42 protein-coding genes and 1 pseudogene are annotated in these 46,173 nt (G+C 72.9%); 15 read left to right on the forward strand and 28 right to left on the reverse strand.

Annotated elements, in window-relative coordinates; translation table 11 throughout:
* Nucleotides 1–1,129: 1,129 nt before the first annotated feature.
* Complete coding sequence (locus tag ACFY3L_RS32860; RefSeq protein ID WP_389332867.1) at nt 1,130–2,983, reverse strand: M48 family metalloprotease; 1,854 nt, start codon at nt 2,981–2,983, stop codon at nt 1,130–1,132.
* A 2-nt stretch (nt 2,984–2,985) separates the two neighbouring features.
* Entirely contained in the window at nt 2,986–3,948 is a 963-nt protein-coding gene (locus tag ACFY3L_RS32865) for a hypothetical protein (RefSeq protein WP_389332870.1), read from the reverse strand.
* Nucleotides 3,949–4,077: 129 nt separating this feature from the next.
* Between ACFY3L_RS32865 and ACFY3L_RS32870 the strand changes: the two genes are divergently transcribed.
* Together ACFY3L_RS32870 and ACFY3L_RS32875 are read left to right on the forward strand one after the other, a co-directional pair.
* Complete coding sequence (locus ACFY3L_RS32870; RefSeq protein ID WP_389332873.1) at nt 4,078–5,370, forward strand: sensor histidine kinase; 1,293 nt, start codon at nt 4,078–4,080, stop codon at nt 5,368–5,370.
* A complete protein-coding gene (locus tag ACFY3L_RS32875) occupies nt 5,322–5,957 on the forward strand; it encodes a response regulator transcription factor (RefSeq protein ID WP_360561707.1) in 636 nt (211 codons plus the stop codon). Before ACFY3L_RS32870 ends, ACFY3L_RS32875 begins: the two co-directional genes overlap by 49 nt.
* A gap of 125 nt (nt 5,958–6,082) precedes the next feature.
* Here the strand turns inward: ACFY3L_RS32875 and ACFY3L_RS32880 are convergent, their stop codons facing one another.
* The 5 genes and pseudogenes from ACFY3L_RS32880 to ACFY3L_RS32900 all read right to left on the reverse strand — a co-directional run bounded on the left by ACFY3L_RS32880 (nt 6,083) and on the right by ACFY3L_RS32900 (nt 9,347).
* Nucleotides 6,083–6,235, reverse strand: coding sequence for a hypothetical protein (locus tag ACFY3L_RS32880; protein ID WP_389332876.1), 153 nt, complete (start codon nt 6,233–6,235; stop codon nt 6,083–6,085).
* 58 nt (nt 6,236–6,293) lie between these two features.
* Nucleotides 6,294–6,698, reverse strand: a pseudogene (locus tag ACFY3L_RS32885) (transposase); the annotation flags it as partial.
* Nucleotides 6,699–6,709: 11 nt separating this feature from the next.
* The gene (ltrA, locus tag ACFY3L_RS32890) at nt 6,710–8,182 is read right to left on the reverse strand and encodes a group II intron reverse transcriptase/maturase (protein WP_389332879.1); all 1,473 of its coding nucleotides are present in this window, start codon (nt 8,180–8,182) and stop codon (nt 6,710–6,712) included.
* Between the two features lie 527 nt (nt 8,183–8,709).
* On the reverse strand, nt 8,710–8,928 hold the full coding sequence (locus ACFY3L_RS32895) for a winged helix-turn-helix domain-containing protein (protein ID WP_389332882.1): 219 nt from the start codon (nt 8,926–8,928) through the stop codon (nt 8,710–8,712).
* A complete protein-coding gene (locus ACFY3L_RS32900; protein WP_389332884.1) occupies nt 8,835–9,347 on the reverse strand; it encodes a helix-turn-helix domain-containing protein in 513 nt (170 codons plus the stop codon). The genes ACFY3L_RS32895 and ACFY3L_RS32900 overlap by 94 nt, the downstream gene beginning before the upstream one ends.
* Nucleotides 9,348–9,548: 201 nt before the next feature.
* Here ACFY3L_RS32900 and ACFY3L_RS32905 point away from each other — a divergent pair, with 201 nt between their 5' ends.
* The gene (locus ACFY3L_RS32905) at nt 9,549–10,451 is read left to right on the forward strand and encodes a PfkB family carbohydrate kinase (protein ID WP_389332887.1); all 903 of its coding nucleotides are present in this window, start codon (nt 9,549–9,551) and stop codon (nt 10,449–10,451) included.
* Here ACFY3L_RS32905 and ACFY3L_RS32910 read toward each other — a convergent pair.
* From ACFY3L_RS32910 to ACFY3L_RS32945, 8 genes are read right to left on the reverse strand one after another with little or no spacing between them, the layout of a single operon-like run.
* Nucleotides 10,426–11,559, reverse strand: coding sequence for an ABC transporter substrate-binding protein (locus ACFY3L_RS32910; protein WP_389332889.1), 1,134 nt, complete (start codon nt 11,557–11,559; stop codon nt 10,426–10,428). The two genes, ACFY3L_RS32905 and ACFY3L_RS32910, sit on opposite strands and share 26 nt — an antisense overlap.
* 29 nt (nt 11,560–11,588) lie before the next feature.
* Nucleotides 11,589–12,347, reverse strand: a complete 759-nt coding sequence (locus tag ACFY3L_RS32915; protein WP_389332892.1) for an ABC transporter permease — start codon at nt 12,345–12,347, stop codon at nt 11,589–11,591.
* Complete coding sequence (locus tag ACFY3L_RS32920; RefSeq protein ID WP_389332895.1) at nt 12,344–13,102, reverse strand: ABC transporter ATP-binding protein; 759 nt, start codon at nt 13,100–13,102, stop codon at nt 12,344–12,346. The genes ACFY3L_RS32915 and ACFY3L_RS32920 overlap by 4 nt, the downstream gene beginning before the upstream one ends.
* Nucleotides 13,099–13,959, reverse strand: a complete 861-nt coding sequence (locus ACFY3L_RS32925; protein ID WP_389332898.1) for an ABC transporter permease — start codon at nt 13,957–13,959, stop codon at nt 13,099–13,101. Before ACFY3L_RS32925 ends, ACFY3L_RS32920 begins: the two co-directional genes overlap by 4 nt.
* A complete protein-coding gene (locus tag ACFY3L_RS32930; protein ID WP_389332901.1) occupies nt 13,956–14,963 on the reverse strand; it encodes a TIGR03842 family LLM class F420-dependent oxidoreductase in 1,008 nt (335 codons plus the stop codon). Before ACFY3L_RS32930 ends, ACFY3L_RS32925 begins: the two co-directional genes overlap by 4 nt.
* A gap of 3 nt (nt 14,964–14,966) precedes the next feature.
* Nucleotides 14,967–16,451, reverse strand: coding sequence for a CoA-acylating methylmalonate-semialdehyde dehydrogenase (locus ACFY3L_RS32935; protein WP_389332904.1), 1,485 nt, complete (start codon nt 16,449–16,451; stop codon nt 14,967–14,969).
* An 18-nt stretch (nt 16,452–16,469) separates the two neighbouring features.
* The gene (gene hydA, locus ACFY3L_RS32940; protein ID WP_389332907.1) at nt 16,470–17,873 is read right to left on the reverse strand and encodes a dihydropyrimidinase; all 1,404 of its coding nucleotides are present in this window, start codon (nt 17,871–17,873) and stop codon (nt 16,470–16,472) included.
* A complete protein-coding gene (locus ACFY3L_RS32945) occupies nt 17,870–18,709 on the reverse strand; it encodes a nitrilase-related carbon-nitrogen hydrolase (protein ID WP_389332910.1) in 840 nt (279 codons plus the stop codon). Before ACFY3L_RS32945 ends, hydA begins: the two co-directional genes overlap by 4 nt.
* Before the next feature lie 143 nt (nt 18,710–18,852).
* Here ACFY3L_RS32945 and ACFY3L_RS32950 point away from each other — a divergent pair, with 143 nt between their 5' ends.
* Together ACFY3L_RS32950 and ACFY3L_RS32955 are read left to right on the forward strand one after the other, a co-directional pair.
* Nucleotides 18,853–20,244, forward strand: coding sequence for a PLP-dependent aminotransferase family protein (locus tag ACFY3L_RS32950; RefSeq protein ID WP_389332913.1), 1,392 nt, complete (start codon nt 18,853–18,855; stop codon nt 20,242–20,244).
* Nucleotides 20,245–20,263: 19 nt separating this feature from the next.
* Nucleotides 20,264–21,145 carry a CPBP family intramembrane glutamic endopeptidase gene (locus ACFY3L_RS32955; protein WP_389332916.1) on the forward strand — a complete coding sequence of 294 codons (882 nt, stop codon included), beginning with the start codon at nt 20,264–20,266 and terminating at the stop codon, nt 21,143–21,145.
* Nucleotides 21,146–21,518: 373 nt separating this feature from the next.
* Here the strand turns inward: ACFY3L_RS32955 and ACFY3L_RS32960 are convergent, their stop codons facing one another.
* Nucleotides 21,519–22,622 carry an acetate/propionate family kinase gene (locus tag ACFY3L_RS32960; protein WP_389332919.1) on the reverse strand — a complete coding sequence of 368 codons (1,104 nt, stop codon included), beginning with the start codon at nt 22,620–22,622 and terminating at the stop codon, nt 21,519–21,521.
* 18 nt (nt 22,623–22,640) lie between these two features.
* On the opposite strand from ACFY3L_RS32960, the gene pta reads away from it, so the two are divergent.
* Both pta and ACFY3L_RS32970 read left to right on the forward strand, forming a co-directional pair.
* Entirely contained in the window at nt 22,641–24,713 is a 2,073-nt protein-coding gene (gene pta, locus ACFY3L_RS32965; protein WP_389332922.1) for a phosphate acetyltransferase, read from the forward strand.
* A complete protein-coding gene (locus ACFY3L_RS32970; protein ID WP_389332925.1) occupies nt 24,710–25,060 on the forward strand; it encodes a VOC family protein in 351 nt (116 codons plus the stop codon). Before pta ends, ACFY3L_RS32970 begins: the two co-directional genes overlap by 4 nt.
* Before the next feature lie 1,236 nt (nt 25,061–26,296).
* Here the strand turns inward: ACFY3L_RS32970 and ACFY3L_RS32975 are convergent.
* From ACFY3L_RS32975 to ACFY3L_RS33000, 6 genes are all read right to left on the reverse strand, one after another.
* Nucleotides 26,297–27,025, reverse strand: a complete 729-nt coding sequence (locus ACFY3L_RS32975) for a M23 family metallopeptidase (protein WP_389332928.1) — start codon at nt 27,023–27,025, stop codon at nt 26,297–26,299.
* 241 nt (nt 27,026–27,266) lie between these two features.
* Nucleotides 27,267–27,515, reverse strand: a complete 249-nt coding sequence (locus tag ACFY3L_RS32980) for a hypothetical protein (RefSeq protein ID WP_389332930.1) — start codon at nt 27,513–27,515, stop codon at nt 27,267–27,269.
* Between the two features lie 84 nt (nt 27,516–27,599).
* On the reverse strand, nt 27,600–27,743 hold the full coding sequence (locus ACFY3L_RS32985; protein ID WP_389332933.1) for a hypothetical protein: 144 nt from the start codon (nt 27,741–27,743) through the stop codon (nt 27,600–27,602).
* A 71-nt stretch (nt 27,744–27,814) separates the two neighbouring features.
* Complete coding sequence (locus ACFY3L_RS32990; RefSeq protein WP_389332936.1) at nt 27,815–28,423, reverse strand: DUF305 domain-containing protein; 609 nt, start codon at nt 28,421–28,423, stop codon at nt 27,815–27,817.
* 5 nt (nt 28,424–28,428) lie between these two features.
* Nucleotides 28,429–29,235, reverse strand: coding sequence for a lytic polysaccharide monooxygenase (locus tag ACFY3L_RS32995; RefSeq protein WP_389332939.1), 807 nt, complete (start codon nt 29,233–29,235; stop codon nt 28,429–28,431).
* An 86-nt stretch (nt 29,236–29,321) separates the two neighbouring features.
* Nucleotides 29,322–30,620 carry an NAD(P)/FAD-dependent oxidoreductase gene (locus tag ACFY3L_RS33000; protein ID WP_389332942.1) on the reverse strand — a complete coding sequence of 433 codons (1,299 nt, stop codon included), beginning with the start codon at nt 30,618–30,620 and terminating at the stop codon, nt 29,322–29,324.
* Between the two features lie 76 nt (nt 30,621–30,696).
* Here ACFY3L_RS33000 and ACFY3L_RS33005 point away from each other — a divergent pair, with 76 nt between their 5' ends.
* Nucleotides 30,697–31,890 (forward strand): MFS transporter, encoded by a 1,194-nt coding sequence (locus ACFY3L_RS33005; protein WP_389332945.1) that lies wholly within the window; start codon nt 30,697–30,699, stop codon nt 31,888–31,890.
* A 246-nt stretch (nt 31,891–32,136) separates the two neighbouring features.
* Nucleotides 32,137–33,666 carry an SDR family NAD(P)-dependent oxidoreductase gene (locus ACFY3L_RS33010; RefSeq protein WP_389333510.1) on the forward strand — a complete coding sequence of 510 codons (1,530 nt, stop codon included), beginning with the start codon at nt 32,137–32,139 and terminating at the stop codon, nt 33,664–33,666.
* A 46-nt stretch (nt 33,667–33,712) separates the two neighbouring features.
* On the opposite strand, the gene ACFY3L_RS33015 is transcribed toward ACFY3L_RS33010, so the two are convergent.
* Both ACFY3L_RS33015 and ACFY3L_RS33020 read right to left on the reverse strand, forming a co-directional pair.
* The gene (locus ACFY3L_RS33015) at nt 33,713–34,414 is read right to left on the reverse strand and encodes an FHA domain-containing protein (RefSeq protein ID WP_389332948.1); all 702 of its coding nucleotides are present in this window, start codon (nt 34,412–34,414) and stop codon (nt 33,713–33,715) included.
* A 68-nt stretch (nt 34,415–34,482) separates the two neighbouring features.
* Nucleotides 34,483–35,271 carry a sporulation protein gene (locus ACFY3L_RS33020; RefSeq protein ID WP_389332951.1) on the reverse strand — a complete coding sequence of 263 codons (789 nt, stop codon included), beginning with the start codon at nt 35,269–35,271 and terminating at the stop codon, nt 34,483–34,485.
* A gap of 37 nt (nt 35,272–35,308) precedes the next feature.
* Between ACFY3L_RS33020 and ACFY3L_RS33025 the strand changes: the two genes are divergently transcribed.
* On the forward strand, nt 35,309–35,704 hold the full coding sequence (locus ACFY3L_RS33025) for a MerR family transcriptional regulator (RefSeq protein WP_389332954.1): 396 nt from the start codon (nt 35,309–35,311) through the stop codon (nt 35,702–35,704).
* A gap of 17 nt (nt 35,705–35,721) precedes the next feature.
* Here the strand turns inward: ACFY3L_RS33025 and ACFY3L_RS33030 are convergent, their stop codons facing one another.
* The gene (locus tag ACFY3L_RS33030; RefSeq protein ID WP_389332957.1) at nt 35,722–36,366 is read right to left on the reverse strand and encodes an FMN-dependent NADH-azoreductase; all 645 of its coding nucleotides are present in this window, start codon (nt 36,364–36,366) and stop codon (nt 35,722–35,724) included.
* Between the two features lie 96 nt (nt 36,367–36,462).
* Here ACFY3L_RS33030 and ACFY3L_RS33035 point away from each other — a divergent pair, with 96 nt between their 5' ends.
* Nucleotides 36,463–37,065 carry a MarR family winged helix-turn-helix transcriptional regulator gene (locus ACFY3L_RS33035; RefSeq protein WP_389332960.1) on the forward strand — a complete coding sequence of 201 codons (603 nt, stop codon included), beginning with the start codon at nt 36,463–36,465 and terminating at the stop codon, nt 37,063–37,065.
* Between the two features lie 90 nt (nt 37,066–37,155).
* Entirely contained in the window at nt 37,156–38,703 is a 1,548-nt protein-coding gene (locus tag ACFY3L_RS33040) for a hypothetical protein (RefSeq protein ID WP_389332963.1), read from the forward strand.
* Nucleotides 38,704–38,839: 136 nt separating this feature from the next.
* Here ACFY3L_RS33040 and ACFY3L_RS33045 read toward each other — a convergent pair whose 3' ends face one another.
* Complete coding sequence (locus ACFY3L_RS33045) at nt 38,840–39,403, reverse strand: TIGR03086 family metal-binding protein (RefSeq protein WP_389332966.1); 564 nt, start codon at nt 39,401–39,403, stop codon at nt 38,840–38,842.
* 64 nt (nt 39,404–39,467) lie between these two features.
* Between ACFY3L_RS33045 and ACFY3L_RS33050 the strand changes: the two genes are divergently transcribed.
* On the forward strand, nt 39,468–40,226 hold the full coding sequence (locus ACFY3L_RS33050) for a DUF6597 domain-containing transcriptional factor (protein WP_389332969.1): 759 nt from the start codon (nt 39,468–39,470) through the stop codon (nt 40,224–40,226).
* 82 nt (nt 40,227–40,308) lie between these two features.
* On the opposite strand, the gene ACFY3L_RS33055 is transcribed toward ACFY3L_RS33050, so the two are convergent.
* Nucleotides 40,309–43,350 carry a fibronectin type III domain-containing protein gene (locus ACFY3L_RS33055; protein ID WP_389332972.1) on the reverse strand — a complete coding sequence of 1,014 codons (3,042 nt, stop codon included), beginning with the start codon at nt 43,348–43,350 and terminating at the stop codon, nt 40,309–40,311.
* A 222-nt stretch (nt 43,351–43,572) separates the two neighbouring features.
* Here ACFY3L_RS33055 and ACFY3L_RS33060 point away from each other — a divergent pair, with 222 nt between their 5' ends.
* Nucleotides 43,573–44,823, forward strand: coding sequence for a hypothetical protein (locus ACFY3L_RS33060; RefSeq protein WP_389332975.1), 1,251 nt, complete (start codon nt 43,573–43,575; stop codon nt 44,821–44,823).
* On the opposite strand, the gene ACFY3L_RS33065 is transcribed toward ACFY3L_RS33060, so the two are convergent.
* Entirely contained in the window at nt 44,820–45,392 is a 573-nt protein-coding gene (locus tag ACFY3L_RS33065) for a TetR/AcrR family transcriptional regulator (RefSeq protein ID WP_389332978.1), read from the reverse strand. The genes ACFY3L_RS33060 and ACFY3L_RS33065 overlap by 4 nt on opposite strands.
* A gap of 45 nt (nt 45,393–45,437) precedes the next feature.
* Here ACFY3L_RS33065 and ACFY3L_RS33070 point away from each other — a divergent pair, with 45 nt between their 5' ends.
* A complete protein-coding gene (locus ACFY3L_RS33070) occupies nt 45,438–45,899 on the forward strand; it encodes a GNAT family N-acetyltransferase (protein WP_389332981.1) in 462 nt (153 codons plus the stop codon).
* Nucleotides 45,900–46,173 lie beyond the last annotated feature (274 nt).

A 46,173-nucleotide genomic window follows, 5' to 3' on the forward strand; every position in this document is an offset into this window, starting at 1 on the left:
CCCGCAGCGGCCCGCCCCGCGACCCCAGCAACCCGTCCGACCACACCCGCAGCGGCCCGCCCCGCGACCCCAGCAACCCGTCCGACCACACCCGCAGCGGCCCGCCCCGCGACCCCAGCAACCCGTCCGACCACACCCGCGGCGGCCCGCCCCGTGACCCCGGCAACCGTCCAGCCTGCACCGGATGCGACCGCGCCACGGACGCCTTCACCCCCGGCAACGCCCACAACCACCTCGCCAGCAACGCCTGCAGCCGCCCCGCCAGTGACACCCCCGACCGGACCGTCAGCCGCAGACTCGATCCCTCTCGCCGGTCACACCGTGGCGGTCCGGCCGGTGGCGCCATCAACCGTCCGGCTGGCGACGGGTGCGCCACCGACGCCTTCGATCGCTTCGCCGGCGGCGCTCGTGGCAGTCCGGTCTCTGACGCCCTCGGCTGTGATGCCGGCCGTGGGCACGACCACACCGGCGACAGCAGCGACCACCCCACCGGCGACACCCTCAGTCGCGGCGTCAGCAGCACGCCCGACCATCCTGGCAACCATCGGTGGCCGCCCCGTCGGTGACGGCTCCAGGCGCCCCCAGTCGGGCGCCCGGCTGCTTCGCCTGCGAGCGCGCGGGTCGGCACACCGGTCTTGTCGCTGCCTGCGCCGGCCGTCCTCGGCACCCGGCGGCACTCGCTGCGTCGTCTGGGGCCTCGGCGCCCGTACATCCCAGGTTCATCGGCGACAGCGTTTCCCGTCCCGGTCCATCGGGTGCCGCACCCGGGTCGCGCCAGGCTTGCCGGGGCAACGTCTTCGTCCGCCGCGCCCGCGTCGCGTTCCACTGGTTCAGCGACATCGAGGGCCTCGCCGGCGCTCCTGCGGCCGCCGGCGAGGCGTCCGGCTGTTCCGGCATCAGAGGCGTCGGTCGTCGCGGCGGCCGTGCGTGCCGACCGCGACCAGTGCGACCGTCGTCCCCGCCAATGACGCACGGGGAGAGTGGCGGCCTGCACCTCCGCGCCCGTACAGCGCTACCGCGTCTGGCCGTTCACCTCGTCCGGGCACTTTCGTCGTGTTCGTGCGTCCGCTGTCCCGTCGTGTTCAGGAAGAAACACAGTGCGGCCACGCCGAACGGGTCCCTGCCGCGGCTAGGTGGTGGCGTCGTGCATGGCCTTGGTGAAGACGGACTCGGCGTCGGCGTGTTCTTCGCTCTGGGAGCCGTTGCGCACCTCGACGAGGGTGCCGTCGTGGAGGGTGAGCTGCCAGCGGAAGCGGAGCCTGGTGGTGCGGACGGCGGTGGCGATCTCCTCGAACGGGATGAAGCGGCTGCCGGGGGTGGCGGCGAGCTCCCGGGGGTTGCCGTCGGCGAGCCAGCGGCGCATCCGGTAGCGGGCCATGCCCGTCTTGTACCGCGGCATCCCCGGCATCACGAGCAGCCCGTGGCTGAGGATGAGCAGGTCCGCGCGGGCGCCGTCGACGATGGCGGTGGTGATGCCGGCGAGGATGCCGGCGTGCTCCGTGCCGACGCGCTGGCGGACGTGGCGGGCGGTGGTGACGTCGACGCCGCGGGCGTGCAGCTGCTGGCGGGCGAGGGCCACGGTCGCCGGGTCGCAGGCGAGGCCGGCGGGCTGGGAGAGGTCGAGGCGGGCGCCGGAGAGGTCGACCAGATAGCCCGACGCGGTCCAGGACACCTGCCAGCGGGCGACGCCGGAGCGGACGGCGGCGAGCCGGAGCAGGGTTTCCAGCGGCGCGGCGAAGCGGGTGCGGGCCTCGCGGCGGGTCGCGGTGGGGAAGAGCGGACCGGCGAGGTCGTCGAGGCGGCCGGCGGCGATGAGGTCCAGGACGGCGCCGACGTCGGGGACGGGCCGCCCGACGGCGCGGCTGAACGCGCGGAGCATCGTGTCGCACTGTTCCTGCAGGTCGGAGGTCTGCACGACGGCGCGGAACTCGTCCCAGGGCAGGACCATGGCGGACTGCAGCGCGACGGCCTGGAGGGCGCGGCCGGCGGCGGCCAGGTCGGCGACGAGGCCGGCGGCGGGTCCGTCGGCGACGGCGAAGGAGGACTCCGGCGCGGCCATGATGGCCTCGACGCGGGCCTGCAAGGGCGGGTGGGTGTCCCAGCGGTCGTGCGGGCGGGCCGACGTGACGATCTGGGCGCGCAGCGCCGAGACCTCCTCCGCTCGGGCGCGCAGCAGCTGCGGGAAGCCGGCGAACACGTCGTCGGGCAGGTAGCCGGCGTCCAGGCCGGGGCGCACGACGGTGCCGAGGTAGAAGCCGAACAGCTGGTCCAGGACCTCGACCTCGCGCAGGGCGCTCGCCGCCTGCAGCCGGCCCGCCACCCGCACCGCGGCGAGATCCGCCTCCAGCTCCTGGCGGCGGCTGACGGCGTTGTGCACGAGCAGGAACAGCGCGCCGTAGGCGCGGAAGACCCAGCCGGCGACGTTGGACGCGCCGAGGTGGCCGATGGTGCGGGCGAGGGCGACGCGGCCGCGGTACGAGATGCCCGCGAACCTCGTGTGCCTGCCGGAGTAGTGGCCGAGCTCGTGCGCGAGGACGAACCGCAGCTGCGCGACGGTCAGCGTCTGCAGCAGCGGCATCCCCACGTACAGGTGGCGGCGCCCGCCGATCAGGCCCATCAGGCGGGCCCATTCGCTGACGGCGGCGTTGACCTCCGGTACCAGGTGGATCTCGTCCGGTGCGCGGGTGCCGACCGCCGCGGCCAGCTCGTGCACCGTCTGCCACAGCCCGGGCGCGTTGTGCGGGGTGAGCGGGATGCCCTGCGGGCCCGCGCCGTCGGCGCGCAGTGCCTTCCACGTGCCGCGACCGACGGCCCACACGGTGGCGGCGAACACCGCCACGCCGACCTTCGTGCCGACGAGGCCGGTGGTGGCGCTCGCCACCCAGATCGCGAGGGCGAGCCCGGCCGCGAGCTGCGCGAGGGCGAGGACGTAGAAGCCGGCCAGCATGATCAGCGACAGGAAGGCGCGGGCGGCGACGGTCATCGTCAGGCCTGTGCGCGCGCGGCCGAGCGGGCCCTGGTGAACGCGACGTCGGGGGTCGCGAGGTACGACCAGGGCCAGCGCGTCACCCGGTCGCCGAGCACGTCGAAGCGCTCGGCGGCGGCGGGCCGGTCGCCGTTGAGCGTGAACGCCATCGCGAACGCGTTGTCGCCGGCGGCCCAGCCGGGGCGCCGCTCGTAGCGGTTGTGCCGCACGGAGCGGTCCGCGGCGAGGCGCAGCCGCTCGCCGACCTCGGGGCTGTGCATGTACTCGCCGTCCTCGCCCTCGGGCAGGTCCAGCCAGTGCTCGATGTGCGCGTCGGCGACCAGGACCCCGAGCGGTGAGCCGGGCGGTGCGGCGGCGACCGCGGACTCGGCGAAGTCGTGCATCAGCTCGTGCGAGCCGCTCCACTTGCGGCACAGCTGCTGCAGCATGTGCGAGTGGGCGTCGCGGTGCCACGGGTACCGGCGGACCACCTCGTCGAACCGGCGGCGGGTCTCGTCGAGGCCGAGCTGCCTGGCCCGGCCGAGCGTGACGAGCCCCACCCAGGGCGTCGGGTCGTCGGCGTCGAGGTCGGTCGCGTCGTCGAGGCAGTCCTCGGCGATCTTCAGCCGGTGGAAGAACACCTTGAACGCGTCCTCGCTGACCGTCGCGGCCCGGCCGTTGCCGCGGGCCTGCCACGCCCAGTCGATCGCGTGCAGCCCCTTGACGGTGAGCGGGGTCGCCTTCCTGGGCGCCGCGGCGATCCACTCGTCGATCCACGCGCCGTCGCCGCCGTGCTCGCCGAGGACGCGGCAGTAGAAGTACCGGTCGTCGGGGTGTTCGACGTCACGCAGCGTCTCCGCCGCCGCCTGCCAGTCGCCGCGCTTCGCGGCCGCGATGAGCCGGGTCGCCTCAGGGTCGCCCTGCGCAGGATCGATGTCCAGGTGTTCGATCCTGTCTGCGGCTCTTCGCCGGAATGGCCACATCGAACCCGTTCCTCCCGTGACGTCAACGGCCCCGAACTATAGGGTCCGCCGTCCAGGGCCGCTATCGGCCCCGCGACGGTAGGGCTAAGCCCACTGTCTCCGGGCCGCGGCGCCGCGAGAATGGACGGCATGAAGGTGAAGGCGTTCGTGCGCGCCGGGGCCGTCGCCATCGGGCGGGTCGCGTTGCTCGGGCTGCTGTCGCCGCCGGTGAAACTGGTGCTGCTCGTCCTGTCCGTGGTGTCGCTGGCGCTCAGCGTGATCGGGCTGGGGCTCGTGCTGGCGCCGCTGGTGGCGATGCTCGTGCGCGCCTACGCCGACCTGCACCGGCGGGCGGCGCGCGACTGGTCGTGGGTCGACATCCCGCGGCCGTACCGGCCGATGCCCGACGGCGCGTTCGTCGGGACCCCGCGCCGGTGGTGGTGGCTGGTCCGCGACCCGGCGACGTGGCGGGACCTGCTGTGGCTCCTGGCGGGCGCCCCCGTCGGGCTGCTGCTGGGTCTCACCGGGCCGGTGCTGCTCGGGTACGGGCTGGAAGGGCTCCTCGGGGTGGCGATCATCATCGACGCCGCCACCGGGCGGTACGGCTACGGCGTCACCTGGCCGATCACCGACGCCATCGACGTCGTCAGCGTCCCGCCGCAGGGTGCGCTCGTCACCGCCGGTGCCCTGTACGCGGGGCCGTGGCTGCTGTGGGTGCTCGCGCGGTTCGACCGGTCGCTGCTCGCGCCGACCCGGGGCGCGGCCCTCGCCCGGCGGGTGGACCGGCTCACCGAGACCCGCACGCACGTCGTCGACGCGCAGGCCGCGGAGCTGCGCCGGATCGAGCGGGACCTGCACGACGGCGCGCAGGCGCGGATCGTGTCGCTGTCGATGAGCCTCGGGATGGCGGAGGACCTCGTCGCCCGCGACCCGGCCGCCGCGCAGGCGCTGATCGCCGAGGCGCGGGAGGCGAGCGGTCTCGCGCTCGCGGAGCTGCGGCACCTGGTGCGCGGCATCCACCCGCCGGTCCTCGCCGAACGCGGCCTCGACGGTGGCCTGCGGGCCCTGGCCCTGACGCTGCCCGTGCCGGTGACCGTCACCGTCGACCTGGACGGCCGCCGCCCCGACGCGCCGGTGGAGTCCGCGGCGTACTTCGCGGTCGCCGAGGCCCTCACCAACGTCGTCAAGCACGCGCACGCGTCGGCGGCGTGGGTATCGTTGACCCATCTCGGGGGCGCGCTGCACATCACCGTCGGCGACGACGGCGTCGGCGGCGCCGAGGAGCGAAGCGGCTCCGGGCTGACCGGGGTCGCGCGCCGGCTGGGCGCGTTCGACGGCGTCCTGCGCATCGACAGCCCACCCGGTGGTCCGACCGTGCTGACCATGGAGCTGCCGTGCGCGTTGTCATCGCCGAGGACCTCGCCCTCCTCCGCGACGGGCTGATCCGGCTGCTCAGCTCGTACGGCTTCACGGTCGCCGCGGCCGTCGACACCGGCGAGGCGCTGCACGCGGCGCTGCTGGAGCACCGGCCCGACGTGGCCGTCGTCGACGTGCGGCTGCCGCCGACCTTCACCGACGAGGGCCTGCGCGCGGCGATCGCCGCCCGGGCCGCGGTGCCGGGCCTGCCGGTGCTGGTGCTGTCGCAGCACGTGGAGCAGCTGTACGCGCGGGAGCTGCTCTCCGACCGCCGCGGTGGCGTCGGCTACCTGCTCAAGGACCGGGTCGCCACCGTCGGCGAGTTCGTCGACGCGGTCCGCCGGGTCGCCGGCGGCGGCACCGCCATGGACCCGGAGGTCGTCTCCCAGCTGCTGGCCCGCAGCACCCCGACCGCGGCCCTGACCCCGCGCGAGCGCGAGGTCCTCGGCCTGATGGCGGAGGGCCGCTCCAACGCCGCGATCGCGTCCCGGCTCTTCGTCACCGACAAGGCCGTCGGCAAGCACATCAACAACATCTTCGCCAAGCTCGGCCTGCCCCAGTCGGAGGACGACAACCGCCGCGTCCTCGCGGTCCTCGCCTACCTCAACGCGTAGTGCGATCGAGTGCTCGACAACGGGTGACGGGCCACGCGGCCTGCTCTGATACGGCGTACATTCACGCTGAGCCACGGGAGGTGACGCGATCGGAGATCGATTAACGTTCGGCATTTGGGTGATGGTCAGAGTAGTGGGCCGGTGTGGTCGAGGAAGTTGAAGCAGAGTTGGTCGCTGCTGCCGATGCGGTGCAGTGCGGCGGTGTCGGCGTCGTCGAGGATGTCGGGGCACAGGTTGGCCAGTTCGGTGCTCTTGAGGTTGCCCCAGACCAGTTCCATCGGGGTTGAGGTCGTGGGCGTAGCCGGGCAGGGCTTCCACGGTCAGCCAGTGCTGCTGGCTGGCGATCCAGGCCTTCATATCCTTGGAGCGGTGCGCGGACAGCCCGTCCCAGATCAGCACGACGGGTTTGCCGCGCAGGTGCCGGCGCAGCTGTTTGAGGAACTCGATGAGGCTGTGGGTGTTGTAGCTGCCGGCCTTGGTCTGGAAGATCAGTTTTGCGCGGGACCGGTCGGGCCGGTATGCGAGGACGCCCGCCATCGACATGCGGGTCCAGGAGAACCGGTGCCGCAGCACGGGTGTCTGCCCGCGCGGTGCCCAGGTCCCGCGGACCACCGGCAAGAGGGAGAATCCGCTTTCGTCGCTGAGTAGGCCCGGGGCGCGGTGTCGGGATTGCTCCCGATCCGTTTCCCCGGACCTCTCGCCGAACCCGCCGTGCGCCTCTCGACGCAACGGGCTCTCCACGGGCTCTGCCGTCAGGTGCTGTTCGTGCGGACCCAAGGGTTGGGGATCGTGTTCCCGCGGTAGCGATAGCGGGTAATCGGTATCGCGCTGATCTTCCGCAGGCTGATCCCATCCGCCGTGATCGGCATCCATTTCCCGGCTGGGGAGGTGAGCCGTCGGCGGACGTCCGTCCAGTTCCAGTGGTGCCGGGCTTGCAGCATCCGGACGAGCCGCCACCAGGCGATGTCGTCCAGCTTGCGGAAGATGTGCTTGGCCACGGCATGCCGGAAGTAGTTGGCCCATCCGTGTGTGGCGTTGTTCAGGTTCAGCAACACCACGGCCAGGTCCTGCTGCGACGTTCTGTGGGTGAGGTGGCGGATCTTCGCCTTGAGCGACCGCAGGGGCCGTTCGGCGACGAAGGTGTAGACGTACCACCTGTTAGTTCCTCGTTTGCGACGCCACTGGATGTGGAACCCGAGGAAGTCGAATCCCTCGCTCATGTGCACGACCTGGGTCTTGGCTTCAGACAGCCGTAACCCGATCGGTGCGAGCACCATGGCGATCTCCTCGCGCAGCGTCTCGGTGTGCTGCCGTGTGCCGTGGACCAGCACGACGAAGTCGTCGGCGTAGCGGACGATCCGCCATGACGGCAGTCCCTTGACGCGGCGCCACGCGCGTCGACTCGTGGTGGACAGTTCGCCGCCGCTTTCCCATCCGCGGTGCAGGTGCTCGTCGAGCACCGACAACGCGATGTTGGCCAGCAGCGGTGAAAGGATGCCCCCTTGCGGTGTGCCGGTCATGGTGTCCTGACGTTCGCCGAGTTCGGTGAGCAGCCCGGCCTTCAGGAACGCCTTGACCAGTGTCAGGACACGCTTGTCCTTGATCCGGTTCCGGACGCGGTCCATCAACGCGGCGTGGTCGATTTCGTCGAAGCACGCTGCGATGTCCGCGTCCAGCACCCACCGGTAGCCGTGGGTGCCGTAGAACTGGATCTCAGAGACGGCGTCCTGCGCACGCCGTTTGGGCCGGAACCCGTAGGAGACCGGTTTGAAATCGGCCTCGAAGATCGGCTCCAGTACCAGTTTCAGCGCGGCCTGCACGACCCGGTCCGCGATCACGGGAATCCCCAACCGTCGAACCTTTCCCGACCCTCCTGGCTTGGGAATCGTCTTCTCCCGCACCGGCAACGGCCGGAACGAGCCCGTTTTCAGCTGGGCCCGCAGATCGTCCAGGAATCCGGGGACACCGATGCGTTCCGCGACGGCGGCGACCGTCAGGCCGTCGACCCCAGCGGTTCTGGCGCCCTGGTTGCCCGCGACCCGTTCGAACGCCACGATCAGCGTCGCCGGGTCGTGCACGAGGTTGAACAGATCATCGAACCGGCGACCGGAGTCGGTCGCCGCCCAACGGTGAAGTTTGGCCTGCATCTCCGATACCCGCTGTAACGGCCCCATCGGAACCGTCTCCAGCGGAGCGCCGCCATTCGGTGGAGCGTCTTTCGGCATTGCAGCATCCGTCCCTTCTCGAACCCGCTGCCGTCCTTCCCCATGTGCCGGGCTTTCCCCGGCTCGGAGTACTACGACGGCTCCGCCCCGTCCGGCCCGTTCGGCGGTCGGTGCGCCTGTCCCCGACAGCACAATGGGTGCGTGCGGTCAGGGAGCCGCGACCGGACAGTTCCCGTGTTCACTGCGATTCGTTCGACGAAGTAGGAGCCCGACTGTGTCCCTGCGGTATCGCCACGAGTACGCCGTAGACCTTCCCCGTGGCCTCCCGGGCAGCTTCCGAGATACCACCCCAAGAGTTCCCCGCCCATCCAGCAGCGGGTGCGCACCGCATCCGGCCCTGATCCACCAGGTTCGAGCCGGTGTCATCATTGAGAGACGTAAAGACGCCGGTTCCTCGCGTACTCCTCTCCGTCCCGCTCGCCGGACCCGCACCATCTGGCAGTGCTGACACGTCCCGGCTTTGTCAGGGCTGCTCCCACCTTCCCCGGCACCACCCGGATCCGGCTGCCCCCAGCTCCACCCCTCCGCTACGACGGAGCAGGCGGTGAAGGTCTCTCACCTCCACCCGAATCACAGCGCCTCACGGCGCAACTGGAAGCAGATCCAGGCGCCGCGCCGTCATGCCCCCTTGTGATCCTGGGCCAGTCCTGCTTCACCCATGCCTCGATCGCCGCGTCGTCGCGCTCCGCAGCGCGTCGGGCCGGTCGTTGCCGGGTCCAGCCGAGGCGTGCCGCAGGATCTGCCACGTCTGCGTCGGCGAGTACCGCACACCGGTCACCCGCTCGATCACGTCCGCGACCCGGGCCAGGGTCCACATGTCGGTGCTGAAGCCGTGCGCCTTCGGCCCGGCCAGCAACGCCGCCTCCACCTCACCGAGCTGCTCATCGGACAACCACGACCTGCGTCCCAGCCGCGCCGCACCGACCAACGCCTCTCGACCGCCGGCCTGCCAGCGGTGGTACCACCGCGACGCGGCCTGCGCCGTGACACCCAACGCATTGACCACATCAACCTGCTGACAGCCGGCCTCGAACATGTCCGCGGCCCGCATCCGCTGCTCTCGCAACGCATCCACGTCACGAACGACACCACGACGCGTACCGGCCGACCGGGGCGAGGCAGTCATACCCCTGATGTGTTGCCCGCCAACCCGGTCGACCGACAACGACTCACCGAGAACCCGAAAGTTCTTTAGGAACGCTCCTGTACCGTGCCAAGAAGACGGCCGCGCGGCACCGCCCCGGTTCCGTGACGGCCGACCGGCGACGCGTGAAGCCGCTCCGTGACGGTCGACGGCAGGCATTCCTGGTTGCTGCGCTCGCGGATCGACGCGTGAGGCGGCGCGGACCGGGGTAACGGACGCGGCATGGGTGCGGTGGTGGTCGGGCAGCTGGCCCGCGATCTCGTGATGGTCATGGAACGCCTGCCGGACGTGCACACGTCGGGTGCGGTCAGGGAGCGGCTCGAACAGCTCGGCGGGAAGGGTGCCAACCAGGCCGTCGGCCTGTCGCAGCTCGGCGTCGCCACGGCGCTCGTCGCGGTGGCCGGCGACGACCCGGTCGGCGACGCGCTGCTGGCCAGAGCCGCGCTCGACGGCATCGACGTGACGCATGTGGTGCGGCGGCCGGGCACGGCGACCGGGCTGATCGTCGAGGTCCTGGAGGACGGCGGGCGGTGGCGCTACCTGGAGCACCTGCCGCAGGGTGTCCTGCTCACCGAGGCGGACGTGCGGGCCGCCGGTGACGTGCTGCGCGCCGCCGACGCGGTGCTCGTACAGCTGCAGCAGCCCCTGGACGCGGTCCGTGCCGCCGTGGAACTTTCAGGCGGGCTGACCGTCCTCGACGGCGCCGTCACCGACCGGTCGGTCCTGCGCGGCGCCGACGTCCTGCGCGCCGACGCGCGTGAGGCGGAGGTGCTGCTCGGTGGGCCGGCGCGCGAGGAGGACGTCCTGGCGGCAGCGCCGGCGCTGCTGGACTCCGGGCCGCGCCTGCTCGCGTTCGCGCTGGCGGACGGCGGTGACCTGTTCGTGTGGCGCGACGGCCACGCGCTGGTCCCCCACGCAGCCGGCCACGAGCTGGTCTCCCACGCGGCCGGCGAGGCCGTCGACACGACCGGCGGCGGCGACGCGCTCACGGCCGCCCTGACCGCCGCGCTGCTGGACGGGGCGACGCCCCGGGAGGCGGCGCGGGAGGCGGTGGCGGCCGCCGGGCGCGTCGTCACGCACGCCGGCGGCCGCCCTGGGCTCACGCCCCGCCGGCGGTCAGCGTGACCGTCTGCGGGGTGAACGAGGTGCCGAGGACGTCGACGCCGGCGGCCTTGGCCGCGTCGATCGCCTTCTGCATGTAGTCGTTGGTGTAGGCCAGGCCTTCCGGCTTCTTCTTCAGGACGGTGTCGCCGACCTGGTTCTTCGTCGTCATCGAGATGTCGACGGTCTGGCTCCAGGCGGCCTCGTCGATGAGGCCGACCCCCTTCGCGGCGGGCCAGACGAGCTTGTTGACCTCGTTCATCTGCCACAGCTGGTGGCTCTTGCCGAGCTTGGAGCCCTTCGCGACGACCATGTCGCGGCACTCCTCCGGCTTGTCGCGGCAGTACGCCCAGCCCTTGATGGTCGCGGTGAGGAACTTGACCGTCTGGTCCTGGTACGCCTTGTCCTTCAGCTTGTCGGTGTTGGCCCAGACGGCGTCCTGCAGCATGGAGGTGCCGACGGTCTTCCAGTCGATGATCGAGAAGTCCGAAGCCTGGTACAGCGCGCCGGTCGCCGGGTTGGTGGCTTCGAGCAGCTGCGCGTACTCGTTGTAGGACATGGCCTGCGCGACGTCGATCTCCTTCTTCAGCAGCGCCTGCATGTCGAACTGCTGCTGCACGAGGGTGACGTCCTTGCCGGGGTCGAGGCCGGCCTTCGTCATGCCGGCGAAGAGCTCGAACTCGTTGCCGAAGCCCCAGTTGCCGACCTTCTTGCCCTTGAAGTCCGCCGGGGACTTGATGCCGCTGCCGGCGAACGCGACCTGGTAGGTGCCGGAGCGGGCGAAGATCTGCCCGACGTCGGTGATGCCGGCGCCCTGCTCGCGCGAGGCGAGGGCCTTCGGCACCCAGGCCACGGCGTAGTCGGCCTTGCCGGTGGCGAGCACGGTCTGCGGCACGATGTCGACGCCGCCCTCGACGAGCTGCACGTCGAGGCCCTGCTCCTTGTAGAAGCCCTTGTCCACGGCGGCGATGTAGCCGGCGAACTGGGCCTGGTAGAACCACTGCAGCTGGAGCTTCACGGTGGTGACCCCGCCGCTGCCGGTGGTGGTCGTCGTCGGTGTGTCGGCGGTGCCGCAGCCGGCGAGCGCGAGGCTCGCGACGGCGGCGCCGATGATGAGGGACCTGATCCGCATGGGCGCTCCTCGAAAAAACTACGAACGAACTACGAACGGGCCTTCCAGGGCATTGCGAGACGCTCCAGGAGGAGCGTGGTCAGGTAGAAGACGAGGCCGAGGGCGCAGGCGCCGACCACGAACGCCCACGCTCGGGGATACGCGGTGAACGCGGCGGCGGAGGTGATCCGCGCCCCCAGCCCGTCCTGCAGGCCGCCGAAGTACTCGGCGACGACCGCGGCGATGACGGCGAGGGAGGACGCCTGCCGCAGTCCGGTGAACACGTAGGGCAGCGCGCCGGGCAGGCGGACGAGCCGGGCGAACGTCCAGCCGCCCGCCGCGTAGCTGGCCATCAGCTCGCGGTGGGTGGGGTCGACCTCCCGCAGCCCGCGCAGCGTGTTGATGAAGACCGGGAAGAACACGATGATCCCGGCGACGACCCGCCGCGGCAGGCTGCTGGTGGAGTCGAACATGTTGTTGAGGATCGGGGCGAGGGCGATGATCGGCAGCGCGTTGACGACCGCGGCGTAGGGCACGGCGACGTCGCTGAGCAGCTTCGAGCGGCTGGTGGCGAGCGCGGCGAGGATCGCGGCGGCGGTGCCGCCGACGAGCCCGACGAGGGCGTTGGCGCCGCTGGCGAGGGCCGCGTCGACGACGTTGTCGCGCTGCTCGACCAGCTGCGCCCAGATCGCCGACGGCGCCGGCAGGATGAACGGCGCGATCCGCCCGGCGGTGACGACGACCTCCCACAGGACGAGCGCGACGACGCCGACCAGCACCGGGGGCAGGACCGATCTGACGTACTTCATGCCCGGAGCGCTTTCCGGACCGCGGTGACGTGCTCGAAGTAGGCCGGGGACTGCCGGGCCGCCTCGTCGCGGGCCGGCAGGTCGATGTCGATGGTCGCGGTGATCCGGCCGGGCCGGGCGGACATGACGACGACCTTGCCCGACAGGAACACCGCCTCGGAGATCGAGTGGGTGACGAAGACCGTGCTGGTGCCGGTCTTGGCGCAGATCTGCAGCAGCTCGCCCTGCAGCCGCTCCCTCGTCATCTCGTCCAAGGCGCCGAAGGGCTCGTCCATGAGCAGCAGCGGCGGGTGTACGGCCAGGGCCCGCGCGATCGCGACCCGCTGCTGCATCCCGCCGGACAGCTGGGCCGGGTAGTGTCCGGCGAAGTCGGCGAGCCCGACCAGCCCGAGCATCTCCTCGGCGCGCTTCCTGCGTTCCTCACGAGGCACCTTGCGCAGTTCGAGGGGCAGCTCGACGTTGCGGCGCACGGTGCGCCACTCGAAGAGGCCGGCCTGCTGGAAGGCGATGCCGTACTCCTGGTCCCGGCGGGCCTGCGCGGCCGGTTTCCCTGCGACGGTGACGGTGCCCGCGGTAGGCTCGATGAGGTCGGCGATGAGGCGCAGGAGGGTGCTCTTGCCGCACCCGGACGGCCCGATCAGCGACACGAACTGTCCACTGTCGACGGTGAGGTCCACGTCGGACAGTGCGGTCACCTCGTCGGGGCGACCCGCGTTGAACACCTTGCTGACACCAGCAATCGAGACAGCGCTCATACGACGTTCACCTCGACCCTGCGTCTGTGGCGCATGAGGGGGAGCTCGAGCAGGCTGACGACGCCGGCGACGACGAGTCCGAGGACGGCGGCGCCGAGCATGGCGGTGTAGACCTTCGCGGGGTCAGAGGTGGCCTCCCTGGAGTACTCGATGACGAGCCGGCCGATCCCGCCGCGGGTGCCGGTGGAGATCTCCCCCACGACGGCGCCGACCACGGCGGCCGCGCCGGCCAGGCGCAGCGCGGGGAACAGGAACGGCAGCGCCGCCGGCAGCCGCAGCTTCACGTAGGTGCGCCACCAGCCGGCGGCGTAGGAGCGCATCAGCTCCACGCCCGACGCCGACGGGGACTGCAGGCCGCGCAGCAGCCCGACGGCGACGGGGAAGAACGCGAGGTAGGAGGCGATGACGGCGACCGTCATCCAGTCCTGCCACGGGTACGGGCCGAACGACAGGGCGCCGCTCCAGCCCGCGACGAGCGGCGCGAGCGCCACCAGGGGCACGGTCTGCGACAGCACCACGTAGGGCAGCAGGCCCCGCTCCACGACCCGGAAGCGTTGCATCAGCGTGGCGAGGACGAAGCCGATGGCCGTGCCGGCGAGAAACCCTACGGCCGTGACGCCCAGCGTGAACAGGCAGGCGTCGGCGACGACCTGCCACACGGGACGGCCGCCCGTCAGCTCCGGCCGCCCCAGGCGCTGCGCGACCGTCCACAGGTGCGGCATCGACAGGTCGTCGGCGCGGGGCAGCACCTTCACGCCAAGGACCGCGGTGCCCTCGGGGTCACCGACCGCCTTGTACCCCTCCCACAACAGGGCGAAGACGACCAGCCCCCCGAGAGCACCGAGGACCTTCCTCATGACAGCGCCGGGATGATCTGCTCGCCGTAGGCGCGCAGCGTCGATTCCTTCGCGTCGTGCTGCAGGTACACGGCGAACTGGTCGACGCCGAGCTCCCTGAGCTCGTTGAGGCGGCGCAGATGCTCCTCGACCGGGCCGAGGACGCAGAACCGGTCGACGATCGCGTCGGGCACGAAGTCGGTGTGCGGGTTGCCGGCCCGCCCGTGCTCGGCGTAGTCGTAGCCCTTGCGGCCCTTGATGTAGTCGGTGAGGGCGGTCGGGACCGCGCTGTCGCTGCCGTACCGTTCGACGATGTCGGCGATGTGGTTGCCGACCATCCCGCCGAACCACCGGGTCTGCTCCCGCTGATGCGCTCTGGATTCGTCCGAGTCGTCGCCCACGTACGCGGGAGCGGCCACGCAGAACTTGATCGCCGCCGGGTCGCGGCCCGCCTTCTCCGCCGCGTCCCGCACCGCCTTGATCATCCAGGCGGCGATGTCGGGGTCGGCGAGCTGCAGGATGTACCCGTCGCCGACCTCACCGGTGAGCGCGAGGGCCTTCGGCCCGTACGCGGCGACCCACACCTCGAGGCGGCTGTCCGGCGCCCACGCGAACCGCAGGTCACGGTCGCGGAGGCGGACCTGCCGGCCGTTGCCGAGCTCGCGGACGACCTGCACGCACTCGCGCAGCTCGGCGAGGGTCGTCGGCCGGCTGCCGAGGACCCGCACCGCGGAGTCGCCGCGGCCGATGCCGCAGACGGTGCGGTTGCCGTACATCTCGTTGAGGGTGGCGAACAGCGACGCCGTCACGGTCCAGTCGCGGGTGCCGGGGTTGGTGACCATCGGCCCGACGATCACCCGCTCGGTGTCGGCGAGGATCTTGCTGTAGATGACGAACGGCTCCTGCCACAGCACGTGCGAGTCGAACGTCCACACGTGGCTGAACCCGGCCGCCTCTGCCTGCTTCGCGAGCTCGACCGTCCGCGTCGCCGGCGGGTCACACTGGAGCACCACCCCTACGTCCATACGTCACCTCACCTTGGGGAAGCCCAGGTCGACCTCCGACGTGGCCGGGTCGGGCCAGCGCGAGGTGACGACCTTGGTGCGCGTGTAGAACTGGATCCCTTCGGGCCCGTACATGTGCAGGTCGCCGAAGAGCGAGGACTTCCAGCCGCCGAAGCTGTAGTAGGCGACCGGGACGGGGACGGGGACGTTGACGCCGACCATGCCGCAGACGACGTCGTACTGGAACTGCCGGGCGGCGCCGCCGTCGCGGGTGAAGATGGCGGTGCCGTTGCCGTACTCGTTGTCGTTGACGAGTTTCAGGGCCGCGTCGTAGGTGTCCACGCGGACCACGGACAGGACCGGGCCGAAGATCTCGTCCTGGTACAGCGGCGAGTCGGTGCTGACCTTGTCCACCAGTGACGCGCCGAGGAAGAACCCGGGGCCGCTGCTGACCGGGGCGTCGCGGCCGTCGACGACGACCTCGGCCGTTCCGGGCTCGCTCAGGTACCCGGCGACCTTGTCGCGGTGTTCGCGGGTGATGAGCGGGCCCATCTCCGCGGACGGGTCGCTGGCCGGGCCGACCGCGATCCGGCCGATCCGTTCGCTGATCGCCTGCACCAGGGGGTCGGCGACGGCACCGACGGCCACGACGACGGAGATCGCCATGCACCGCTCCCCCGCCGAGCCGTACCCGGCGGACACCGCGGCGTCGGCGGCGGCGTCGACGTCGGCGTCGGGCAGGACGACCATGTGGTTCTTCGCGCCGCCGAGCGCCTGGACCCGCTTGCCGGCCCTGGTGCCGGCCTCGTAGACGGCCCTGGCGATCGGGGTGGAGCCGACGAAGCTCAGCGCCTGCACGTCGGGGTGCTGGATGAGCGTCTCGACGGCCTCCCGGTCGCCCTGCACGACGTTGAACACGCCGTCGGGCAGCCCGGCCTGGCGGAGCAGGTCGGCGAGGAGCAGCGAGACGGACGGGTCCTTCTCGCTCGGCTTGAGCACGAACGTGTTGCCGCAGACGAGCGCGTTGGCGAACATCCACATCGGGACCATCGCCGGGAAGTTGAACGGGGTGATGCCGGCGACCACCCCCAGCGGCTGGCGGATCGAGTACACGTCGACGCCGTTGGACGCCTGCTCGCTGTAGCCGCCCTTGAGCAGGTGCGGGGCGCCGGTGGCGAACTCGATGTTCTCCAGCCCGCGGGCCAGCTCGCCGGCGGCGTCGGCGACGGTCTTGCCGTGCTCGGAGCTGACGAGCGCCGCGATCTCCTTGCGGTTGGCGTCCACCAGCTCCCGGAACCGGAACATGACCTCGGCGCGCCGGGACAGCGACGCCGCCCGCCACGCGGGGAACGCCTTCAGCGCGCTCTCGACCGCCCTGTCGGTCTCCTCCTTCGTCGCGGCGACGACGTAGGCCTGCTGCTCACCGGTCGCCGGGTCCCAGACCGGCAGCTGCCTGCCACCGGTGCCGCTCACCGCGGCGCCGTCGAGCCAATGCTTGATCTCACGCATGCTTGTTGCCTCTTCTGGTTAGATCAGGTAGTCGCTGAGTCCGCGGCGGACGAACTGCCCATGGCCCTTGCTGCCGTGGTACGCCCCGCCGGAGACGATCACGCGGCCGCGGGACATGACGGTGTCGACCTTCCCGGCGATCTCGTAGCCTTCCCAGGCGGAGTGGTCCATGTTCATGTGGTGCGTCTCGACGCCGATGCGGGTGCGGGCCGCCGGGTCGTACAGGACGATGTCGGCGTCGGATCCGGGCGCGATGACGCCCTTGCGGGGGAACAGGCCGAACATGCGCGCGGGGGTGGTCGCGATCGTCTCCACCCAGCGGGCGAGGCTGAGCTTGCCGTCGACGACGCCCTGGTACAGCAGGTCGACGCGGTGCTCGACGCTGCCGATGCCGTTGGGGATCTTCGAGAAGTCGCCGATGCCGAGCTCCTTCTGGTCCTTGAAGCAGAAGGGGCAGTGGTCGGTGGACACGACCGACAGGTCGTTGGTGCGCAGCCCCTGCCACAGGTCGGCGCGGTGCGTCTCGTGCCTGCTGCGCAGCGGTGTCGAGCAGACCCACTTGGCGCCCTCGAAGCCGGGCGCGCCGAGCTGGTCCTCGAGCGTCAGGTACAGGTACTGCGGGCACGTCTCGGCGAACACGTTGCGGCCGAGGTCGCGGGCGGCGGCGACCTGTTCGAGGGCCTTGCTGGCGGACAGGTGCACGATGTAGAGCGGGCAGTCGGCGGCGACCCCGGCGAGCCAGATCGCGCGGCTGGTCGCCTCCGCCTCCAATGCCTCGGGTCGGGTGAGGCCGTGGTGGATCGGGTCGGTCTCGCCGCGTTCGAGGGCCTGCTTGACCAGCACGTCGATCGCGGGCCCGTTCTCCGCGTGCATCATGATCATGGCGCCGTTGTCGCGGGCCTTCTGCATGGCGCGCAGGATCTGGCCGTCGTCGCTGTAGAAGACGCCGGGGTACGCCATGAACAGCTTGAAACTGGTGATCCCCTCGCCGCTGACGAGGGTGTCCATGGCCTTGAGCGACTCGTCGTCGACGCCGCCGAGGATCATGTGGAACGCGTAGTCGATGTGGCAGTTGCCGCCGGCCTTGCCGTGCCAGGCGGCGAGCCCGTCCTGGACCACCTCGCCAGTGCGCTGCACCGCGAAGTCGATGATGGTGGTCGTGCCGCCCCAGGCGGCGGCGCGGGTGCCGGTGTCGAACGTGTCGCTGGCGAACGTGCCGCCGAACGGCAGCTCCATGTGGGTGTGCGCGTCGACGGCACCGGGGATGACGTACTTGCCGGTCGCGTCGATCGTCTCGAAGTCGCCCTCCTGCGGCCCCTGCCCCGGCGCGAAGATCGCCGACACCTGCTCGCCGACGACGAGCACGTCGGCCGGAAGCGCACCCGTCGGACCGATGACCGTCCCGCCCTTGATCAGAATCATGGCTGCACCAGGTCCTGGTACGCGTCCGGGCGGCGGTCCCGGTAGAACTGCCATCGGTCCCGTACCTCGGCGAGCAGGGCCATGTCGAGGTCGCGGACGATCAGTTCGGGGTTGTGCGCGTCGCCGACCTCACCGACGAACTTGCCCTCGGGGTCGACGAAGTACGAGGTGCCGTAGAAGTCGTTGTCGCCGAGGTCCTCGATGCCGGTCCGGTTGATCGCGCCGATGAAGTACTCGTTGGCCACGGCGCTCGCCGGCTGCTCCAGCTGCCACAGGTACGCGGACAGGCCCCGGCTGGTCGCGGACGGGTTGAAGACGATCTGTGCGCCGTTGAGGCCGAGCGCCCGCCAGCCCTCCGGGAAGTGCCGGTCGTAGCAGATGTAGACGCCGACCTTGCCGACCGCGGTGTCGAAGACGGGGTAGCCGAGGTTGCCCGGACGGAAGTAGAACTTCTCCCAGAAGCCCTTGACCTGCGGGATGTGGTTCTTGCGGTACTTGCCGAGGTACCTGCCGTCCGCGTCCACCACGGCCGCGGTGTTGTACAGCACGCCCGGCTGCTCCTGCTCGTACATCGGCAGCACCATCACCATGCCCAGCTCTTTGCTCAGAGCTTGGAACCGTTCGGTGGTGGGGCCGGGGATGGACTCGGCGTACTCGTAGTAGGCCTTGTCCTGCACCTGGCAGAAGTAGGGTCCGTAGAACAGCTCCTGGAAGCAGATGACCTTGGCGCCCTGCGCCGCGGCCTGCCTCGCGTAGTCCTCGTGCGCCTTGATCATCGACTCTTTGTCGCCCGTCCAGCTCGTCTGGACGATGGCGGCCCTGATCACGTCTGCCATGGCTGCCCCTCTCTGGGCTTTGCGGCTTCAACGGTGCTGGGCTTTGCGTCGACCTTGTCCCAGGTCGGATGTCGTAGGACACTAACGACACAAATCTAGGCGGACAATGGTCCAACCGTTACAGAATGTTTCGGAGATGCAAATTGCTCGCGCTCATCACCGGGGCGGTCGACGACCGCAGCGCCCGGGGAATCGCCGCCGCCGTCAGCCGCCTGGTGACCGCCGGGACGCTGCCCGCGGGCTCCCGCCTGCCGACCGTGCGGGACGTCGCGCGCGAGCTCGGCATCAGCCCCACCACCGTGTCCGAGGCGTGGCGCAGCCTTGCCCGCGCCGGCGCGATCCAAACCCGGGGCCGCTCCGGCACGTTCGTGGCCACGCCCTCGTTGCCGCGTCAGCGTCTGCGGTACGCGCAGCTCGGCGGCCGCGTCGGCGAGCTGGGCCGTTCGGAGCTGCTGCGCGACCTCTCGACCGGCGTGCCCGACTACGACCTGCTGCCGTCGCTCACCGACGCGCTGCGCCGCATCGGCGACGCCCAGCTGACCACCAGCTACCTCGACGGCGCGGTCCTGCCCTCACTGGAGACGGTGCTGCGGTCGCGCTGGCCGTTCCCCTTCGATCAGCTCACCGTCGTCGACGGGGCGATGGACGCCCTGGACAGGATCACCGGCACCGTGGTCCGCTTCGGCGACCACGTCCTGGTGGAGAACCCCGCGTTCCCGCCGGTGCTGGACCTGCTCGAAGCCGTCGGCGCCACGGTCGTCGGCGTCGCCATCGACGAGCACGGGATGCGGCCCGACGCCCTCGCCTCCGCCCTCGCCGCATGCGAGCCCGTCGCCGTGTACCTGCAGCCCCGCGCCCACAACCCGACCGGCGCGAGCATGACCCAGGCCCGCGCCGACAAGCTCGCCCGGGTCCTGGCCCGCCACCCGGCCGTCACGGTCATCGAGGACGACCACGCCGGCGACATCGCGACCGCGCCCCCGGTCAGTCTCGGCCGCCGCCTGCCCGACCGGACCGTCCACGTGCTCAGCTTCTCCAAGAGCCACGGCCCCGACCTGCGCCTCGCCGCGATCGGCGGCCCGGCCTCGGTGGTCACCGCCGTCACAGACCGCCGCCTGCTCGGCCCCGGCTGGTCCAGCCGCCTCCTCCAGGCCGTGCTCGTCGAGCTCCTCACCGACTCGTCCACAGTGGACCAGATCGCGCACGCCCGCGACGAGTACGCCCGCCGCCGCACCCTGCTGCTGGACGCCCTGGACACCCGCGGCGTGACCGCCACCGCCGCCGACGGCATCAACCTCTGGATGGCCGTGGCGAACCAGCAGGTGGCGATGCTGACCCTCGCGGCGCACGGGATCGCGGTCGCCCCGGGTGCCCCGTTCGAGGTGAGCCCCCTGGGCAGCGACCACATCCGGGTGACCGCGGGCCTGGTCCGCGAGGGCTTCGACGACCTCGCCGACATCCTCGCCGAGGCAGCGGGCGCGACCACCCGCGGCAGCGGCCCCCGCACCGCCAACCACCCCCGCGGCTGGCGCTGACGCCTGCTCTAATGTGCGCATGCTGAGGCTGCCGGAGCCGGGGACGCCGTTCCACCGCCTCGCCCACACCGCCGCGCACCGCTGGTGGCGCCCGGTCGTCGGCACGCTCGTCCTGGCCGCCGCCTATCTGCTCGTCGAGTGGCTGGGCGGCATGCTCGGCTTCGGCGAACCGCTCGACACCTGGCTGTACCGGACGTCGGTGGGGTCGCTCGGGGCGGCGGCGCTGCTGCTCGCCCGGGCCGCGCAGGCCCGACGGGCCGGGACACTCGCGTCGGTGCTGGGCCGCCCCCGCTGGCACTGGCTCGGCCTGTGCCTGCTGGAGGCGGCGGTGACGGTGGTCATGCTGGTGGCGGCGTCAGCCGTCCTCGTCTGGGCGATCTGGGCGGGCCCCAATGCGCGGATCGTCGGCGGCGTCGGCGGCGAGTTCGTGCTCCCCTTTCTGGCCTTCATCGGGCCGACCGTGGTGGTGGCCGTCGCCGCCGAGCTCGTCTTCCGAGGCTGGCTGCTGCAGGCCGTGGGCGCGTACGGCGGCGGCCCGTGGCTGGCGATCACGGTCCAGGCGGTCCTCTTCGCGGCCGCGTTCTACACGGTCGGCCCGTGGACCTTCGCGGAGGGCCTCACGCTCGGCGCGGTGCTGGGCTGGCTGGCGGTGCGCACCGGCGGCCTGGAGGCGGGCATCGCGCTCGTGGTGTGCCTGGATCTGCTCGCGGCAGCGCGTGAGGCGATCCGCGAGGACCTGTACTCCGACGGGTACCTCTCCGACCTCCAGTGGCAGTTCTTCGCACTGGACCTGGTCGTGACGCTGGCGTACGCGGCGACCGTCGCCCTGCACGCGCGCCGCCGCGGCATCGCAGCCGTCACCCCCGCCCTGGCGGCCGCGGCGGTGCCGGCACCCGTCTAGCCCGGCACGGCGTGGACCTGTTCGGCGCAGGCGCTGCGCACGATCCGCTGCTGCCGTGCGTACGGTCGCTGCCGTGCGTACGGTCGCTGCCGCGCGTACGGTCGCTGCCGCGCGTACGGTCGCTGCCGCGCGTACGGTCGCTGCCGTGCGCACGATCCGCTGCCGCGGGCGCGATCGCTGCTGCCGCGGGCGCGCCCGTGTGTGGCGATGGGACCGGGCCGGAACCTGACCGGCCAGGCCTGGCCGACGTGGCTGACATGCGCCGGAGCGTCGCTCGGACCGGTCCTGGGGTGCCCGCTCCGCTTCTCAAAGCACCATAACCCACCACACCTAATCGACCTTGCACTTGTCACGCAAGCGGTGGCCGGCGGTTTCAGGCGGTGACGGCGTGGGTCTGTTCGGCGATGGTGAGCTCCTCGTCGGTGGGCACGACGCAGACCGCCACGCGGGCGCCGTCCGGGGAGATCACCGGTTCGTGGGCGGCGTTGCGGGCCGGGTCGACCGTGATGCCCCACGTCGACAGGCCGTCCAGGGACGCGGCGCGGACCGGGGCCGCGTGCTCGCCGACGCCGGCGGTGAAGGTGATCGCGTCGAGCCGGCCCAGCACCGCGTGGTAGGCACCCACGTACTTGCGGATGCGGTGGCAGTACACGTCGAAGGCCAGCGACGCGTCGGGGTCGCCTTCGGCGCGCCGGGCAAGGACCGTGCGCATGTCGTTGGCGCCGGCGAGGCCGCGCAGGCCGCCGTGGCGCTGTAGCTGCTCCTCCGCTTCGGCGGCGGAGAGGCCGGCGGCACGGTGCAGGTACGAAAGGACCGCCGGGTCGACGTCGCCGGAGCGGGTGCCCATCACGAGACCTTCGAGCGGGGTGAGGCCCATCGACGTCTCGACGCTGCGGCCGCCCCGGATCGCCGTGGCGCTGGCGCCGTTGCCGAGGTGCAGCACGATCATGTTCAGCGCGGCGAGCGGGCGGCCGAGCAGCGCCGCGGTACGCCGGGACACGATGTCGCACGAGGTGCCGTGGAAGCCGTACCGCCGGATCCCGAAGCGAAGAGCGAGGTCCCGGTCCAGGGCGTACGTGCGCGCCTCCATGGGCAGGGAGGCGTGGAACGCCGTGTCGAACACCGCGACGTGCGGCACGCCGGGCAGCGCCGCGCGGGCCGCCTCGATGCCCGCGATGCCACCGGGGTTGTGCAGGGGCGCGAGCGGCGTGAGCTCCCGCAGTACCTTCAGCATCGCGTCGTCGACGAGGGCGGGCGCGGTGAACGTCGAGCCGCCGTGCACGACCCGGTGCCCGACCGCGGTGATGCCGGCGGGGTCGAGCCCGCCGAGGATCTCGGCGAGGGCGGCCGCGTGGTCGGCCACGCCGCCGGGCTCGCCGATGCGCTCGACCAGGCCGCGCGCCCCCGCGGCCGGGTCGGTCAGGTCGACGACGCGAAACTTCACCGACGACGAGCCGCTGTTGAGCACGAGGATCATGAGAGGCAGACTAGCGGTGTGGCTCGCATCGTGTACCTGGTCGAACACGGACCCGGCTCCGGCAAGTCCGCCGTGGCGCTCGGCCTCGCCGAGCTGCTGTCGCGGAAGGTGCCCAGGATCGGGGTGTTCCGCCCGTTCGTCGACGGGACGACGAAGGACACGACCCTGAGGCTGTTGCGCGAGCGGTACCACATCGGCAGCGACCAGCAGGAGCTCTTCGGCGTCACCGCGGCCGAGGCCGCTGGGATGCTGTCCGCGGGCGACGGCGAAGGCCTCGTGGGGCGGATCGTGGAGCGGTTCCGGCCGATCGCCCGCGACCACGACGCCGTGGTCGTCATCGGCAGCGACCTCGACGACGAGCCGTCGCCGACCCTCGCGCTCAACGCCCGCCTGGCCAACGAGTTCGGCGCGGTCGTGGTCGCCGTCGTCAACGGCGCCGGCCTGGACGCCGACACGGTCGCGTCGGTGGCGCGGCAGGCGTACCACGGGCTGGTCGAGCTCGACGCCACCGTCGCCGCGATCGTGGTGAACAAGTCGTCCGAGAAGCCGCCGGCGCTGCCCGTGCCCTGCTACACGATCCCGAACGTGGCGACGGTCGCGGCGCCGACGGTCGCGGAGGTCGCCGCGTCGCTCGGCGCGACCATCGTCAGCGCCGGCCCCGCGTCGCTCGAGCGTGACGTGCTCGACTACGTCGTCGGCGCCGCGCAGGTGCCGACCGTGCTCGACCACCTGACCGCCAACTGCCTGCTGATCACCCCCGGCGACCGGGCCGACCTGCTCGTCGCCGCGGCCGCCGCGCACGCGTCGGGGACCGTGCCGCTCGCCGGGATCGTGCTCACGCTCGGGATCGCGCCCGACCCGGTGGCGCTCGCCCTGTTCGAGCGGCTCAACACCGGTCTCGCTGTGTTGTCGGTACCGGCGGCGAGCTACGACACGATCGCGGCCTCGACGCGGATGGAGCACCGGCTCGGCCCGGACAACCCGCGGAAGGTGGCGGCGGCGCTCGGGGCGTTCGAGTCGAACGTGGACACCGCGGCCCTGGAGGCGGCCCTGGAGCTGACGGCGTCGACGCGCGTGACGCCGCTGATGTTCGAGTACGACCTGATCGACCGCGCGCGGGCCGCGAAGCGGCACGTGGTCCTGCCGGAGGGGACGGAGGAGCGGATCCTGCGGGCGGCGGACATCCTGCTGCGCCGCGGCGCGGCCTCGCTGACGCTGCTGGGTGACCCTTCGGTGATCGGCGCGAAGGCACGGGACCTGGGCCTGGACATTTCGGACGCCGCGGTGATCGACCCCGCGACGTCCCCGCTCCTGGAGCGTTTCGCCCCGGTTTACGCGGATTTACGGGCACATAAGGGTGTAACGCTGGACCTGGCCCGGGACGTGGTCCGCGACGTCAGCTACTTCGGCACGATGATGGTCCACCTCGGGCTCGCCGACGGCATGGTCTCGGGCGCGACGCACACCACCGCCGCCACGATCCGGCCCGCGTTCGAGATCATCAAGACGGTGCCAGGCCTGAGCGTCGCCTCCAGTGTCTTCTTCATGCTCCTGCCGGATCGTGTGCTGGTGTACGGCGACTGCGCCGTCAACCCGGACCCCGACGCCGAGCAGCTGGCCGACATCGCCTTGTCGTCGGCCTCGACCGCCGCCCGGTTCGGCATCGACCCGCGCGTGGCGATGCTGTCGTACTCGACCGGGACGTCCGGCGCCGGCGCCGACGTGACGAAGGTGGCCTCCGCGACCTCGCTCGTCCGCTCCCGCCGCCCGGACCTTCCGGTCGAGGGGCCCATCCAGTACGACGCCGCGATCGACCCCTCCGTCGCCGCCACCAAACTCCCCGGCAGCACCGTCGCCGGCCAGGCGACCGTGTTCGTGTTCCCCGACCTCAACACCGGCAACAACACCTACAAGGCCGTCCAGCGCTCCGCCGGCGCCGTCGCCGTCGGCCCCGTCATGCAGGGCCTGCGCAAACCCGTCAACGACCTGTCCCGCGGCGCCACGGTCAAGGACATCGTCAACACCGTCGCCATCACGGCGATCCAAGCTCAGGGTTTCTTGTCATACCCGTCGGGCACGATGGAGGCATGACGGCGAAACTCACCACGGTGGTGTTCGACTCCCCTGACCCGCACGCCCTCGCCCGGTTCTACTCCGAGCTGCTCGACCTGCCGCTCACCCGCGTCGACGGCGACTGGGTCGACATCGGCGACGGCACGACGAAGCTCAGCTTCCAGCACGCCCCCGACTTCCGCCCGCCACTGTGGCCCGACCCCAACTTCCCCCAGCAGATCCACCTCGACATCCAGGTCGACGACATCGACGCCACGGAGTCCAAGGTCCTGCGCATGGGCGCCACGCTGCTCTCGACCAAGGAGGCAGGCTTCCGCGTCTACAGCGACCCGTCCGGCCACCCGTTCTGCCTCTGCTACGACTGACCCCCCACGGCCAGCCCACCCGGCCCCTCTGCGGTGCCGCTCGTGGGTCCAGCACGCCTCGTGCCGGGGTGTGGTCCTGAACAGCGGAATCACGGGCGCGGTCTGCCTGGCCGGCGTCCCGGGCGCCGCCACGTCCACGCCTGCTTCCGGGAGCCCCCTTCCCGCTCGGCGACCCTCTATGCCAGGCAACCTCCGCAACCTGATCCTGCTCCCGGGCAACGTCCTGCCGAAGCCACCCTCAGCGCCACTCCCCCAGCCGACTCCTACGGTGCTCCCGCTCCGCGCCGTCCCCACCCCGTGCCGTTCCGGCGGCCGCCCGCTGAGCCACCCGCCTGCGCCACCCACCCGTGCCGTCCGCCCGTGCCACCCACCCGTCTGCGCCGCCGTCTGTGCTGCCCGACCGCCGCGCCGCCCGCCGTGCGCCCGCCCGCCTGTACCACCCGCGCCGCCCGCCGGTGCGCCCGCCCATACCGCCCGCGCCGCCCGCCGCGCCGCCCGCCGGTGCGCCCGCCCCGCCCGTACCGCCTGTGCCGCCCGTCCTTACCGCCCGCCCGCCCCACCCGTCTGTGCTGCCCGACCGTGCTGCCCGCCCGCCGCCCGCCGGGGCGCCCGCCCGCCCGTACCGCCCGCCGGTGCGCCCGCCCGTCCGTGCCGCCCGCCGCGCCGCCCGCCGGTGCGCCCGCCCGCCCGTACCGCCCGCGCCGCCCGCCGGTGCGCCCGCCCGTCCGTGCCGCCCGCCGGGGCGCCCGCCCGCCCGTACCGCCTGTGCCGCCCGTCCTTACCGCCCGCCCGCTTCACCCGTCTGTGCTGCCCGACCGTGCCGCCCGACCGTGCCGCCCGCGCACTGCCCGACCGTGCCGCCCGCGCGCCGCCTGCCTGTGCCGTCTGCGTCGGTCGCGCTGGCTGGCTGGTCGGCGTCCTGGACACCACCCACGTCCGCACCTGCAGCCGGAGCCGTTCGCGCGGGCATCCTCCACAACCTGAATCTGCCCGGGCGGACTCGTCCCGAAGACACCCTCGACGCCACTCCTGCGACCGGCTCCCGCACCGCCGGCTCGCCCACACCGCTCGCCCCACGGCACCCACTCAGGCCGGTCCGCCCACGTCAGAGCATCGGGCGGGGGCCTGGCAGCCGCGCACGTCACCCACTCGCTAGCCCATGTCGGCGGTCTCCGGTGTCCGGCGACGACTGCCGCGAGGCAGGGGGAACGAAGGTCCTCGCGAACGTGGCCGGGGTTACGGGTTGACCAGGGGTTTGGTCGGGCAGCCGTGTTGTTGTTGCCACTGCTCCACGTCGGCCACCGGGGACTTCTCGGTGCCGGCTTTCCAGGCGTCGAGGTAGGACCAGGGCCAGATCACGCCGCGGCGGGTCCACCAGTCGGTGGTCTTCTGGCAGGCCGGGGAGATGCCGAAGTGGATGTGGCAGGCGCTGGCGTCGCCGGTACGGCCGACCTTGGCCACCGGCTGGCCCGCCTTGACCGTGGTGCCGGCCTCGATGCCCTGGTCGATCGTGGAGAAGTGGGACATGTAGTAGCGGATGCCGTCGCCGCCGAGGATGGAGACGGAGAGGCCGCCGCGGGTGGCGCCGTCGTTGACCTTCGCCTGGTAGGTGTCGGTGCGGGTCACCTCCAGGACGGTGCCGTCGACCGGGGAGACGGCGGTGAGGCCGCAGGCGGCGATGATGTCGCTGGCCGGGTAGTCGTGGTGGGTCCTCGCGTAGGACGCCTTGCCCTCGACCGGGAACGCGTGCTTGACCGGCTGCCCGGCGGCGGCGCCCGCGGTGGCGCCGGCGCTCGGCGCGGCTGCCTGCGAGGACTGCGGACCGGATGCCAGCTGGCGGCCGGGTGACTCGGACGCGGCCGGGGGCGGCGGGGCGGTCGAGGGGGCGGGGTCGCCGCCGCAGCCGGCGGCGTCGAGCGCCACCACCGCGACGGCACCGGCGAGCCTGGTGCGCAGCGCGAACATCGTCAGCCACCCTACGCCCCCACGGCAACCACCCGCACCACGACGCCCGCCCGCGACGAACCACCCGGGACCACGACGCCCCGGCCGCGACAAACCACCCGGGACCACGACGCCCCCGCCGCGACAAACCACCCGGGACCACGGCGCCAGGCCGCGACAAATCACCCACACCACGGCGCCCCGGCTGCGCGCCCGGACCACGGCGCCCGGACCACGGCGCCCGGCGGTGGCGGGCCCGGCGTCAGATGACGGGGGCGGGGAGGATGGCGAGGAGCTGGGTGGGGGGTTCCAGGGCGTCGACGAGGGTGTCGCCCTCGAGCCAGAGGCCGCCGGCTCGGCAGACGAGCGCCGCGGCGGCCTCGACGGGGCAGGGCAGGAGGGCGCCGCAGGCGCCGCAGCGCGCCGGGTCGTCGGGGTCGCGTTCGAGGTGGCGCGTCTGGAGCTCGGCGGCGGTGGTGACGAGGACGCTGTCAGGGTCGAGGTGCAACATGTCGATGATCGTGCCGCCGGTACCGGCGGCGACAGCGCCACAAAACGGGTGAAAAGCCTGCTGAACGCGGGTCACCCGGAAAGGTCAACGGGAGGGCTGGCCGGTGCCGGCGCACTGGCTGGCGGCGCCGGTGACGCCGTCGGGCTGGTGGGCCGGGGTCGGGGAGCCGGCGTTGACGTGGACGCGCGCGCCGCAGACGGGGCAGCGGCTCATGGCATCGGAGGGCATCTCGTTCACCTCATGCGGCAGGAAAGACCGGACGAGGGAGTGATTCCCCTCGTCCGGCCGGTTGGAACATGTCAGCCGCTGACGAGTGCCAGCATCTGGCTGATCTGCTGCGTGCGGGACAGCTCGATACGCTCCGCGAACTGCTTGACGGTGCTGTTCTGACCGTTCGCCTTCAGCTGCTGCGCCATCTCGACCGCGTTGTGCTGGTGGGCGATCAGCAGGTTGAGGAACTTGGTCTCGAAGTCGGCGCCGGACGCGTCCCGCAGGGCCTTGATCTCCTCCTCGCCGGTGGCGGGCTGACCGCCGTGCGCGGCGTGGCTGCTGTGGTCGTCGCTGCCCGTGGCCTTCTCGTTCCAGCCGGTGAGCCAGCCCTTCATGCGGTCGACCTCCTCGGCCTCGACGACGTCGATGGCGCCGGCGAGGTTGACGACGTCCTCGCGGACGCCCTTGGCCTTGCCGAGCTTCAGCATCTCCAGGCCCTGCCGCTGGTGGCCGATCATCATCTGCAGGAACAGCACGTCGTAGGCGTTGTGCGGGCCTTCGGCGACGGCGGCGACGCCCTGCGGCGCGGCGGCGGCACCCCGCTGGGGGCCGGCCGCGGGCTGGTTGACGTCCTTGCAGCCGGTGAGCAGGAGCGCGGCGCCGACCAGCAGCGCGACGGCGGTGCGGATACGCGTCACGGCGGTCACACCGGCAGCCAGAGCGCGAGCGTGTAGATCGGCTCCCAGCTGTAGATCGCGGTGTGGGCCTGGCGGCACTGGTACTTGCGGCCGTCGTACGTGACGACGTCACCGACGTGGTAGGTGACGCCGGCGGCCCAGGCGGCTCCACCCGGTGCGGGCGTGGTGGTGGGCGGCTTCGAGGTGGTGGCCGTCGCGGTCGGCTTCGGAGAAGCGGTGGCGGTGGCGGTGGCCGTGGGCCTGGGCGAAGCGGTGGCGGTGGCGGTGGGCGTGGGTGTGGGCGTGGAGCCGCCGCCGGAGCCGATCTGCAGGTCGATGCAGTTGTAGAACGCGTTCACCGTGTCGGCGATGTTCCACACGGCCAGGACCGTCTGCCGGCCCGAGTACCCGGCGAGGCTCACCTGGTGCGACACGGTCGCGTTCGGCTGCTTGCCGCCGTCGTTGAACTGCGCGATGCGGGTGTTGCCGATGAAGTAGTCCCACGTGCTGGTGGAGTGCCGGGCGGTCAGGACCCAGTTGAAGGTGACCGAGGTGCCGACCTGCGTGGCGGGCCAGTTGCGGCTGTTGTCGTCGAGCACCGCGAACTCGGGCTTGCCGCCGTTGCAGTTCTTCTGCCCCTTCGGGCCTTCGACGCTCTGCGGCTCGTACTGAATGGGACCGCAGTCGGCGACCTTCTTCTGCGCGCACAGCGCCTGCCGGCTCGGCGGTGAGGACACGTATCCGTGCGCCGAAGCGGGCGAGCCGAACCACAGAGTGCCGGCCGTCGCACCCAGTGCGACCAGCGGATACAGCACGGATCTACGCATCGCCAATTTCCTTCCACACCATTGTCGAGCAGGTGCGGAGAAACGTATCGGAGGTGCGCTTAACGAGCCCTTCTGCGATTTGCAAATCTCGCCTAACGCGTATTTATGGCGTCGTTAAGCGAGACGGGGGCGGCGAGGCCGAGGCCGACGGCGGGCCGGTGCGAGGCGAGGAGCCAGTCGGCGGCGACCCGGGCGCGGTTCCCGGGCAGGGACAGCAGGTGGTAGGCCCGGGTGACGGCCTTGGCGGGCAGGCCGGACAGCGGGACCCGCAGCGGGTTCGCCGCGGCGTCCGGGCCGCCGAGGTCGACCAGGAAGCCGAGGTCGTGGTGCTTGTACCGCCGGCGCCTCCCGATCCCGAACGACGCGACCACGTTGTGCGCGGCGAGGGCGCCCTGCCGGACGGCGTGCTGCGCGGTCATCGGGGTCAGCGAGCCGGGGCGGGTCAGGTCCGGCACGGCGGCGGCGTCCCCGCAGGCGAAGACGTCCGGGAACCCGGGCACCGTCAGGTGCTCGTCGACGACGAGCCGCCCCTGCTCGGTGCGCAGCTCGAGGTCCTCGACGAGCGGGTCGGGGCGGACCCCGACGCACCAGATGAGGGTGCGGGTCGGCACGACCCGCCCGTCGCTGAGCTGGACCCGGTCCGACGAGGCGGAGGCGACGGAGCAGCCGGTGAGCACCTCGACGCCGCGGGCGCGCAGGACCCGGTCGGCGGTGCCGGAGAGGCGCGGCGACAGCTCCGGCAGCACCCGGGACGCGGTGTCCAGCAGCAGCCAGCGCACCTGGGTGCCGGCGAGGGACGGCTGGTGGCGCACGATGTCCGCGACGGCGAGCCGGCAGTGCGCGGCGACCTCGGTGCCGGTGTAGCCGGCGCCGACCACGACGAACGTCAGCCGGGCCGCGCGCTCCGCCGGGTCGTCGGCGGTGGCGGCGAGCTCGACCTGCCGGATCAGGTGGTCGCGCAGGTACAGCGCCTCCGGGATGCCGCGGAAGCCGTGCGCGTGCTCGGCGATGCCGGGGATCGGCAGGAGCTTGTTGACGCTCCCCACCGTGATGACCAGCCGGTCGTACGTGAGCTGCCGGGTCCGTTCGGCGCCGTCCTCGTAGTGGACCGTGCGCAGCCGCGGATCGATGTGCGTGGCGTTGCCGAGCACGACCCGCACCCCCGGCAGCGCGGCGGGCAGCGACACCGCCACCCGACGGGGTTCCAGGACGCCGGCCGCCACCTCCGGCAGCAGCGGCAGGTACAGGAAGTAGTCCGTCGGGTTGAGCAGCGTGATCCGCGCCCGCCCGCGGGTCAGCCGGGTCAGCCGCCGGGCCGCGTGGAAGCCGGCGAACCCGCCGCCGACCACCACGATGTGCGGTGCCGCAGCGGGTGCCTCGAAAGGTGCCATCGGTGCCTCCGTCGTGAGCGTCACACCGCGATACCCAGCTCGACCCGGGTCACGCCGGGCGCGCATGATCGCTGGCATGCTCACCGTCGTGCTACGGACCGCCCAGGTCGCCAGAGTCCTCGCCGCGAGCACGCTCGGCCGGCTGCCGCTCGGCGCCGCGCCGGTCGCGCTGCTGCTGTTCGCCCGGGAGACGCTGTCGATCGGCGCGGCCGGCGCGCTCGTCGGCGTCTACACGGCGGGGGTCGCGGTCGGCGGGCCGGTCCTCGCCCGCGTCGCCGACCGGTTCCGGCAGCCGCCGGTGATGCTGGCCGGCGCCGCCGTGTCGACCGCCGGGTTCGTGCTGCTCGCGTCGGGGGTGCCGCTGTGGGCGGCGCTGGTCGCGGCGCTCCTGGCGGGGCTGGGCGCGCCGCCGTTCGAGGCGGGCCTGCGGGTGTTGTGGCGGTCGCTGCTGCCGGAGGAGCAGGTGCCGACCGCGTACACGCTGGACATCGCGGTGCAGGAGCTCATCTTCATCTTCGGCCCGCTGGTCGCCGGCGCGTCCGTCGCCGCCGGCGGTCCCGTCGCGGGCCTCTACGTGACGGCGGGCTTGCAGCTGGCCGGGACCGTGTGGTTCGTGACGACCCCGGTGGTGCGCGGGTGGCGCGGTGAGCACGCGGAGCGGCACTGGGCCGGGGCGCTGCGCTCGGGCCGGCTGCGGCTGCTGCTGGTCGCCGTCGTCCTCGTCGGTACGGGTGTCGGCAGTCTCCCCGTCGCGGTGATCGACTACGCGGAGTCGGTCGGTGGCCGTGGCTGGTCGAGCTGGATCCTGGCGGCGCAGGCGACCGGTGCGCTCATCGGCGGGCTCGTCAACACCCGGGTGAAGGTCGACGGGCGGCGGCTGCCGCTGCTCGCGCTGTGCCTGGGGCTCGGGTACGCGCCGCTGCTGCTGACGCCGTCCCAGCCGGTCCTGCTGCTGCTCCTCGCCGTCCTGTCGGGGCTGTTCCTGCCGCCGTTCCTCGCCGCGACGTTCGTCACCGTGGACCGGATCGCGCCGGCGGGCACGGCGGCGGAGGCGTTCGCGTGGGTGGCGACGGCGTTCTCGGTCGGCGCGGCCGCGGGCGCCGCCGTGGACGGCGCGATCCTCGACGCGACGACCGGGCCGCGGATCGGGTTTCTCCTGTCGCCGCTGGTCATCGCGCTGGCCGCGCCGCTGCTGGTGCCGCTGGCCAGAAGCCTCCGCACGGGCGGCGATCCGGCGCCCGCTGAACACGTTCGGGCGGAGACGCCCTGATTTGTCCGAAATAGCCGGAAAATCGGGTTTACTGGTTAATGTCGAAAGCAGCGCGACGGCCACCGGTTGAATGCAACGGGGGACGGGGGACGTCGCGGCAGCGGCGGGTCCGGGGCGGCAATGGCGCCACCCGGGCCCGTTCGACGTTTCGCGTACAGTTCCGGGGTGACCCCGCACGACCCCACTCTCACCTCCGCCCCTGCTCCGAGGGCCGGCCACTCCCCCGCCCACGCTCCGGAGGAAGCCATGCCCCGCGGCACCGCCGACGCTCCGGCGGGCGCCCCGTTCAGCAGCGAGGACGCCCCGTTCGGCAGCACGAGCGTCCCGGTGGACAGCGAAGGCGTGCCGTTCGGGCCCGGGATCGACCCCGAGCGGCTCGCGATCTGCCTCGCCGTCTTCGAGGAGCTCGACGACCTCCCACCGGACCACCCGGACGTGGTGCGGGTGCGCAGGGCGACGTCCCACCTGTACAAGAGCGTCAAACGCCAGCGGCGCAGCGACCGCCGCGCGGCCATCACCGAGAACGACCGCATCGTGACGGCGGCCACCGCGACCGGGGCGCCCGGCCGCATCGACGACGAGACGCAGGGCATCGCCCTGGTGTCGCCGACCATCGGCGCGACCGCGGGCCGGCTGCTGCGGCCGAGGTCCTGCTACACCTGCAAGAACCGGTACGTCGACGTCGACGCGTTCTACCACCAGCTCTGCCCGGACTGCGCGCGGCTCAACCGGCAGCGCCGCGACGCCCGCACCGACCTCACCGGCCGGCGGGCGCTGCTGACCGGCGGCCGGGCGAAGATCGGCATGTACATCGCGCTGCGCCTGCTGCGCGACGGCGCCCACACGACGATCACGACCCGGTTCCCGAACGACGCGGTGCGCCGATTCGCGGCGATGCCCGACAGCGCCGACTGGCTGCACCGGCTGCGGATCATCGGCATCGACCTGCGCGACCCGGCTCAGGTCGTCGCGCTCGCCGACGACGTCGCCGCGCAGGGCCCGCTCGACATCCTCATCAACAACGCCGCGCAGACCGTGAAGCGGGCGCCCGGCTCCTACTCCCACCTCGTCGCGGCGGAGTCCACGCCGGTCGAGCTGGACGGCCCGATCCCGGAGATGCTGACGTTCCACAAGGCCGACCCGCACGCGGAGCTGACCCTGGAGGCCGGCGCGTCGCCGCTCATCCCGCCGGACGCGCTCACGGCCCTGGCCCTGACCAGCCGCAACACCACGGCGGAGAAGGTCGCCGCGCTGACCGCGATCGACGCCGGCGGGCTGGTGCCGGACCTCGCCTCGATCAACAGCTGGACCCAGCGGGTGCACGAGGTCGACCCCCTCGAGCTGCTCGAGGTGCAGCTGTGCAACGTGACGGCGCCGTTCATCCTCGTCAGCCGGCTGCGCCCGGCCATGGCCGCGGCGCCGGCCCGCCGCAAGTACGTGGTGAACGTGTCGGCCATGGAAGGCCAGTTCAGCCGCCGCTACAAGGGGCCCGGCCACCCGCACACCAACATGGCGAAGGCCGCGCTCAACATGCTGACGCGCACCAGCGCGGAGGAGATGCTGACCGAGGGCATCCTGATGACCGCGGTGGACACCGGCTGGATCACCGACGAGCGGCCGCACCCGACGAAGATGCGCCTGCACGAGGAGGGCTTCCACGCCCCGCTCGACCTCACCGACGGCGCCGCGCGCGTGTACGACCCGATCGTGCGCGGCGAGCAGGGCGAGGACCTCTACGGCTGCTTCCTGAAGGACTACAACCCGTCCGCCTGGTAGGGCGTGCGGACCCCGCCGCGGCGTGCCCGCGGCGGGGCCGGCGGGATCAGCGCAGCTGGTACGACAGCGTGAACTTGCCGACCTGGACCTCGTCGCCGTCCTTCAGCGTGGCGCTCTTGACGCGCTCGCCGTTGACATACGTGCCGTTGAGGCTGCCCAGGTCGAGCGTCGAATAGCCGAAGCCGCTCGGGTTACGGTGAAACTCGACGTGCTTGCGGGAGACCGTGTTGTCGTCGAGGACGATCTGGTTGGCGGAGTCGCGGCCGCAGCGGCAGATCTCGCCGTCGAGGGCGAACTCGGCGCCGGCCTCGGCGCCCTTGCGGATCAGCAGCGTCGCGCGGCCCGACGGCAGCTTCTCCATGTGCGCGGTCAGATCGAGCGGCTGCGTGGCGCCCTCCGGGGCGTCGACGGACGCCTGGGCGAGCAGCTCCTCGCTCGCCACGATCGGCACCCGCCAGTGGCGGGCGAGGCCGATCGCCTCCAGCGGCGCCGCCGGCACCCGGATCCCGTCGCCGAGGACCAGCTGGAACGGGCCCTGCGCGGCGACGACCTCGACCGCGCGCAGCGGGGCGCGCAGCGCGGTCAGCGCCCGCTGGAACAGCTCCGCGCTGACCGGCTCGACCATGTCCCGCGGGCCACCCTCGACCGCGAACTGCAGGTGGCGGCCGGTCCGCTCGTCCTTGAGCAGCACCATCGGACGGCTCTGCCAGGTCTGCGCCCGCACACCAACGACGACGAGCTCACGCATCCCCGGGCCTCCCGTGTCCGACGGTCAAGTTTGACGTGCCGCTAACGGTACCGGGCGGTGGCTTGCTTTCAGAAATGCCAGCCCCGCCGCTGCGTCGCCTGCTGGATCCAGTTGCTGACCTCGGCGGGCCAGTTGACCGCCGCGGCCTGCGCGTGCCCGACCTGGAACCGGCTGATCGAGTCGTGCCCCTCGGTGAAGATCCCGCCGCGCTTGTCGAACTCGATGATGACCTGCGTGCCGTGCGGGTCTGTCACGAAGGTGACCTCGACCTCGTTGATGCGGCTCGCGTACTGCTGCGCGGCGTAGAACTCGATCTCCTGGTAGAACGGCAGCGTCTGGTGCACGCCGTGGATGTGCCCACGCTCCAGGTCGGCGGCCTTGAACCGGAAGCCGAGCTGCCCGAACGCGTCCAGGATGGCGCCCTGCACCGGCAACGGGTGCACGTTGATCGGGTCGAGGTCGCCCTTGTCGATGGCCCTGGCGACCTCGAGCTCGGTGCGCACGCCCATCGTCATGCCGTGCAGGCGCTGCCCGTACATGTGCGTGATCGGCGTCTCCCAGGGGATCGGCAGCTGGAACGGCACCGCGTGCTGCTGCCCCGGCCCGAGGCGGAACCCGCCGGTGAGCTGCTGGCGCTGGAACTCGACCGTCGCGTCGTATTCGCTGTCGGCGCCCTCGACCTCGACGCGCGTCTGCAGCGCCACGACGATCCGCTCGATCTCGACCTCGTGGTCGCCGCCGGCGAACCGGACCTGGCCCTGCACATACCCGCCGGGCTGCACGTCCGGACCGGCCAGGACGGTGTCGACCGTCGGGCCACCGACGCCGAGCGCGCGCTTCAGGCTCTTGAAGACCATTCGCGGAGACTAACACGCGAGACTGTAGGGTTGAGTGGTGTCCAAACTGCTGCGGATCGGGGAGCTCGCACACCTGTCCGGCGTGTCCACCCGCACGGTGGACTTCTACACCGGGCTCGGCCTGATCGAGCCGGCCGACCGCACCGCGGGCAACTTCCGGCTCTACGCCCCGGACTGCGTCGACCGGATCGCCGCGATCAGGGCCCTGGAGGCCAACGGGGTCAGCCTCGCCGAGATGGCGGGCGCCCTCGGGCCGGGGAAGGGCGACCTGCCGGGCCAGCTGTCGCAGCTGCAGCTCGACCTCGACACGCTCCGGGAGGCGGCCGCACACTCCGGCCCGGCCGCCCACCAGCTGCTGCTCGCCCTCACCGCCCGGCTGCAGTCGCTGATCACGACCGCCATCGAGGTCACGGGCAACCTGCCCCCCATGTAGCCGCCCGTCGCGGCCGTTCAGGCTCTGATCAGCTCGGCCACCCGTACACCGTGCGCCGCCGCCTGCTCGTGCCCCTTCTTCAGCGACTCGGCGGCCAGCCCTCGCAGCGGTGCCATCGCGGGGGTCACGTCGGCGAGGGTCAGCTCGGCCTCGGCGACGTGCAGGTCGAGGCCGAAGACCTCGCCGAGCAGCCGGCGCAGGTAGGGCGTGACGTGGTCCCAGCCCTCCTTCGGGGCGCCGGGCCCGTAGCCGCCGCCACGGCTCAGCGCGAGCACCGCGGGCTTGCCGCGCAGCGGCTGGTCCCCGCCCACGCCGAGCCGGGGGTGCAGCACGACCAGGTCGATCCAGGCCTTGACCTGCGCCGGGAGGTTCCAGTTGTACAGCGGGACCGCGAAGATGAACGCGTCGGCGCCGAGCAGCTCCTCGGCGAGCCGGTCCACCAGGTCGCGGGCCTCGTCGGCGGGGGCCGGAGCGGCCGGGTCGACGGCGGCGCGGGCCAGGGAGGTCCACGCGTCGGACGGCAGCGGGTGGGCACCGAGGTCGCGCCGGGTCACGGTGGCGCCGGGGTGCTCGGCCAGCCAGGCCCGCTCGGCGGTGTCCGCGAGGGCGCGGCTGACCGATCCGGTGGTGCGGATGCTGGCGTCGAGACGGAACAGGTGCATCTTCTGACTCCCCATCAGTGCTTTCGCTTCTGTGCAGATAGTCTGCACAGCAGAACATCTTCCCGCAAGAGTGAGTGAGCTGCTTATCATTGCTGCATGACGCAGGCGCCGGAGGTTCGCGACGAGCTCCAGTCGGACCTCGGCTGGGCGCTGGGCGTCATGCTGCGCGCCTACGCGAAGGGGGCCGGGCACGTGATCGCCGGCGTCCCGGGAGGGCCCCGCGGCTACCAGGTCCTCACGGCCGCCGTCTCCGGCGCCGAGGGCACGCAGCTCGCCCTCGCGAACAAGCTCGGCATCGACCGGACCGTCATGACGTACCTGCTGGACGACCTGGAGCAGGCGGGCCTCATCGAGCGGCGGCCCGACCCCGCCGACCGGCGCGCCCGGCGGATCGTGGCCACCGACGCGGGCCGGGCCACGATGTGTGAGCTGCAGGGCAAGCTGGCGCACGTCGAGTCACGGGTGCTCAGCGCGCTCGACGAGGCGGAGCGGGAGCTGTTCCGGGCGCTGCTGCGCAGGGCCGCGACCCGGGTGGACGAGCACGACCCGGTCGCCGACGCGTGCACGGTGGTCGACCAGTTCGCCGCTTCGCCTGTTTCGTCGCCCGCCGCTTCGCCTGCTTCGTCCGCTTCGTCCGCCGCTTCGTCGCCCGCCGCTTCGGCCGGCGCCTCACGCCGGCGCCGGAAGGGTCAGATCTGACAACGTTCCGGTCTCATCGGGACGTTTGACGTGGTGAGTCGGCATACTGGAGCTGACCATCCGGCGAGCAGTGAGGAACCCCCGGGCGCGATGATGCTGCAACGCCGGTATCGGCTCGAGCGGCTGATCGGTGCGGGCTCCACCAGCGAGGTCTGGGAGGGGCACGACGAGCTCCTGCGCCGCCAGGTCGCGGTCCGTCTGCTGCGCGCCGACCGCGCCGAGCTCGCCGAGGTGTTCCTCGCCGAGGGCCGCGCCGCCGCGCGCCTCACCCACGCCAACGTCGCCGCCGTCTACGACGTCGGGACCGTCGAGCTGCCCTCGCGGGGCGAGGTGCCGTACGTGGTCATGGAGTTCATCGACGGCGTCACGGTCGCCGACCGGCTCCGGCACGGCCCGCTCACCGTCCTCGAGGCCGCCCAGACCGGCGCGGAGGTCGGCGCCGCCCTCGCCCACGCCCACGGCCAATGGGTCACGCACGGCGCGCTCACCGCCGCGAAGGTCGCCCTCACCGGCGTCGGCGCGAAGGTGTTCGGCTTCACCGACCGCCGCGGCGACGACCCGCACGACGTGAGCCTCGACGTGCACGCCCTGGGCGCCCTCCTCGCGTCCGCGCTCGACCCCACCACTGTCGCGCTCGGCTCCCCTGGTTTCCCGGGCTCTGCTGCCGGCTCCGGTGCCGCCGCGCTGGCGGCGCTCATCGAGCGGTGCACGGACCCCGACCCCGCGCTGCGCCCCGGCAGCGACGAGGCGGCGCTCGGCTTCGCCCGCATCGCCGGCACCAGGGTCGACCTGCCCGCCTGGTACACCATGTCCGCCGCCGACGAGACCACCGCGGCCGGCGGTCCGCCGCTGTCACCGGCCCACCGGTCGCCGGGCCTGCCCTTCTCCGTCCTGCCGTTCTCGGTCCGCGGCCTGTCGGCGCTGCCCCGCGCGTTCCCGCCGGTCCGCCTGCGCCGCGACGCCACGGCCGTCCGGACCGCCACGCCACCGGCCGCGGCCCTCACTGACGGGCGGTCCGGGACGCGGCCCGGCGCCCGCTCGGCGGCGCACACCCGGATCTCGCTGCCGCGGCTGCCGTTCGGCGCGCAGTCCCGCTCCACCGCCCACCTCAACGACGTGACCCTCGTCGACCTGCGCTCGGCCCGCACCGCACCGCCGCCGCGCGCCGCCGCAACCGCGGCCGGCCGCGGCCGGCGCTGGGCGTTCCGGGCCCTCGTCGGCTCGGCCATCGCCGGGGTCGTGTCGCTCGCCACGGTCGCCGCGCTCGGCCAGCCCCAGGCGGAGGGCACGCCGCCCTCGACCGGCCAGCTGCAGACCGCCACCGCGGGCGCGAGCCCCGCCCCCACCGTCACGACCCAGGCACCCGCCCCACCAGCCCCGGGGACGACGCCTCCGCACACCCAGCCGACGACCCGCCCACCGGCGACCAGGCCGACGTCGGCGAAGCCCTCGACCTCTCCCCCGGCCAGCCCGTCCGCGTCGGCCTCCGCGTCCCCGTCGGCGTCGGTCTCGGCATCCCCGTCGGCCTCCGCGTCACCGTCCGCTTCGGCCTCGCCGTCGGCGTCCGCGTCCCCGTCCGCGCCCCCGTCGGAGTCCGACACCACCACCTCGCCGAGCCCCTCGCCCGCCGCTCCGTGACCCGGCGCCCTTCACGCACCGCTCAGGAATCCGCTGTCCCACCCGTCGCGGCCCGTCGGCTCCTGATGGACGTCGCGCGATCCACCCACGCACTCGTCGGGTGATCGCGCGACGTCCATGGTCCGGCGTCGTCCGGTCAGGGGGTCCAGGACGGGTCGCGGCCGCTGAGGCCCAGGGCGCGGGCCAGCGGCGGGGCGGCCGCCGGGACGAGGACCTCCGCGCCGTACACGTTCATCTGGCGCCCCATGTCGGCGGTGCGGGCGACCTCCTCGTACACCCGCAGCACCACGACATCGTCCCAGTGCGGGTCGGCGCCGGTGGCGCGGGCGAGGTCCCAGCCGTGCAGCACGAACTCGCCGAGGACCATGCCACCGACCATGTCCGCGGGCAGGTCCGTCGGACCGCCCATCCGGGTGGTGCCCTCCCACGCCGCGGGATCGCTCCAGGCCGCGGCGAGCGACTCCAGGTGGGAGCGCAGCAGGGTCCGCCAGTCGCCGGCGGTCCGGTCCTGTTCGGGTCCCGGGTCGACGGCCTCCTTGCGGGCGGCGCCGGTCAGGGCCGGCGCCCAGTGCAGCAGGTGGTTGACGAGCGCCTGGACGTCCCACCCGGCGCACGGCGTCGCCGCCTCCAGGGTGTCGATGCCGTCCACGATCTTCAGGGTCACCGGCGTGGCAAGACCGATGAGCAGGTGTCCTTCCATCAGCGCCACGGTAGGCGCCGCGGCACGCGCGGTCTTGGACAAACACGACGGATACCCTTGCGAGGTGCGCGACCCGAGGGAGCTGGGCGGTGCGTGGTCGGCGTTCCAGCGCCACGGCACCGCGCCGCCGTCGCCGCCCCTGGAGGGGGTCGTCGCCCGGTACTGGTGGGCGACCTGGAACCTGACCGGCCAGCCCGACTACCGCCAGCTGCTCCCGCCGACGCCGAGCGTGCAGCTGACGTTCCCCACCGACGCCGCCCCCCTGCTCCGCGGCGTCCACCGGCGCCACTTCACCCGGACCCTGCACGGCACCGGCGGCGTCCAGGGCGTCGCGTTCGTCCCGGGCACGTTCCGCCGGTTCCTCGGCGCGCCCGTGAGCTCCCTGACCGACCGCACCGTCCCCGCCACGGAGGTCTTCCCCGGCATCCCCGCCGTGCCGCCCGGCGACAGCGCGACCATCGACGCCTTCCTCGCCGAAGCGCTCCCCCCGCCCGACCCCGCCGGTGACGCTGCCGCCGCCTGTGTACGCCGCGCCGCCACCACTGCGGACCTCCGCCGCGTCGACGACCTCGCCGTCGCGTGCGGGCTGGGCGTGCGGCACCTGCAACGCCTCTTCGCCGAACACGTCGGCGTCAGCCCGAAGTGGCTGCTGCGCCGCTTCCGCCTGCAGGAGGTGACCGACGTCCTCGCCGCCGCACCCGGCGCCCCGGTCGACTGGGCGGGGCTCGCCGCCGACCTCGGGTACGTCGACCAGGCCCACCTCAGCCGGGACTTCACCGCCATGTTCGGCGAGCCCCCGACCGCGTACGCGGCCCGCTACTGACGCCCGTCGAACGCGCCCGTCCGGCGGTGGATCGGCTGCCGGCCGGACCCCACGAGGCGGGGCCCGGCCGGCAGCTTCCCGGTCAGCGACGCCGGCGGAACCGCAGCCGCTCGGCGAGCACCTGGCTGCCCGCGACCCGGGTCGCGGCACCGCCCGCGATCAGCGCGAGCGCGGCCAGCGTCAGGAGCGTGACCGGCGGGCCGGTGACGGGCAGACCGCCACCGCCGCTGCCCGGCGCCTGGACGTCCGCCGGGGCGGCGCCGACCGTGACCGCCAGCTTCAGCACCCGCAGGGTGCCGGACGGGTCCGTGCCCATCGAGACGAACGTGTGCCCGCCGGACATGCCGGCCGGGACCGTCACCTGCTTGCTGAACTCCCCGTGCTCGTCGGTGAGGGCGGTGCCCAGCGCGGTCGGGCTGGAGTAGACCAGCAGCTGCACCCAGGTCCGCGGCGCGAACCCGGTGCCGACCAGGACCGTCGGCTGGCCCGCGCTCGGCAGGGCCGTGCCGGCGCTCGAGGTGAGGACGCCGTCGACGGCCGTCGGCGGCACGGTCGCCGGCACCGTCACGGGTGCCGCCGGCGTGACCGCGAGCGGTGCGCTGGTCGTCGCGTCGCCCTCGGCCACGGTCGCGGCCACCGTCACCTGGTAGGTGACCTGGTTGGTCGCGCCGGTCAGCCGGTGGCTCGTCGTCGCGCCACCGGCGATCGTCGCGGTGATCGGCGAGCCCGTCGCGGGGGCCGCCGTCACGGTGTACCCGGTGACCGCGGCGGCCGGCACGGGCACCGTCCACGTCACGTCGATCGTGGTGTCGCCGGGCACGACCGTCACGGCCGGGGCGGTGACCGCCGGCATCGTCACGGACGCCGTGCCGGCCGGTGAGGCGCCCTTGGCGTTGACCGCGGCCACCGAGACGGTGTAAGCGGCGCCGGGGATGCCCGCGAAACCGCAGGTGGTGGCGAGCGGCGACGCGGTGGCGCACGCCGGCGAGGCCGGGCCGGCGCCGCTGGCGCGGGTCACCGTCACCGTGTACGACAGGATCGGCGCACCGCCGGTCTCCCCCGGTGTCCAGTCCGCCTTGATCAGGTCACCGGCGACCGAGGCGCTGACCGCCGGCGCGGCCGGCGCCGCGGCCTCGAGGGTCACCGTCGCGGTGCCGCCGGCCGAGACGCCGGCGCTGTTCTGCGCCGTGACCGCGACGTCGTAGGTCGCGCCGGGCACGCCCGTGGTGCTGCAGGTCGTGCCGGTCGGGGACGCGGGCGTGCAGGTCAGCGCGGTGGCCGGGGTGCCCTGCCGGGCCACGGTGACCTGGTACGCGCTGATCGGCGCCCCGCCGGTGCCGTTCGGGCTCCAGTTGACGGTGATCGTGGTGCCCGACGCCGCGGCGGTCACCGTCGGCGCGGCCGGAGCGACCGCGGCGACCGCGGCGGTGGCCGTGCCGGGGTTGGAGGTGCCGGCGACGTTCACGGCGGCGACCTCGACGTCGTACGTCTGGCCCGGCATGCCGGTCGCGGTGCAGCTGACCGCCGGCGTCGGCGCGCCGAGCGGCGGGGTGCAGGGCAGCGTCGGCGCCGTCGGGGCGCTCTGCGGCACCAGCGTCACCACGTAGCTGGTGATCGCCGCGCCACCGTCGCTGCCCGGCGTCCAGTTGACGGTGATCGTGCTGCCGGCGACGGACGTCGTCACGCCCGGCGCCGCGGGCGGGCCGGCGATGACCGCCGTGGTGGTGCCGGCCGTCGACGGGCCGGTGGAGTTGTAGCTGCGGACCTCGACCGAGTACGTGGCGCCCACGACGCCGGCGACGGTGCACGACGATCCGCTCACCCAGCCGGGCGGGGTGTTGGCCTCGACCGACGGCACCGTGGTGCACGCCACGGGGACCGGGCTGCCGCCGTCGGTCCGGTTGACCAGGACGGTGTGCCCGGTGATCCCGGTGGCGCCGGGCGCCTCGGTCCAGGTCACCGTGACGGTGGTGCCGCTGACCGTGGCCTGCGCGGTCGGCGCGGCGGGCAGCGGAGGGACGGTGACCGTGGTGGTCTCGAAGGGCGACCAGCCGACGCTGTTGTGGGCCCGGACCTTGACCTGGTAGGTCGTGCCGGCCTGCCCGGCGATGGTGCAGGACGTGGCGGTGGCCACGGTGCACGGCACCGTCACCACCGGGTTGCTGCCGGAGACCGTCACTTCCGTCTCGTAGGCGTCGATGCCGGTCTCGCCGGCGGCGGGCTCGTAGTCGATCGTGATCGCCGTGCCGGTCCGGGACGGCGTCACCTGCGGCGCGCCGGGCTCCGAGGGCTGCAGCTCAGCCAGCCACGGGGCGCTGGCCCGGGGCGTGCCGGAGATGTACGAGTACACGACCACCTGGTTGACGCCGGGGAAGATCATGTCGGAGAACGTGCACGGGCTGACCGTGCAGCTGAGGACGCCGTTGCCGTTGACGCTCACCACGTACCCCGTGGAACCCGGGACCGAGGTCCAGGTCACCGTGAACGTCGTCGCGGTCTCGACGACCGAGGTGATGGTCGGTGCCATCGGATCGCCTGCCCCGCCGGGACTCGGCGAGGCCTCCACGGTCGCCGTCCCCGGGGATGCCAGGCTGTTCTTGCCGTGCCAGGGCGGAGCCGGCGGAACCTTCAGCCCGGGAGCAGCCGGCCGCGCGTGCGTCGAGAGCGTCCGCGCGAACCCGTGGACGGTCCTGTCGTCGGCGGAGGCACTGGCGGCGGCCGAGCCTGACCGTGCCGTCCCGGCCGGGCCGGCGGCGCCGGCCGACGCGCTGGGACGCCCCTTGCCCGCCGCCCCGCTCTTGCCGCTGCCCGCCTTGTCGCCGGCCTTGCCGCTCGCGTTGCTGCCGGTCTTGTCGCCGGCCCTGCCGCTCGCGTTGCTGCCGGCCCTGGCGCTTTTGCCGCTGCCGGTCTTGGCGTCGGCCTTGCCGCCTGTCTTGTCGGCCGTCTTGACGCGCGCCTTGTCGCCGGCCTCGGCGCTGCCGGACCTGCCGGCGGCCGGCTTGCCGCTGGACTCGCCGGTGGCAGGCTTGCCGTCGCGGGCCTCGGCGCCGGCCCGTGACGAAGGGCTGCGCCCGGCGCCGGGGTCCGCCGAGGCGGGCGCGGACAGCCCGGTCAGTGCCAGCAATGACGCGACGGCGCACGCCGCCGCCAATCGATGCGATCGAAAGTTCCTTGGCGACATCATGCCCCTGGTCCCTGGTGCGCTTGGGTTGATCCACTCCAGCGGGACGTTATGGCACCTGACCGACAAAGTGGGTATTTCTCAAAAATCAGATGATTTTGCACCACAGCCGGCGGCCGCCGACCGGGCGTCGCCACGGGACGGTCCGCGTGTACAACAGACGGCATGGACGCGAAGCGGGCGCAGGGGATCGGGTTCGCCGCGGCGATGGGTGCGCTGGCCGGCGCGGCCCTCGGTGCGCACCGCGGGCGGCGCGGCGCGGTCGCGGGGGCGGTGCTGGGCGCCGGCGCCATGGCGGGCGTCGACGCGCTCGCGCGGGCCCGGCAGCGGCCGGGCGAGATTCCCGCGGTGTGGTCGCGGGTCGCGGCCAGCGGCGCGATCGCCGCGCCGGTCGGGTGGGTGGCCGGGAAGGCCGGCGCGAGCCCGCTCGCGGTGGGCCTCGCGAGCGGCGCGGTGGCCGGGGCGATGGGCATCAGGCCGCACAAGGTGGCGCTCGGGCCGGTGGTCGGGCTCGCCGTCGGTGCCGCGATGCGCGGCCGGCCGGCGGCACAGGTCGCCGCGGCGAGCGTCGTGACGTTCCGGACGGTGTCGCAGCTGGTGTTCCGGGACGCGCAGGTCAGCCTCCTCGCGGAGCGGGTGCCGTCGGAGCGGCTGCCGTTCGTCGTGCCCCTCGAGGCGCGGACCCGCTACGTGGGCACCGGCTACGTGCGGGCCCTCGCCGAGGCGACCGGCGGCACGTACCAGGAGGCGGCGCCGGACGTCGGCATCGTCGCGAGCCTCGACGTCCTCGCGGGCCCGGACTTCGACCCGGGGGCGGTGCCGCCGCTCGTGCGGGAGTTCTACGAGCACACGACCCGGTTCACGCTCGACATCGTGCCCCGCTGGCGGACGTGGGTGCGGCCCGGGTACCTGCTGTACCGCAACCTCGTCGCCCGGCCGCTCGGGCAGGCGAACGTGCCGATGAACCAGCGGGAGGCGCTCCGCGGGGTCCGCAGCCGCATCGACACCGTCACCGCCGGCGACGGCCTGCAGACCCGCGGCTGGATCCGCAGCTACGCCGACACCGACGAGCCGATCTACGTCGGCATCTACACGACGTACCGGCACGAGGGCCGCGGCTATGTCAGCGTCGGGTTCCCGTTGCCGCAGGCGAACTTCACGGCGACGCTCGCGCCGCGGCGGCGCGAGAACGGGCTGATCCTCACCAGCTCCGCGCACGACGGGCAGACCGGGCACTACCTGAGCCACATCGACGGGGAGACCCGCGACCTGACGACCCTGGCGGTGCACGGCTTCGCCGAGGAGCTCGACGTGTACGTGGAGGACGGCGAGCTGCGGGCCGTGCACGCGTTCGCGGTGTTCGGGCTGCCGTTCCTGCGCCTGGAGTACACCATCCGCCGGAAGAGCCCGCGCTAACGCCGTCCGCCCTCCGCCAGGCCGAACGCCGCAAGAACAAGATCCAGCATCGCCTCCTGTACGAGCGGCGGATACGCCGACGGGTCGGCCGCCGCGAACGCCGCCGCGCCCTCCACCATGGCGACGAGCGCGACGGTGACGGTCGCCGGGTCCTGCGCCGGGCCGCACGCCTCGACGAGCCGGCCGACCCTGGTCCGCCACGCCCGGCTGTTGACCCGGTGCAGGTCGGTGAGCTCCTCGTCGGCGACGGCCGCGGCGAGGAACCCGAGCCAGACGGTGCTCTCCGCGACGGTCTGCGGGTCGAGGGCGAGCCCCTGGTGCAGGATCGCGCGCAGCGCGGCCCGCGGCGAGCTCGCGGCGGCCTCCAGGCTCTCGACCCGGGCCTTGGTCGTCTCGTGCAGCAGCTGCCGGGCGTGCCGCAGCAGCGCCCGCCGGTTGGGGAACCGGTGCATGACGAGGCCGGTCGTGCAGCCCGCGGCGGCGGCCACGGCCCGGATCGTCAGCCGCTCCAGGCCCTGCTCCGCGAGGACGTCCCAGACCGCCTTCGACAACCGCTCCTCATGTGGCACGCGTCGCACTCCATCCGCCTCGTAACAACTGTTACGGTACCACCCGTGACGGACTGGATCATCGAGGAGCGCGCCTGGGACGACCCGGACGGGGCCGCCCTGCGCGCCGCTCAGCGGGCCGAGCTCGACGCCCGCTACGGCAGCGACGACCACGAGCCGGGCGGCCCACCGTCCGGCGACGACATCGACCTGTTCCTGGTCGCGACGGCAGGCGACGGCCCGGTCGGCTGCGGGGCGCTGCGGCGCCTCGACCCGGCCTCCGCCGAGGTCAAGCGGATGTACGTGGTCCCGGCCGCCCGCCGCACCGGCGTCGCGACCGCGATCCTGCGCGCGCTGGAGGACGCCGCCCTGTCCCGCGGCTGGACGACGCTGCGCCTGGAGACCGGCACCGAGCAGCCCGACGCCCAGCGCTTCTACCAGCGCGAGGGCTACCACGAGATCCCGCTCTTCGGCGTCTACGCGGGCTCCACCCTGTCCGTCTGCTACGAACGCGCCCTGCGGCGGTAACGCCACCCACCACGGCACACCGGCCCGGCGCCGCCATCAACGCCACCGCCTCGATCACGGTCGTCACTGACGACGCCAAGTCCGCCGCGGATCGGCAGACAGGTCAAGGCGGCATACAACCGCGCCACCCGCGCACTCCTGGTCCGCAAGCCCTGAGCCCAGCCCACCCGCGCCACACCGCAGCACAGCCCTGCAATCACGACGCCGAACGCAGGAGACCGAAAGCGGGAGGCCGAAAGTAGGAGGCCGAAAGCACGGGGCCGGAAGCGGGAGG

It is taken from the genome of Dactylosporangium sp. NPDC000521, from assembly GCF_042898305.1.
Classification (GTDB): Bacteria; Actinomycetota; Actinomycetes; order Mycobacteriales; family Micromonosporaceae; genus Dactylosporangium.

What these genes read in the sequence shown, in the direction of transcription:
- ACFY3L_RS32860 (WP_389332867.1), bottom strand. Translation starts at nt 2,983, where the DNA reads ATGACCGTCGCCGCCCGCGCCTTCCTGTCGCTGATCATGCTGGCCGGC.
- ACFY3L_RS32865 (WP_389332870.1), bottom strand. Translation starts at nt 3,948, where the DNA reads ATGTGGCCATTCCGGCGAAGAGCCGCAGACAGGATCGAACACCTGGAC.
- ACFY3L_RS32870 (WP_389332873.1), top strand. Translation starts at nt 4,078, where the DNA reads ATGAAGGTGAAGGCGTTCGTGCGCGCCGGGGCCGTCGCCATCGGGCGG.
- ACFY3L_RS32880 (WP_389332876.1), bottom strand. Translation starts at nt 6,235, where the DNA reads ATGGAACTGGTCTGGGGCAACCTCAAGAGCACCGAACTGGCCAACCTG.
- ltrA (WP_389332879.1), bottom strand. Translation starts at nt 8,182, where the DNA reads ATGCCGAAAGACGCTCCACCGAATGGCGGCGCTCCGCTGGAGACGGTT.
- ACFY3L_RS32905 (WP_389332887.1), top strand. Translation starts at nt 9,549, where the DNA reads ATGGGTGCGGTGGTGGTCGGGCAGCTGGCCCGCGATCTCGTGATGGTC.
- ACFY3L_RS32910 (WP_389332889.1), bottom strand. Translation starts at nt 11,559, where the DNA reads ATGCGGATCAGGTCCCTCATCATCGGCGCCGCCGTCGCGAGCCTCGCG.
- ACFY3L_RS32915 (WP_389332892.1), bottom strand. Translation starts at nt 12,347, where the DNA reads ATGAAGTACGTCAGATCGGTCCTGCCCCCGGTGCTGGTCGGCGTCGTC.
- ACFY3L_RS32920 (WP_389332895.1), bottom strand. Translation starts at nt 13,102, where the DNA reads ATGAGCGCTGTCTCGATTGCTGGTGTCAGCAAGGTGTTCAACGCGGGT.
- ACFY3L_RS32925 (WP_389332898.1), bottom strand. Translation starts at nt 13,959, where the DNA reads ATGAGGAAGGTCCTCGGTGCTCTCGGGGGGCTGGTCGTCTTCGCCCTG.
- ACFY3L_RS32930 (WP_389332901.1), bottom strand. Translation starts at nt 14,963, where the DNA reads ATGGACGTAGGGGTGGTGCTCCAGTGTGACCCGCCGGCGACGCGGACG.
- ACFY3L_RS32935 (WP_389332904.1), bottom strand. Translation starts at nt 16,451, where the DNA reads ATGCGTGAGATCAAGCATTGGCTCGACGGCGCCGCGGTGAGCGGCACC.
- hydA (WP_389332907.1), bottom strand. Translation starts at nt 17,873, where the DNA reads ATGATTCTGATCAAGGGCGGGACGGTCATCGGTCCGACGGGTGCGCTT.
- ACFY3L_RS32945 (WP_389332910.1), bottom strand. Translation starts at nt 18,709, where the DNA reads ATGGCAGACGTGATCAGGGCCGCCATCGTCCAGACGAGCTGGACGGGC.
- ACFY3L_RS32955 (WP_389332916.1), top strand. Translation starts at nt 20,264, where the DNA reads ATGCTGAGGCTGCCGGAGCCGGGGACGCCGTTCCACCGCCTCGCCCAC.
- ACFY3L_RS32960 (WP_389332919.1), bottom strand. Translation starts at nt 22,622, where the DNA reads ATGATCCTCGTGCTCAACAGCGGCTCGTCGTCGGTGAAGTTTCGCGTC.
- ACFY3L_RS32970 (WP_389332925.1), top strand. Translation starts at nt 24,710, where the DNA reads ATGACGGCGAAACTCACCACGGTGGTGTTCGACTCCCCTGACCCGCAC.
- ACFY3L_RS32975 (WP_389332928.1), bottom strand. Translation starts at nt 27,025, where the DNA reads ATGTTCGCGCTGCGCACCAGGCTCGCCGGTGCCGTCGCGGTGGTGGCG.
- ACFY3L_RS32980 (WP_389332930.1), bottom strand. Translation starts at nt 27,515, where the DNA reads ATGTTGCACCTCGACCCTGACAGCGTCCTCGTCACCACCGCCGCCGAG.
- ACFY3L_RS32985 (WP_389332933.1), bottom strand. Translation starts at nt 27,743, where the DNA reads ATGCCCTCCGATGCCATGAGCCGCTGCCCCGTCTGCGGCGCGCGCGTC.
- ACFY3L_RS33000 (WP_389332942.1), bottom strand. Translation starts at nt 30,620, where the DNA reads ATGGCACCTTTCGAGGCACCCGCTGCGGCACCGCACATCGTGGTGGTC.
- ACFY3L_RS33005 (WP_389332945.1), top strand. Translation starts at nt 30,697, where the DNA reads ATGCTCACCGTCGTGCTACGGACCGCCCAGGTCGCCAGAGTCCTCGCC.
- ACFY3L_RS33010 (WP_389333510.1), top strand. Translation starts at nt 32,137, where the DNA reads ATGCCCCGCGGCACCGCCGACGCTCCGGCGGGCGCCCCGTTCAGCAGC.
- ACFY3L_RS33015 (WP_389332948.1), bottom strand. Translation starts at nt 34,414, where the DNA reads ATGCGTGAGCTCGTCGTCGTTGGTGTGCGGGCGCAGACCTGGCAGAGC.
- ACFY3L_RS33020 (WP_389332951.1), bottom strand. Translation starts at nt 35,271, where the DNA reads ATGGTCTTCAAGAGCCTGAAGCGCGCGCTCGGCGTCGGTGGCCCGACG.
- ACFY3L_RS33030 (WP_389332957.1), bottom strand. Translation starts at nt 36,366, where the DNA reads ATGCACCTGTTCCGTCTCGACGCCAGCATCCGCACCACCGGATCGGTC.
- ACFY3L_RS33035 (WP_389332960.1), top strand. Translation starts at nt 36,463, where the DNA reads ATGACGCAGGCGCCGGAGGTTCGCGACGAGCTCCAGTCGGACCTCGGC.
- ACFY3L_RS33040 (WP_389332963.1), top strand. Translation starts at nt 37,156, where the DNA reads ATGATGCTGCAACGCCGGTATCGGCTCGAGCGGCTGATCGGTGCGGGC.
- ACFY3L_RS33045 (WP_389332966.1), bottom strand. Translation starts at nt 39,403, where the DNA reads ATGGAAGGACACCTGCTCATCGGTCTTGCCACGCCGGTGACCCTGAAG.
- ACFY3L_RS33060 (WP_389332975.1), top strand. Translation starts at nt 43,573, where the DNA reads ATGGACGCGAAGCGGGCGCAGGGGATCGGGTTCGCCGCGGCGATGGGT.